Annotated in this window: 39 protein-coding genes and 1 pseudogene (1 of these 40 running past the window's edge); 19 read left to right on the forward strand and 21 right to left on the reverse strand. The window is 52.6% G+C overall.

The genetic code is table 11. The features are described 5' to 3' along the window. Window positions 1–670, forward strand: partial view of a hypothetical protein gene (locus C8N40_RS06215; protein ID WP_108210907.1) — the 3' portion only. The gene continues 140 nt to the left of window position 1, outside the view; the window shows 670 of its 810 coding nt (coding positions 141–810); the start codon falls outside the window, past its left edge; its stop codon occupies window positions 668–670. A 47-nt stretch (window positions 671–717) separates the two neighbouring features. Here the strand turns inward: C8N40_RS06215 and C8N40_RS06220 are convergent, their stop codons facing one another. Both C8N40_RS06220 and C8N40_RS06225 read right to left on the reverse strand, forming a co-directional pair. Next, the gene (locus tag C8N40_RS06220) at window positions 718–1,341 is read right to left on the reverse strand and encodes a hypothetical protein (protein ID WP_146173522.1); all 624 of its coding nucleotides are present in this window, start codon (window positions 1,339–1,341) and stop codon (window positions 718–720) included. Continuing rightward, on the reverse strand, window positions 1,325–1,846 hold the full coding sequence (locus C8N40_RS06225; RefSeq protein ID WP_108210909.1) for an RNA polymerase sigma factor: 522 nt from the start codon (window positions 1,844–1,846) through the stop codon (window positions 1,325–1,327). Before C8N40_RS06225 ends, C8N40_RS06220 begins: the two co-directional genes overlap by 17 nt. A gap of 280 nt (window positions 1,847–2,126) precedes the next feature. Here C8N40_RS06225 and C8N40_RS06230 point away from each other — a divergent pair, with 280 nt between their 5' ends. Continuing rightward, window positions 2,127–2,480 (forward strand): DUF6152 family protein, encoded by a 354-nt coding sequence (locus tag C8N40_RS06230; protein ID WP_108210910.1) that lies wholly within the window; start codon window positions 2,127–2,129, stop codon window positions 2,478–2,480. A gap of 2 nt (window positions 2,481–2,482) precedes the next feature. After that, window positions 2,483–2,968 carry a DUF6644 family protein gene (locus C8N40_RS06235; RefSeq protein WP_245905015.1) on the forward strand — a complete coding sequence of 162 codons (486 nt, stop codon included), beginning with the start codon at window positions 2,483–2,485 and terminating at the stop codon, window positions 2,966–2,968. Between the two features lie 1,198 nt (window positions 2,969–4,166). Here C8N40_RS06235 and C8N40_RS06240 read toward each other — a convergent pair. After that, window positions 4,167–4,778, reverse strand: a complete 612-nt coding sequence (locus tag C8N40_RS06240; RefSeq protein WP_108210911.1) for a c-type cytochrome — start codon at window positions 4,776–4,778, stop codon at window positions 4,167–4,169. Between the two features lie 298 nt (window positions 4,779–5,076). Continuing rightward, the gene (locus C8N40_RS06245; RefSeq protein WP_108210912.1) at window positions 5,077–5,430 is read right to left on the reverse strand and encodes an endonuclease domain-containing protein; all 354 of its coding nucleotides are present in this window, start codon (window positions 5,428–5,430) and stop codon (window positions 5,077–5,079) included. 236 nt (window positions 5,431–5,666) lie between these two features. Between C8N40_RS06245 and C8N40_RS06250 the strand changes: the two genes are divergently transcribed. The 3 genes from C8N40_RS06250 (at window position 5,667) to C8N40_RS06260 (ending at window position 7,709) form a co-directional block, all read left to right on the forward strand. Continuing rightward, the gene (locus C8N40_RS06250) at window positions 5,667–6,251 is read left to right on the forward strand and encodes a Crp/Fnr family transcriptional regulator (protein WP_108210913.1); all 585 of its coding nucleotides are present in this window, start codon (window positions 5,667–5,669) and stop codon (window positions 6,249–6,251) included. 75 nt (window positions 6,252–6,326) lie between these two features. Beyond that, complete coding sequence (locus tag C8N40_RS06255; RefSeq protein ID WP_108210914.1) at window positions 6,327–6,746, forward strand: DUF4345 domain-containing protein; 420 nt, start codon at window positions 6,327–6,329, stop codon at window positions 6,744–6,746. A gap of 357 nt (window positions 6,747–7,103) precedes the next feature. Continuing rightward, window positions 7,104–7,709 (forward strand): YceI family protein, encoded by a 606-nt coding sequence (locus C8N40_RS06260; RefSeq protein ID WP_108210915.1) that lies wholly within the window; start codon window positions 7,104–7,106, stop codon window positions 7,707–7,709. Window positions 7,710–7,908: 199 nt separating this feature from the next. Here the strand turns inward: C8N40_RS06260 and C8N40_RS06265 are convergent, their stop codons facing one another. Next, on the reverse strand, window positions 7,909–8,385 hold the full coding sequence (locus C8N40_RS06265) for an REP-associated tyrosine transposase (protein ID WP_245905021.1): 477 nt from the start codon (window positions 8,383–8,385) through the stop codon (window positions 7,909–7,911). A gap of 201 nt (window positions 8,386–8,586) precedes the next feature. On the opposite strand from C8N40_RS06265, the gene C8N40_RS23265 reads away from it, so the two are divergent. The 5 genes and pseudogenes from C8N40_RS23265 to hrpB (C8N40_RS06295) all read left to right on the forward strand — a co-directional run bounded on the left by C8N40_RS23265 (window position 8,587) and on the right by hrpB (C8N40_RS06295) (window position 14,743). Beyond that, window positions 8,587–9,909, forward strand: coding sequence for an AAA family ATPase (locus C8N40_RS23265; RefSeq protein WP_170114029.1), 1,323 nt, complete (start codon window positions 8,587–8,589; stop codon window positions 9,907–9,909). Window positions 9,910–9,929: 20 nt separating this feature from the next. Next, window positions 9,930–10,859: pseudogene (locus C8N40_RS23270) on the forward strand (AAA family ATPase); the annotation flags it as partial. Between the two features lie 71 nt (window positions 10,860–10,930). Next, window positions 10,931–11,452: a hypothetical protein gene (locus C8N40_RS06280; RefSeq protein ID WP_108210918.1), complete on the forward strand. Its 522-nt coding sequence runs from the start codon at window positions 10,931–10,933 to the stop codon at window positions 11,450–11,452. A gap of 339 nt (window positions 11,453–11,791) precedes the next feature. Continuing rightward, complete coding sequence (locus C8N40_RS06290; protein WP_108210920.1) at window positions 11,792–12,211, forward strand: protein-export chaperone SecB; 420 nt, start codon at window positions 11,792–11,794, stop codon at window positions 12,209–12,211. A gap of 81 nt (window positions 12,212–12,292) precedes the next feature. Then, window positions 12,293–14,743 carry an ATP-dependent helicase HrpB gene (gene hrpB / locus C8N40_RS06295; protein WP_108210921.1) on the forward strand — a complete coding sequence of 817 codons (2,451 nt, stop codon included), beginning with the start codon at window positions 12,293–12,295 and terminating at the stop codon, window positions 14,741–14,743. A 978-nt stretch (window positions 14,744–15,721) separates the two neighbouring features. Here hrpB (C8N40_RS06295) and C8N40_RS06305 read toward each other — a convergent pair. From C8N40_RS06305 to gltB, 6 genes are all read right to left on the reverse strand, one after another. Continuing rightward, window positions 15,722–16,186, reverse strand: coding sequence for a COG2426 family protein (locus tag C8N40_RS06305; protein ID WP_108210923.1), 465 nt, complete (start codon window positions 16,184–16,186; stop codon window positions 15,722–15,724). Between the two features lie 672 nt (window positions 16,187–16,858). Continuing rightward, window positions 16,859–18,313: an alanine/glycine:cation symporter family protein gene (locus tag C8N40_RS06310; RefSeq protein ID WP_108210924.1), complete on the reverse strand. Its 1,455-nt coding sequence runs from the start codon at window positions 18,311–18,313 to the stop codon at window positions 16,859–16,861. A 211-nt stretch (window positions 18,314–18,524) separates the two neighbouring features. Further along, complete coding sequence (locus tag C8N40_RS06315) at window positions 18,525–19,256, reverse strand: hypothetical protein (RefSeq protein ID WP_108210925.1); 732 nt, start codon at window positions 19,254–19,256, stop codon at window positions 18,525–18,527. Window positions 19,257–19,422: 166 nt separating this feature from the next. Continuing rightward, window positions 19,423–21,969 (reverse strand): ATP-dependent helicase HrpB, encoded by a 2,547-nt coding sequence (gene hrpB, locus C8N40_RS06320; RefSeq protein ID WP_108210926.1) that lies wholly within the window; start codon window positions 21,967–21,969, stop codon window positions 19,423–19,425. Between the two features lie 476 nt (window positions 21,970–22,445). Further along, window positions 22,446–23,903, reverse strand: coding sequence for a glutamate synthase subunit beta (locus C8N40_RS06325; protein WP_108210927.1), 1,458 nt, complete (start codon window positions 23,901–23,903; stop codon window positions 22,446–22,448). Beyond that, window positions 23,903–28,429, reverse strand: coding sequence for a glutamate synthase large subunit (gltB, locus tag C8N40_RS06330; RefSeq protein ID WP_245905016.1), 4,527 nt, complete (start codon window positions 28,427–28,429; stop codon window positions 23,903–23,905). Before gltB ends, C8N40_RS06325 begins: the two co-directional genes overlap by 1 nt. 436 nt (window positions 28,430–28,865) lie before the next feature. On the opposite strand from gltB, the gene C8N40_RS06335 reads away from it, so the two are divergent. Then, a complete protein-coding gene (locus C8N40_RS06335; protein ID WP_108210929.1) occupies window positions 28,866–29,729 on the forward strand; it encodes an ROK family protein in 864 nt (287 codons plus the stop codon). Between the two features lie 667 nt (window positions 29,730–30,396). Here C8N40_RS06335 and C8N40_RS06340 read toward each other — a convergent pair. The 4 genes from C8N40_RS06340 to C8N40_RS06355 form a co-directional block, all read right to left on the reverse strand. Then, the gene (locus C8N40_RS06340) at window positions 30,397–32,202 is read right to left on the reverse strand and encodes an AMP-dependent synthetase/ligase (protein ID WP_108210930.1); all 1,806 of its coding nucleotides are present in this window, start codon (window positions 32,200–32,202) and stop codon (window positions 30,397–30,399) included. Between the two features lie 13 nt (window positions 32,203–32,215). Further along, the gene (locus C8N40_RS06345; RefSeq protein ID WP_108210931.1) at window positions 32,216–33,199 is read right to left on the reverse strand and encodes an ABC transporter ATP-binding protein; all 984 of its coding nucleotides are present in this window, start codon (window positions 33,197–33,199) and stop codon (window positions 32,216–32,218) included. A gap of 466 nt (window positions 33,200–33,665) precedes the next feature. Then, entirely contained in the window at window positions 33,666–34,058 is a 393-nt protein-coding gene (locus tag C8N40_RS06350; RefSeq protein ID WP_108210932.1) for a hypothetical protein, read from the reverse strand. Between the two features lie 139 nt (window positions 34,059–34,197). Continuing rightward, window positions 34,198–35,259, reverse strand: a complete 1,062-nt coding sequence (locus tag C8N40_RS06355; protein WP_108210933.1) for an LLM class flavin-dependent oxidoreductase — start codon at window positions 35,257–35,259, stop codon at window positions 34,198–34,200. Window positions 35,260–35,454: 195 nt separating this feature from the next. On the opposite strand from C8N40_RS06355, the gene C8N40_RS06360 reads away from it, so the two are divergent. From C8N40_RS06360 to C8N40_RS06390, 7 genes are all read left to right on the forward strand, one after another. Beyond that, window positions 35,455–36,369, forward strand: a complete 915-nt coding sequence (locus C8N40_RS06360; RefSeq protein ID WP_108210934.1) for a pirin family protein — start codon at window positions 35,455–35,457, stop codon at window positions 36,367–36,369. 90 nt (window positions 36,370–36,459) lie between these two features. Beyond that, entirely contained in the window at window positions 36,460–37,287 is an 828-nt protein-coding gene (locus C8N40_RS06365; protein WP_108210935.1) for a helix-turn-helix domain-containing protein, read from the forward strand. A 48-nt stretch (window positions 37,288–37,335) separates the two neighbouring features. Next, window positions 37,336–37,941, forward strand: coding sequence for a reactive chlorine resistance membrane protein RclC (rclC, locus tag C8N40_RS06370; protein ID WP_108210936.1), 606 nt, complete (start codon window positions 37,336–37,338; stop codon window positions 37,939–37,941). A gap of 470 nt (window positions 37,942–38,411) precedes the next feature. Continuing rightward, window positions 38,412–38,993 carry a Crp/Fnr family transcriptional regulator gene (locus tag C8N40_RS06375; protein WP_108210937.1) on the forward strand — a complete coding sequence of 194 codons (582 nt, stop codon included), beginning with the start codon at window positions 38,412–38,414 and terminating at the stop codon, window positions 38,991–38,993. 109 nt (window positions 38,994–39,102) lie between these two features. Next, complete coding sequence (locus tag C8N40_RS06380; RefSeq protein ID WP_146173523.1) at window positions 39,103–39,663, forward strand: NADPH-dependent F420 reductase; 561 nt, start codon at window positions 39,103–39,105, stop codon at window positions 39,661–39,663. 82 nt (window positions 39,664–39,745) lie between these two features. Continuing rightward, window positions 39,746–40,318 (forward strand): YceI family protein, encoded by a 573-nt coding sequence (locus C8N40_RS06385; RefSeq protein WP_108210939.1) that lies wholly within the window; start codon window positions 39,746–39,748, stop codon window positions 40,316–40,318. Between the two features lie 22 nt (window positions 40,319–40,340). Continuing rightward, window positions 40,341–40,781: a DoxX family protein gene (locus C8N40_RS06390; RefSeq protein WP_108210940.1), complete on the forward strand. Its 441-nt coding sequence runs from the start codon at window positions 40,341–40,343 to the stop codon at window positions 40,779–40,781. Between the two features lie 140 nt (window positions 40,782–40,921). Here the strand turns inward: C8N40_RS06390 and C8N40_RS06395 are convergent, their stop codons facing one another. From C8N40_RS06395 to C8N40_RS06420, 6 genes are all read right to left on the reverse strand, one after another. Then, window positions 40,922–41,794 (reverse strand): creatininase family protein, encoded by an 873-nt coding sequence (locus C8N40_RS06395; protein WP_108210941.1) that lies wholly within the window; start codon window positions 41,792–41,794, stop codon window positions 40,922–40,924. Between the two features lie 259 nt (window positions 41,795–42,053). Continuing rightward, window positions 42,054–43,286 carry a nucleoside recognition domain-containing protein gene (locus tag C8N40_RS06400; RefSeq protein ID WP_108210942.1) on the reverse strand — a complete coding sequence of 411 codons (1,233 nt, stop codon included), beginning with the start codon at window positions 43,284–43,286 and terminating at the stop codon, window positions 42,054–42,056. 126 nt (window positions 43,287–43,412) lie between these two features. Further along, entirely contained in the window at window positions 43,413–44,888 is a 1,476-nt protein-coding gene (locus C8N40_RS06405; protein ID WP_245905017.1) for a M14 family metallopeptidase, read from the reverse strand. A gap of 980 nt (window positions 44,889–45,868) precedes the next feature. Beyond that, window positions 45,869–46,663, reverse strand: a complete 795-nt coding sequence (locus tag C8N40_RS06410; RefSeq protein ID WP_108210943.1) for a DUF4249 domain-containing protein — start codon at window positions 46,661–46,663, stop codon at window positions 45,869–45,871. Between the two features lie 20 nt (window positions 46,664–46,683). Then, entirely contained in the window at window positions 46,684–49,017 is a 2,334-nt protein-coding gene (locus tag C8N40_RS06415; protein WP_245905018.1) for a TonB-dependent receptor, read from the reverse strand. A 363-nt stretch (window positions 49,018–49,380) separates the two neighbouring features. Further along, the gene (locus tag C8N40_RS06420) at window positions 49,381–50,844 is read right to left on the reverse strand and encodes an alpha/beta hydrolase family protein (RefSeq protein WP_108210944.1); all 1,464 of its coding nucleotides are present in this window, start codon (window positions 50,842–50,844) and stop codon (window positions 49,381–49,383) included. Between the last annotated feature and the right edge of the window lie 869 nt (window positions 50,845–51,713).

Genomic DNA, 51,713 nt, shown 5'->3' on the forward strand with positions numbered 1-51,713 from the left:
TCCCGATAACCCCATCCCAACGCAGACGATCACCACCCGCCTGGACTATACCGGCAAGCAGGTGCTGGCTACTGTTTTCGAGACAGAATATACTGGTGCCTATTTCGAGAGGGCTGATGTAAAGTATAATAAGCAAGGCCAGCTTACCGAAATCATACATCAGCGCTACCGCTATGTGAACGAGTATAACGGGCAGGGGAAACTGGCCAGGCAGACCAGGTACGCCAATCGGATGGGCGACCACAAAGAGGAGGAAACGGGATACTATACTTTAACTTATAACGGCCACCATGAACTCGCGGAGGCTCACTATGTCAGTATGGTTTCCGGGAAGCCGGTTGCGGAATTGATGTGGCGCTATACATACGTGGAGGGAGATCCGGTTTATGTAGAACAGCTGGAGCCGGGTGGTGAGAGCTATTATCAGGCAGCGATAACGTATGACGACAAACACCTGCCAAGCCCATCTTTTGCCCATCTATATTTTGAGCCGCTGCGCCCGCCATCGGTGCACAACCAGTTGAGCTATACCGTGCAGAACGATAACCCGAGCTACGCCAGCTATACCACAGTCTATACTTATAATGCAGCGGGTTATCCGGTTACGGCCACTACCCGTTTTACAGATGGCAGAGAACAGGTAGTGACCTATACGTATCAGTGTGAGTAAAGACGGCAAGATAGCCGCGAAAACCTTCTGTTTTCAGTACCCTCATACTATCCTGCGCTCCTGTAATCATCCAGAATGGCCTGCAGCTCCTGAAGGGGCCGGAGAAAGTACTTTTTGTTCTCGTTCCGGATAACCAGAAAGCAGCTGAGCAGCGTGAGGAGGTAAGTCACGATGGCACCGGTCGGGAAGGCCAGCACCCCACCCGGGAAGTATAAGTTGAACACCAGGATTACGCCTATCGCGGAAAGCAGTGGAATCAGCCCAAGGTCATACCGCTTCTTGAAAGTATAAAACCCCGCCAGCCGGCTCCGCTGCTCGCTCACGTAAGTATAAATGGAGGCCCCACTCGTCCCGTTAAGCTTTGCCACAGCCATTTGCTTGTAGCGCCTCAGCATGATGGCCGTGAACGGCACCGTCACCCCGAAGCCGAACAGGCTCAGGAGCAGGACATCTGTATCAGCCCCGTACCGGATAGCGACGTGGCTTAACAAGGCATACACGATGATATGCAAGGTAAACGTGGCCCAGAAGTAGCGAAAGATACTGTTGTTTTGCTTTTTCATTCTTGTTCGGATTATGTGGTTAAAGGTAGCGGCATTGTAGGGATCGGCGGACCCGAAAGCCGGTTGCTCCGCGTTCCACTTTTGCTTCAGTTCATCTAGGGTTGGCATGGGCGTAGGGGTTTTCTTGTTTCTTCAGCATCGATTCCAGTTCCTTCTTTATCCGCACCAGGCGCACGCTCACGTTGCTTTTGGTCAGGCCCGTTATCTGTGCAATTTCCTCGTAGCGCAGGTCCTCCAGGTAAAGCAGCACAATAGCCTTGTTCAGCGGCGAAAGGCTAGCGATGGCCGCATGGAGCAGCTTTATACTTTCCTCCTGATGGCTGACCGGCTCGTCGGGTATCTGGTGGTGGCCCTCCGAAAGCGGTTGGTTTTGGTGTTTGCGCTCCTTGCGCCGGTAGGTCAGGGCGGTGTTCAGGCAGACGCGATACATCCAGGTAGAGAACCTGGAGCGGCCGTCGAAGCTAGGGTACGACCGCCAGAGTTGGTAGAGCATTTCCTGGATCACATCCTGCTTCTCCTCCGCATCATCAAAGTATAAACCGCACACCTTATGCGCTATGCCCAGGTGCTGGTTTAGCTGCTGCATAAAGGTATCGTTAACGTGCTCTGCCATCGTGCTTTCGGTTTACATGCGGTTATGCTATTAGTTGCAGAAGTTAAGGGAAAACTACATCCAAGCTAAAAATTATTAGAAATATGATTTACAGGGAGAAAGGGGTGGTAATAATAAGATTGAGTTTTAGGAGTGGCGGGATTTCTAAAGTATAGCTGAGTGGGAAAAAAGCATGAGCTGCAAGCTCGCGGCAACGGAAGATGTAACCAGGTGAAAAGAGTTAATCCCTTTTCAATTTCCCTCGTTTGTAAATAGGTGTATCACTAACCTGTTAATACGTATGATCTTACCTGCCAAACTCCTCCTGATACTTTCCGTGCCGCTGGCTATGGCTTTTCCGGTTTTGCACCATGGGTGGGCTAACTACGACCAGACCACCACGCTCGACTATACCGGACTGGTGAAGGAAATCACCTACGAAAACCCGCACGGCATGCTGCAGCTAGAGCACGAGGACAAGACCTGGACGGTGGTGCTGGCGCCTCCCAGCCGCATGAACGCCCGTGGCCTGACAAAAGATATGATCCAACCCGGCGACTCGGTGCGTGTAGTGGGCTATCCACATAAAGAAGTGAAGGACGAGATGCGGGCGGAGCGGATTTACGTGGGCGATAAGAAAGTAGAGCTCCGCTAGCGGTGTCCGCTACCCTGGCAGAAATGCTGCAGGCGCTGGAGGATTCTGCCCTGGCCAGCGGCATTCGGCAATCAACCTGGCTATACCCGTTCCTGGAGATTGTGCACATCCTGGGCATCGTGCTGCTGGTGGGTGCCGCCTTCCTCTTCGATCTGCGTTTGCTCGGCTTCTCCAGAAAACTGCCTGTCCCGGACCTGGCGCGCCACCTGTTGCCCTGGTCCAGGAGGGGCTTGTACCTGATCGTGCCTTCCGGTTTGCTCTTGTTCAGCACCAATGCGGTTGCCCTGGCAGCCGATACCGTTTTTCACATGAAGCTGCTACTGCTGGTAGTGGGCGGCTTAAACGCAGGCCTCTTTCACCGGTTTCTCGCTCCTTCCTCCCCAGACTGGGGGCAGGGCAACACACCCCGCGCCGCCAAAGCCGTAGCCCTGTGCTCGATGGTGGTGTGGGTGGCGGTGATCACGTTCGGGCGCTTGCTGGCGTATTAAATTTGTTTAAATCGATGGTGTAAGCTAGAGGCTTTCCTATTTCAACAGAAGTAACTCGCTTCGTAGCCTCACACCCCTATAGAGCGCTGCTTGATTCTCTTTTTTGTCATCCTGTAAGGATCTTGGTGGCGAGAAGCAGAAGCTTTATCTCCGGGGTAGAGGCCCTCTTTTACAAAAGGAAAACCTCAGCAAGAGATTACACCCCTATGGTCCCACTGCTGCACCGGATTTGTATTCCGGCGCTTTTTTAACCGCGGATTTGCAATCCGAAAGAGCGTAAGAAAACCTCAGCAAGAGATTACACCACTGTTGAGCGCAGCTCGCAAGCTTCGAACTCTCGTTCTCGGTAGTCCAAGGCGGGGAGTCTGTTTTTGCTGGCGCCATATTATAAGCTTTGTAGCCACAGTTCTCGCGCGGACAGGTCGCGACCTGTCCCTACAAGTGTAAACCCACCCCTCAGAGCTGCGCTCGCTAGCTCAAAACTCCCGTTTTGGCTAGTCCAGAGGAGGGGAATTATACTTGCCCTTTCGCTGTCATCTCGAACGCAGTGAGAGATCTATCTGTAATTCTACTTAGATCTCTCCCAAAGGTCGAGATGACAGAATAGCCGCGGCTATCGACCTTCTCCCAGCCTTTGGGTTGAGCGCCTCGAGAGGTTCCGGTGCCCGGAGGGCATTGCGACGTCAGGAGCAAAGGAAGCGAAAGCAGCGCGATGCCCGAAGGCGAGCCCTCTCGGGCTTGAGAGCTCCAAAGCCAGAGGTGCAACGTTAGGTTTATGTGAACTAGAGGATGAACGGAAGCTAGTAAGGATAGCTTGTTTCAAGTTGCGGGAAGCAGTGGCTATGAAAGTATAAACCAGCAAGTATAAATCGGCAAGTATGAAAGTATAGCCAAAGTATAAAGTATGGCTTTTCAAGCCAGTCGAGTCACAGACCCGACACCATAGCAGGACATAAGTCTGAAGACTTGCGCCAGAAAGAGTAAGTATAAATGTATGGCTTACGCGGACTTGGAAGTCCGCAGCAGCGGTGGTTCCGGACAAGGATGTCCGGAACAGCGGTGTAGCAAAGTATAAAAGTGTAGCTGAAGTATAAAGTATGACTCTCTGAGCCACTCGAATTACAAATCCATAGGAAGGCACGAGCTGCAATCTCGCACCAGAGCGTCCCCTCTTAAAGTATCAATTCAAAGTGTAATCTTACTTACCGGCAGCGGCGGTTACCGGAGGCTCGGGGGCCGGAACGACATTGTTGATCGGCTTGGTGGATTTGAGGTAGGCGAAAATGGCGCTCAACTCCTCGTCCGTCATGTTCTTGTACATGTCCCAGGGCATGGGGGGCAGCAAGGTGCGGCTGGTTTCGATGCCTTTATACTTGCCCTGGCGTATGGCCGTGAAGAACTGTTTTTCGGTCCAGTTGCCGATACCGGTCGCATCGGAGGTGATGTTGGCCGCATACGAAATACCCCAGGGACCCACCCAGGCTGTCAGGGTTTGGGTGACTACCAGCCCTTTCTGCTCCATCATTTTCCGGTCCACGTCAGGTGGCGGCATATCGGCCGGGTGTCCGGACAAAGCTCTGGAGAAATCAAATTCCTGTCCTTTATCCGTCATTTTTTTAGGCGTATGGCAATCGTGGCAGGCAGAGGTAAGCACCAGGTGCTCCCCCAGTTTTATCTTTTCCTTGTCATCCTGGAGGGCAGCAGTAGTAGCCGGCTTGCTGTTTTTTTCAGGCTTATCTTTCAGAGGCGATGGAACAAGCAATAAGAGGGAGAAGAGCAGGAGGGAAGAGATTAATAAAAAGATTTTCATAGCGGTAAGATTTTAGGTTGAGTCAGTGTGTAAACAGTGATACCTAATTTACCTATAATCTATATCATCCGGAACAACTTCCCGGATTACCGCGTGAACAGCCCGGCGGATTGGGTTAAGGCACTGAAAACGGGAATAAACTGTTTTGTTGTGGGCTGAGTTGGTTTAGAATGGGGAGTTGCGGGGCTTGATTAGCTGGCAAGCATGAGCGGTTGTTCCAACCACCCCCAACCCCTCCTTGTCTAAGGCGGGGAGCTTTTCTTGCCTACCAACTTAAATTGACTTGCTCTTATTTACCTTACTTGCTGAAGCTGCTGCGGATTTCTTGAAGGACGGCATCCAGGTGAACAAATATTTCTTTGTTCTCAAAGCGGAGTACCTTGATGCCTAATTCCTGGAGAACTTGGTCACGCACTGTATCGGATTGTTCTGCTGCAGCATGAAAATGTACATGCCCGTCAAGCTCGATGGCTAGCTTTTCTGAAGGGCTGTAAAAATCTAGAATGTAGTTGCCGATGCTATGCTGGCGCCTGAATTTTCGACCTTCCAATTGGGAGGACCTTAGATGTTTCCAAAGCTCTGCTTCTGCGGGAGTTGAGTTGCTCCTAAGTTCCTTCCTGTTTTCTTTCAGGTATTTCCTGTTGTGCAGCATTATACCAACTATACTTATAGAAGGATGAAAGCCAACTACACGCTTAAAAGTTCAAGAAGTAAGTAAGAAAAGCTCCCCGCCTTAGACAAGGAGGGGCTGGGGGTGGTTGGACCCCAGCAACTATAAAACCTTACCCGCAGCCAAAACCAAACCCAACTCACCCCCGAAGTATACCTACCCACTTCCCAAATCTCCCAACTTCCACTAACTTGCAGCAACAGACACTTGCCTAAAGTATGACCCAAGAACTGCAGCAGCTAAAGCAACTGGTAACCGGCATCCGGGCTTTGCCTGAAGAAGACTGGCAGGCGTTTGCGGCTGTGTGGACGCGCCATGTGGCTAAGCGGAAGGAGCCCCTGACCATGGCGGGGGAGGTGGAGCATTATTTATACTTTGTGGCCGATGGGGTGCAGCGGGTGTATTACTTCGACGACCAGGACCGGGAAGCGACGCTGGTGTTTACCTATTGCCCGTCCTTTGGCGGCGTGCTCGATTCCTTTATGCTGCAGCAGCCTTCGCGCTACTACTATGAAACCCTGACCCCCTCCGTTTTCCTGCGAGCGCCTTTCCCGGAGCTGCAACGGCTCATGCAGACCAGGCCGGCCATCGAATCCATGATACGGGAGGGGCTGAGCCATAGCCTGTCGGGTTTGCTGGCGCGGTTGGTGGAGCTGCAGTGTTATACGTCGGAGGAGCGGTTCCGGAAACTGCTGCAGCGCAGCCCCCACATTCTGCAACTCGTGCCGCATAAATACCTGGCCAATTACCTGGGCATCGACCCGACCAACTTCAGCAAACTGCTCAATAAAGTACGCATCTGAAATCTTGGTATTTACCAAGAATAGTCTTTGCGGGGCAGGCCATCTTTGTAACATCAACTTAAAACAAAACATGTTATGAAGACGCAAAGAACCGTAACCCTGGCCTCCAAAGGCTTTATCCTCCTCTCGGCGCTCAGCCTCCTGTCCGTTAGCCTGATGGCGTTTGCCAACCCGCAGTCGGTGATGGATCTGGTGCAGGTGCAGCTCAACAATACCGATGCTTTCAGCTCCATACGCGGGGTGTATGGCGGCGTGGGGATGACACTCTTCCTGAGCCTGATTTACCTCATGCTGCGCGACACCCAAAGCGGCCTGCTCTTTCTGTGCCTGCTCTGGGGCTTCTACGCCTTGTCGCGCACCATCACCATCTTCTCGGAAGGGGCCCTGGGCGATTTCGGAAACCAATGGCTGCTGATAGAGTCGGTGTTTTTTATACTTGCCCTCTCCCTGGCGCTGGCCAACCGGAAAGCTGCACCTACCCATGAGGCGGTTTAGGGGGAGGCTGTCAGTAAGTGGCTTGGTTCTCTCAAAACTGTCCCCTTGAGGACAAGTGAGACGAGAGTCGAAACTTGCGACCGCAGGTCAGGAGGGGTGATTACATCTGTGATGATTTCCCCAACCGGCATTTAACAAAACTATCCCCTTGAGGGGATTATAGGGGTGTTTTACACCTGCAGGTTCACCAGTATTCTGTGCCCACAAGCATACCGCTCCGTAGCCTTACACCCCTGTGGTCCCCTCAAGGGGACAGTTGCTCAAACCCGATTCCAAAATAAATCAACAAACCCGCTCCAGCGGGATAAACCAAAAACTACATCCAAAATCATTTCAAAACTCAAACAAAATAAAACCATGAAAAAAGTAATGTTAGCTGCGTGTGTTCTTTTTAGTGCCCTTTGCCTGACCAGCTGCGAAGACGAGGAGCTGAGCAAAAGTACCTATGCCCTGCAGGAGAGCGCCTCTGTGGTGACGTGGAAAGGCTACAGCCCGGCATTGTACCACGACGGCTCCTTCCAGGTGCAAAGCCAGGACATCCAGGTGGTGGATGGCAAGGTAACGTCCGGTACGTTCACCATTCCGATTGCGACGATCGAGAACTTCGATTTGCCTGACGAGGTGAAGCCCATGCTGCTCGAGCACCTTAAGAGCCCCGACTTCTTTAACCTGGCACTGCACCCTACGGCCTCCTTCCGCATCACGAAGATGCAGCCGCTAGCCAGCGCCTCGGAGGGGGCCAACAACACCGTAACCGGCGACTTTACCATGCTCGGGCAGACGCACCCAATCTCGTTCCCGGCCAACATCCGCCTGCAGGGAAGCAACCTGAAGCTGGAGGCAAGCTTTAAGCTGGACAGAACCAAATGGGGCATGACCTACGCCGCCGATCCTGCGCTGGGCGATCACCACATCCTGCCGGAGGTGGATATACAACTCGACCTGACGGCGAGTAGGAAGTAAGGGTTCTTGCCCGGGGCTAAGTATAAAGGATTGTTTTGCTGAAGGGGCTGCCTGCTTTTGGTAGCCCCTTTAGGCTTATAACATAAATAGAAATCTTGAGCTGGCGCGAGCTTGCAGCTCGTGCCTCCACCATTCAGGCAATATCAATCTCCAGCACCCCTTTGCTACCACTAAAATCTACCGCGCTGCTATACTAATGCTACGGCTCTGATACAAAACCAGCTTCCACAGGGTTGTTGTGGATGTAATCGATCTTCTGGTCTATAACCGCAGCGCTCCATAATTCGATAGGCTTGTTGTGCTGCTGCCAGAACTGCCGGTGTTTTACATTGCTGGTCTTCAGACCGGCCCGTTCCATGAGCCAGAGCATCCATTCTTTCCGGCTCTCCTGGTTGTGCTCGGCTATGGCTTTTTGCAGTTGTTTGGAAGTATAGGTTTTCAGCTCCTTCAGCAGCTCGCTCGGGTTGTTGTCTCTGGCCCGGATAATTAAATGCACGTGGCTGGGCATGATGCACCAGGCATAGATCTCCATGCCTTTGTTTTTCCGGCAGTAGTCCAGGCTATCGGTAAGCAGGGCAAAGTACTCCTCCCGCGTGAACACGTCTATCCAGTACACCACCGCAAAGCTTACAAAGTATAGCCCCTCCTTGTTATGAAATTTATACTTTCTGTTCATCAAGAAGATGATATTATAAACGGCAGCATTCAGGTCTTAGAAAGTTGTTTGGCTGCTCGTAACAGTGGATTTTGAGCTGATTTGAAATTGTATGATATGTATTTACTAGCAAATAAGAGGTATGAATTCAGTAGCTTATTTTTAATATTAAAAAATTTCTATATTCTTGTAAAAGTTTCTCCAACTTGTTACCTAAGAGCTATGATAAATTCTATAGATAGAATCAAATGTTTAGGGATCTTCAAAGATTATGTAGTAGATTCTTCAACTGAAGATTTTTCAAAATATAATTTGATATATGGATGGAATGGTAGTGGAAAAACTACGTTATCTAAGCTTTTTGCATTTCTAGAAAAGAAAAAAGACATAAGCCCTTCTTATAGTGATTGTGAGTTCAAAATATCCACAAGTTTGGGAGTTGTTGATCAAACAAACTACAAAGACTCCTCTTTATCTGTAAAAGTATTCAATGAAGACTTTATCAAAGATAACATAGATTGGAATAATGTTGTCAAAAGCCTACTCCTTGTTTCAGAAGAAAAAATAAAAGATAGGGATGAATTGAATAAGAAGAAGCAAGAGAAAGTCAAATATGATGTGCTAATTGATAGTCTTAAAAAAGACCATCAAATATTATCAAATAATATAGAAGCATTTCTTTCATCTACAGCGAAGAGTATCAAGGAAAAGTTTAGAATTATTGACACAAGTGATAAGTATTACTTTAACTATGATAAAGCTAAACTAAGAAGTTTTATCAATTCAAATTTGAAAGTACAAGAGATTCAATCTCTTTTAATGAGTGAAGAGGATTTGAACGCTGTTTCTACATCAATAAAGCCTGATGTATTGGATTATATCAAAGAAGTTAATCTAGAAATTGATTTTTTATTAATAGAGGAAGCAAATAAAAAAATAAACAGTCTGCTCAAAACTAATATTGTAAGTAAAACAATTGAACACCTTTTACTGCACTCCGAAATTAGTGAATGGGTTGAAAAAGGCCTACAAATACATACTGAGTATAACAAAAGTATTTGTGAATTTTGTGGTTGTGAAGTGAAACCTGAAAGAATTGAGAATTTAAACAACCATTTTAATAAAGACTACAAAGAAATTAAAATCAAAATTGAGGCTGCTATCAAATGGTTAAATGAAAGTAAAATCTCTAGTGAGAGCTTCTTTGATGAACACATATTATATCCTGAACTTAGAAAAGAGTATCTAGAAATTAGAAGTAATACTTTTGATCTAATTGAAAAAATTAATAATGTCTTAAATCAGTGGATTCACAGTTTAGAAACTAAGAGAGAAAATCCTTTTGATGAAGTCGCAGAGGTCGATCTTCTAAGTAAAGACCTAATAGAGAGCTACGGTAACTGCGCAAAAACAATAAACCAGCTTATAAAGAAGCATAATTGTAAAACTGAAAACTTCGAAGAAGAGCTTAAGGTTCTGAAACAGAAACTCGAAACACATTATGCAGCGGTTGCTGTTCAAGATTTTAACTTTTTTATAACTTAGACTTATTAGAAGATTTCGAAAACAAAACTAAAACGCAATCTTCAAAATCTACTGCAATTCAATTAGATATTAAAAAACTAGAAGCCTCCTTATCTAATGAAGTTCTAGGTGCAGTAGAGTTCAATAAACGACTACATAAATTTATAGGGCATGATGAAATAAGTTTACTTTTTGACTCAGCAAAGAAGGCTTACAAAATCCAGAGAAATGGAAAAGTTGCTCACAATTTAAGTGAAGGTGAAAAAACAGCGATAGCCTTTATTTACTTCATTACCAAGCTAAAAGAGCATGGTATGCCTCTGAATGAATTGATAATCGTTGTAGATGATCCTATTTCAAGTTTTGACTCAAATCATCTTTTTAATTCTTATTCTTTTCTAAAAGCCGAATGTGAAAGCGCAAAACAACTTATTATACTTACACACAATTTTGGCTATTTCCGGTTAGTAAGAGATTGGATACTTAATAAGAACAAAAGAGATAAGCCTATCAAATCTCGCATATATTCTATTGAAACCACAATAGATAACGGTAGACAATCTAGAATTAAGAATGCAAATCAAACCTTAATGAGTTTTAATTCAGAATATCATTATATATTCTTTAAATTAAACGCATTCAAAGAAACAACAGAGCTCTCATTAGGCGAAGCTTTCCTTGTTGCAAATTTATCCCGTAAGCTTTTGGAAAGCTTTTTAAACTTTAAGTTTCCAAAAGGAAGGAATGATTTTTCCCAACTTTTAGCAGAGGCGATAAAAGAAGATACACATAAAAGGGAGAAGATTTATAGGTTCATTAATAAGTACTCACATAATGCTATTATTGATGTAAATGATAATTCAGTTGATAATCTACTTGGAGAAAGTTCTAATATAGTTACCGAAGTTTTGGGAGTAGTTAACAATTTAGATCCTATTCATTTCAAAGAAATGGAATCTTTACTTGGTTAACAGACCAGACAGAATTTAAATACCTTTGATATATATTTAGTAATTTTACAGAGACCAAACTCTCACTATTGATGATTCCTAATATTGTTGGCTTTCACACTAATTCAAAAAGTAAGTGCAGTAGTTTTTTAAGAGGTGGTTTTCTCTTTAGTCATGATACCTTCTGGTTAGGCTATGGAATGTATTTTTGGGATAACTTTTCGAATTCTAAATGGTGGAAGAAGGAAAGATTAAGAAAGGATAAAATTAATTGTTCAATTGTAGCTGCTAACTTAGAACTAAGTAATTTGCTTGATTTAACAGATGAGGATGTTGCTACAGAATTTCAAAATCTTTGGACTGAATATTGCAGATTAAACAATGATTCTATTAATCAACCTCTAGGAAAAAAGATAGATTTACTTTTTGATTATTTTTCTTTAGAAGATCAATTCAAAGTCGTAAGAGGTATTGGTAATTATCCTAATAGAAGAACTTATACCTTTCTTCATTGGGAAGGAAGGAGATCCCCTAGTATTGATAACAAAGCAAGAATGATATACGTTGTAAGGCAAAGAGAAGCCTTATCGAATGAGAAACTTCTTGCTGTATGAATTATATAAATTAATTTTGAACATGACTATGGACGCAGTTGCAATTTTAAGGAAGTGTAGAGAAGAACTCCGAACTATGAGTCCTACTGAGCGAGAAACAAGGTTCAAAAAAGCTTATTCTACAGTTTCAAAGAGAGATTATTCTAATGACCTCTTTGACTTTAATATGCCTAATATTGGAGAACCACTAGATTTCTCTAATTATCTTTATCATTTTGTTAAATGTGAAAGAACTAGTAATCAAATAGAGATTAATACTAGAAATATCTTTGTTGAAATGAATGACTCAAGAGACCAACCTGAAATAACTAGGTTGGCTCTTAGTTATAATGTTTAAATATGGAGAACCCTGCAAAGTCAGCTTTTTCCTTTAAGTACTTCGCGATACAAGAAAGCCATTTTGTAAGAAAGCCTGGTGACTTAGGGGAAATAACTTATAAAATAACGCCGTCTGGTATTTTCAATAAAGCAGAAGGTTTATTTCAATTGAATATTGAATTCCTTTTGAGTGATGAGAATGATAATTGTTTAATTCAATTGATTGCAATCGCTATATTTGAATTCAAAGAAAAAATCAAAGAAGAAGAGATTGATAATTTCTTCTTTATCAACTCTCCTTCAATAGCCTTTCCTTATTTGAGAAGCTTTATATCAACCCTTACTTCTGCTAGTGGATTTGAGGCTATAAGTTTACCACTATTCAATCTTTCAAAGCTTGGTGAAGAACTAAAGCAAAATATAACTGTGGAGGCAGAATAGGTTTATTCAACAGAGTTCTATTTGTTGTACATTAACTATATGTCTACGGTTTATTAATTTTCTCAAGCTTTTAATTCCCCCTTGCCCTTCAACCCATTTACCATAGACTTACCCGTTCGGGAAATTATACCTGCCGTTAGGGAGCACCTGGCGGCGCAGCACACGCTGATTGTAAACGCCCCTCCCGGAGCCGGTAAAAGCACCTTGCTGCCGCTGGCTTTGCTGGACGAGGCCTGGCTCGAGGGCCAGAAGATTGTGATGTTGGAGCCCCGGCGCCTTGCGGCCAAAACCATTGCCGAGCGCCTGGCGCAGCTGCTGGGCGAGGAGGTAGGCCAGACCGTCGGCTACCGCATCCGTTTCGAGAACCGCACCTCCGCCGCCACCCGCATCGAGGTCGTAACAGAAGGCATCCTCACCCGCATGATCCACAGCGACCGCTCGCTGACGGGCATCGGCATCGTAATCTTCGACGAGTTTCATGAGCGCAGCATCCATGCCGATGTGGCCATGGCCCTGAGCCGGGAGGCGCAGCAGGCGCTTCGCCCGGACCTGCGCATCATGGTGATGTCGGCCACCCTGGACATGCCCCAGCTCACGAGCCTGCTCAAGGCCCCGGTGGCGCAAAGCATGGGGCGGCAATACCCCATCAACACCATTTATACCGGCGACGCCGACGACCGCATGCTGCCCGAAATGACAGCCAAAGTGGTGCAGCAGGCAGCGCAGGAGCAGGAAGGCGATATCCTCGTGTTCCTGCCCGGCGAAAACGACATCCGGAAAGTAGAAATTATACTTCGCAAGCAGCTGCGCGGCGTGCAGATACACCCGCTGTTCGGTATGCTGCCCTTCGGCAAACAGTACGCCGCCATTATGCCCGACCGCCAGGGCAGGCGCAAAGTGGTGCTCGCTACAAGTATAGCCGAGACCAGCTTAACCATAGAAGGCATTTCGGTGGTGGTGGATACGGGCTTCGGCAAAACTTCCCGCTTCGATCCGAAGTCCGGTTTGTCGCGCCTCGAAACGGTGCGCATCTCCAAAGACGCCGCCGACCAGCGTGCCGGTCGCGCCGGACGCCTGGGCCCCGGCACCGCCTACCGCATGTGGAGCAAAACCACGCAGGAGCGCATGGCCCCGCACCGCACCCCCGAAATCATGGAAGCCGACCTGTCCCCGCTGGTGCTGGACATGGCGCAGTGGGGCATAACAGATATACGCGGCCTTACCTGGCTGAACCCGCCGCCGCGCGCTGCCCTGGCCTATGCCACCGACATGCTGCACCAGCTGCAGGCGCTGGAGCATGGCCGTATCACCGAGCACGGGCAGAACATGCACCGGCTGCCCTGCCACCCGCGCATCGCGCACATGCTGCTCAAAGCCGAGGAAACCGGCCAGGTGCCGCTGGCCTCCGATATTGCCGCCGTTCTGGAAGAGCGCGACCCGCTGGACCGCAACGCCGGCATCGACATTAACTTAAGAGTGGAAGCCCTGCGGAGGTATAGAAAAGAGCAGGGGCAAGGCAAGCGCTTTGCTAAAATCGAGAAGATAGCCCGCTCGTACCGCCAACTGTTTGAGGTAGAGCCTGATAACGGCCCTTTTGACGAGTATGAAACCGGTGTGCTGCTGGCGCATTGCTACCCCGAGCGCATCGCCTACGCCCGTCCCGGCAACAACGCGCAGTTCCAGCTGGCCAGCGGGCAGTATGCCTCCGCCGGTCATAGAGATGATTTGGCGCACGAGCCCTGGCTGGCCATTGCGCACCTGCACGCGGGCACCGGCGACAACCCGGGCCGCATTTTCCTGGCCTCGCCGCTCAACCCCCGCGACCTGGCTCCGCTCGTAAAGCAGCAGGAAACGTATACGTGGGACGTGAACGACGGCGAGCTCACTGCCTCTTTGGACACGCGCATCGGAAGTATAGTTTTGCAAAGCAAGCCGCTGCCACCACCCGACGAGAAGCACCGCGTACCCGCCATGTCCGAGGCCATCAAAGCAGAAGGCGAGCACCTGCTGGACTTCAACCACGACGTAACGCAATGGCAAAACCGCGTGATGAGCCTCCGCAAGTGGCGCCCCTCCGAGTTCTGGCCCGACGTGAGCACCAGCACGCTACTCATCACCAACTGGGACTGGCTACAGCCATACTTGTTTGATATCGAGCACCCCGACGAGCTGATGGAACTGGAGCTGTTGCCGATACTGGAAAAGAAGTACCTGAACGAGGAGCAGCGGGCGAGGCTGGAGGTACTGGCTCCTCAAAGTATAGAATTGCCGGATGGATCAAGTATAGAACTGACGTATAAACCCGATGGCGCACAGCCGACGCTGGAGATTCGCCTGCAGGACGTGCTGGCCTGGGAGGAAAGCCCGAAGGTAGACGAAGGCGAGATGACGGTAGAACTGGCCCTGCTCACCCCTGAGCTCAAGCCCATCACCACCGTGTCGGACCTGGCCAGTTTCTGGAAAGGAAACTACCGGGTGATCAAACGACAGCTGGAGGTGGTCTTTCCGGAGATAAAGTGGGAGAGAGATTAGGAAGTTAGAGAGTTTAGGAGTTTAAGAGTTGGGGAGTTGTAGAGGCGCAATACCTTGCGTCTTAAGAGTTAGAAAGTTGGGAAGTTAAAAAGTTCGAAAGTTGCTTTAGACCTCGCGGTGTCCGGAGGTCCCGGGAGGGTCTGGTGTTGGCTATAATTTTATACTTTCTGCCGCAAGTTTAGCGGCAGCGTAAATGTGGCTAGCTATGGCAGCAGTTTTCAACTGCTTTGCTTTGAAAAAGCAAGGGCTGCAAAAGCTTTGGCTATACTTTATACTTTGTCTTCGCGGGATAACCCCACCCCGGCCCTCCCCTAAAAACAGGGGAGGGGGCAGTTTTGCAGTCCCGGGTCCAACCACCCCTAACCCCTCCTTAGCCAAGGAGGGGAATTTTTGTAGTTACCGCTTCTAAAGTATAAGCTTCGAAGCTGTGGGTATCTCGCGGACAGGTCGCGACCTGTCCCTACAAAGCATGACCCCACCCCTAAGAGCTGCGCTCGCTAGCTCAATACTCCCGTTTTGGCTAATCCAGATGAGGTGAATTATTTGCAATCGATTACACCCCTATGGTCCCCTCAAGGGGACAGTCTTAATTTTACAGTTTTACAGGCATTTGTAATATAGTCTAGGGTAGCACTTAAAAGAAAGAATAGAAGAAGTGGTAATCAGAACTGTCCCCTTGAGGGGACCATAGGGGTGTTTATGCTCATGCTGATAAGCACAGAAGCCATGAAACTTATACTTTAGCCAAAGCAGTAGCAGGCTCCCCGCCTTAGACAAGGAGGGGCTAGGGGTGGTTGGACCAGGGACTGCAGAATCCTGCTCATCCGTCAATCCTGCAAATCCTGATTCAGACAAAGGCACGAGTTGCAAACTCGCGCCAGCAAGTGGTTAGGGGTGGTTGGACCCGGTGCTGTTAAACAAAAAGCCCTCACAGCGTCTGAAAATGCTGTGAGGGCTTATACTTAAAATCTTATCGAATTACAGCTTCTCCCAACCTGCCAGGCCCAGGTACGTGCTGGCGCCTACAATGATGGAAGACATCACCACGCCGATTGTAATAGCGGCAAATGCTCTTCTGCGCTCGATTTTAAAAATCTCGGCAGCAATAGCGCCCATATAAGCCCCGGTTCCAGGCAGTGGAATCATCACGAACACCATCAGGCCCCAGAAACCATACTTGTTGACGTTGTCGCCAGCGAGTTTCTTAGCCCGCTTGCAGAAGAAAATTACCCCTCTTTTATAAGCCCGGAATGGCCAGAACTTCTTGCTGAAGGTATCAATGGACCACACGAAAAGAGGATATATCAGAACATTACCCACTACGCCCACCAACAGGGCCCATCCCAGGGCAACGTCGTTGAGAATAGCGTAAGGTATTCCGGCTCGCGCTTCTCCAAACGGAGAAATGCTGAGTAAAAATGTAAGAACGAGTATCTGTAACATAAACTATTTCAAAAATACATCCTGCTCATGCCTGTTCTGTCTAACGTCCCTGCAGGATTAGCCCGTATACCGCCTCCGGCAATTTCTGCGTCCGGCTCTCGGGCCATGCAGAGGGGTAACAGGTCATAAACGATAAAAATTCAATCATCGTACCTTGCCCAGCCCTTCCGCAACACCAAACTTATTGCGATATAAATCTAAGTTTTTAACTAAACCAAGTTGCAGCATGTCTGCCACAGCTGCTGGAAAGCTAAGTGCTTCACTACCAATAGCTCCTGATAGTATTGGTCTGACTAGCAGAACGCAGGTTACTGTAGCTCCGCTCGCTGGCAGGTATAAGGTATAACCTACTGTAGCATACGTGGCTACCGATAAATGTAATTGGATTTTAGCTGGATTTTACGATAGCGAAGCTAGCGTTCTGCGCTATAACATCCATTCCGGCAGCAAAGATATCAGGTGGGGCGAAAATCCAAACAGAAATTCCATATGATGTGCAAAATTTAATGCTGGGGTAGCATTGCTCTGCTTTAAGCAGTTATCGTCTCCTGCTGCAAACTACGGATCTGGTATTTGCACCGCTGCACGTTGCGCAAAAAAAGTATAGCGCGAGCCGATGCGGCCCGCGCTATACTTTCAGTTTATACTTTGGCAGAGTTTATACTTTCCCGGCTACGCTTTTTGCAGTTCCTTCTCCTCCTGTGTTTGCTTATCCCAGTACTCGGCATTCGCTATGCCTAACCTGCTGGCATGAAACACGGGGTCCAGGCCGGCCTTACGCTGCTCCTGGTAGTCTTTGAGGGCGCGCATGGCAGGTTTGCGCAGCAGCAGGATGGCAATCACGTTCAACCAGGCCATGACACCCACGCCAATGTCACCCAGCATCCAGGCCGACTCAGCCGTTTTAACGGAGCCATAGAAGGTTGAAACAAGTATAACGATGCGTAGCACCCAGATGCCCCATTTGTTGCCGTTCCGGTTGAGGTAGCTCAGGTTGGTCTCGGCGATGTAATAGTAGGCCATGATGGTGGTGAAGGCGAAGAAGAAGAGCGAGATGGCGACAAAGCCTGTTCCGAATGCTGGAAAATGGGTGTTTACCGCCGCCTGCGTATACTCGGGCCCAAACGGTACGCCCGGCAAATTCTCGACAATAAAGCCTCCCTCAGGGCTGGCCACGTTATACTGACCAGTGAAGAGAATCATAAAGGCTGTGGCCGTGCAAACGAAGAGCGTGTCCACGTAAACCGAGAAAGCCTGCACCAGCCCCTGTTTGGCGGGGTGGCTTACCGCTGCAGCGGCGGCGGCGTGTGGGGCTGTGCCCTGACCGGCCTCGTTAGAGTAGATGCCGCGCTTCACACCCCAGGACACAGCCATGCCGAAGATGCCGGCGAAAGCGGGTTCCAGGTCGAAGGCGGAACGGATGATGAGCCCTAAGATGGCTGGCACTTCCGAAATGTTCATCAGGATGATCACCACAGACATCAGGATGTAGACACCTGCCATGAACGGCACCACCACCTGGGCCACCTTGCCGATACGCTTTACACCACCGATGATGATGAGTGCCAGCAGCAGGGTGACAAGTCCGCCCGTGTAGGCGGCAGGAATCTGAAAGGCATTGCTCACGCCCGAGGCGATGCTGTTGCTCTGCACGCCAGGCAGCAGGAAGGCCATACTTATGATGGTGGCGATGGCGAAGACTACAGCATACCACTTCATGCCCAGGCCTTTCTCGATATAATAGGCCGGGCCGCCTCTGTACTGCCCGTCCTTCACCTGTTTGTATATCTGGCCCAGGGTGGCCTCTATAAAGGCAGAAGCGCTGCCCAGGAAGGCAATGGCCCACATCCAGAACACAGCGCCCGGGCCGCCCATGGCAATGGCTGTGGCCACCCCGGCAATGTTACCTGTGCCCACACGCCCGGCAATGGCCACCGTAAACGCCTGAAACGAGCTGATCCCTTTGGGTGTAGAGCCGCCCTTGAAGAGCAGGTGCAGCATTTCGCGCAGGTAGCGCACCTGCAAAAACCTGGTAACAAACGAGAAATAAACCCCTGCGCCGAGGCAAAGTATGATTAAGGCGTTACTCCAGACTATGTCGTTAATAAAACTGATGACGTTTTGCATGGTGTGTTTAAGCGGGGATTAAGGAAATTAAATTTAGTCTCACAAGTATAAGTATGGCGCCTCCGGTTCTTAAACCAGGGGTTTGACCGCTTAAAATAAAGCATTTTAGCCGGAAGTTTACATGTTATGCCAGAAGAAACTAAAGGAAAGTGAGTGCTAACCTTCCCGTTTATATTAGATGGTTTCAATTTTTATGTGATACCCTTGCCCCTTACTCGGAAGAAAGCGTATCCAGAAACAGTAGCAATGCTTCCAGATCTTCCTGCCGGTCAAAATCGACATTATGCTGTGTGAAATAGTTGGTGAGCTCAGTTTTATACTTTGGGAATAACTTTAAGGTATTTCGCTTACTAGCAGCTACAAAAGTGTTATTCTTATCGCCCAGGTGGAAGGTGGATTTGGCTGAATAGGTGAGCTTTGTATTGGAGCTGAGGTCGTAAACCCCGTCTTTGTCAAAATATTCCCGGGCACTGGTGGCGGGCAGCGAGGTGGGTTCTGAGCCTAGCGCGCCCTTGCTCCGCATATTAGTTATCTCATATTTTTCGTGTACGTATAAATTCGCGTTTTTTCCTCTACGCACTACTTTCAGTAGTTTCTTCCCTGCCTGGTCGTATACAAAGTTCTCTTCCCCGATTTCTATGAGCGAGATGGTGAACAAGTTGTCCAGCGCCAGCGTGTCGCTTTGTGAGTTGATGAACTCCATCTCGCCGCTTAAGACATTGTAGTTGAGCTTGCTCTGGGTATAAGTGCCGTTGTTGAATAGCACTTTGGAGTCTATAAAGCTGGGGTAGCGGTATGCCTTCTTACGGATGGAAGCGTTGACCTTGCCGTTGGTCGGGGTAGCCTCGATTCGTTGGGGAACCTGCGCCAGCACCTCCTGTGCCTGCAGGAACGTAAGCAAAAGAGAAAGTGGTGCGCTGAGGGAAATAGCTAGCCTGCCCATATTCTGAAGTATAAAAGTATATCAAAACCAAATATAAACTAATTTTAGTTATATAAAAGTAGTGTATGCATTTTTTATACTTCAGACGATGGGCAGCAGGTGCAAGTGCCCGTGCAGGCCCCATAATCGGGCGGCATGACTTTTAAAGTATAACTAAGTATAATATCTACCCCGGCCGCTTTTTGGTGCCTCGGGTGGGTGGGGCCGAGAGCGGATCGTCGGGCCAGTGGTGCTTGGGGTAGCGGCCACGCAGGTCTTTGCGTACCTCGAAGTAGCCGTTGCTCCAGAAGCTGCGCAGGTCGCGGGTTACCTGTACGGGACGTGAGGCAGGGGAGAGCAGGTGCAGGAGCAGCGGCACCTTGCCACCTCCGATGCGCGGCGTATCCAGCATCCCGAACACTTCCTGTAGGCGCACGGCCAGCACCGGCGTGCTGGGGTCAGCGTAATCCACCGCAATGCGGGAGCCGCTGGGCACGGGCAGGTGCGAGGGTGCCAGCCGGTCCATCTCCTGCCGCTGCTCCCAGCTCAAATCAGCCAGCAGTATCTCGCCCAGGTCCAGACGGCTAACCTGCTCCAGCGAGCGGAGGCCGTAGAGGTGGGGCGCCAGCCAAAGGTCCATACTTTCTGCCAACGCAGCATCCGTTACGTCAGGCCAGTTTTCGGGGGCGAGCTGGTGCAGGAAGTTCAGGCGCTGCCGGATACTGATGGCTTCCTTACTCCAGGGCAACCTGTCTATACCTTTCTCCTGCAGGGCTTGCAGCAGCACCTGGGCTACGAGTTCCTGATCGGGTTTGGTGTTTATAATTTCCTCCAGCACCAGGGCACTCAGCTTTTTTATACTTCGGGCCACCACCTGCTGTGCGCTTTCCTGCCAGCGGACTTCCTGCAGCATCTCCATCTGGTCTGAGAAGTGCTGGAGCAGGTCGGTTTTGTCGAGAGGGGCGGCCAAGAGGATGCGGGGCTGCTTGCCCAGGTCCAGGTGCGCTATAGCGTAAAATTCTGCTTCTCCGAAAAGCTCCGTAGGCAAAGTGGCCCGCTGCCCAGTAATCAGCCTTACCCTGCCCGACGACTCGCGCTGGGCCAGCCGGTCGGGGTAGGCAAGGGCCGTCAAAATACCGGCCAGGTCCGGGTTTATACTTGGGTTAGACTCTCGCAGTCGTTGCCGCAGGTTCTGTGCCTGTTCCTTTACCCGCCGCAGGGCGTTTTCATCCAAAGTATAACCAGGAGTAGGCGGTCGCTTTCCGGCCAGCAGTTCCAGGCGCAGGTGCAGGTCGGGCAGGCCGTCGCCACGGGAGAGCTGCACGGGCTTTAGCACATCCCGCTCCGAAAGGATGGCCGCCAATGCACAGGCAGTAGCCCCGTATCCGAGCTCCTGCCCACGGATAACCAGGTGGCCCAAGCGCGGATGGATGCCCAGTGAGGCTAGTGCTTTCCCGTGCAGGGTAGGATTCCCGGAAGCATCCACCGCCTGCAGGCGCAGGAGCAGGTCTTTGGCCAGCGACAGGGCGGTGGCAGGAGGCGTGTCGAGCCAGTGGAGGGTCGTTGCATCCTTTGCGCCCCAAATCGCCAGTTCCAGCGCCAGCCCCGACAGGTCGGCATCCAGAATCTCCGGGTCTTGCCGCTCAGGCAGCTGCAACTGGTCTGCGGTAGACCAGAGGCGGTAGCAAATGCCCGGTCCCAGTCGCCCGGCACGGCCGCGCCGTTGGTCGGCCCCGGCTTTTGACACAGGCAAGGTGTCCAGGGTGGTGAGGCCGGTGCGGGGCACGAACTTCGGCACACGGGCATAGCCGCCATCCACCACAATCCGCACACCCTCAATAGTTAAGCTGGTTTCGGCGATGCTGGTAGCCAGGACTATTTTGCGCTTCTTCTTTGGGGAAGGCTGTATGGCGGCCATCTGCTTGGAGAGCGGCAGGTCGCCATGCAGCAGGTGCAGTTCTACTTCGGACGGGAGTTTCTCTTCCAGCAATTGCGCCACCTTCCGGATCTCGCCCATGCCTGGCAAAAAGACCAGCACATCGCCTTCCGACACCTCGCTGAGGGCTTTCCGGATGGCTCTGGGCGTTAGTTCTGCCAGTCGCTGGGAAGGGTAATTTCCGGCAGAGGCGACCTCGGCAGGGGAGAGGAAGTGCGTTTCCACCGGGTACATGCGGCCTTCACTTCGAACTACCGGAGCGTTCAGCCAGTTGCCGATGGCTGTTGCATCAAGCGTAGCCGACATTACCAGGATGCGCAAATCAGGGCGCAGCACTGCCTGGGCGTCCAGCGCCAGAGCCAGCCCCAGGTCCGCCTGCAGGTTGCGCTCGTGAAACTCGTCGAAAATGATAGCCGCCACTCCCTCCAGCGCCGGGTCTTCCTGAATCATGCGGGTGAGGATGCCTTCGGTGACTACCTCCACGCGTGTTTTAGGGGATACCTGGTGGTCCATGCGTACCCAATAGCCTACGGTCTGCCCCACCGGCTCGCCCAGAAGGTCGGCCATGCGTTCAGCCGCGGCACGCGTAGCCAGGCGGCGTGGTTCGAGCACAAGTATTTTGCCCTCGTTGCGCCAGCTTGCCTCCAGCAGCGCCAGCGGCACCAGCGTGGTTTTACCAGCACCCGGAGGGGCTTCCAGCACAGCACGGTTATTGGCTTCCAGAGCCTCCAGCAGCCGTGGCAGCGCCTCTTTTACAGGCAGGTCGGGGAGTAGGGGGAGTAAATCAGCAGTCGGCATCACCTCCCAAAGTTCGGGATTGTTTTTGAGAAAGTATAGAAGGGGGTGGGGGAGTACAGTTAAGAGGATTTATACTTTCTCCTGCTGTCATCTATTCATACCGCCAGTTTGAGCGGAGCGGAAACTGGTGGGGGAGCAGAGGAGCCAGTTTGTAACTGGCGAAAGTGTAGGTTTGTGCAGTGCCAGTTACAAACTGGCATCAACGTGAGCCACAAGTTGCGTTGTCGCTAAACTTGCGGCATGGAAGGTACATGTGTAGGGACAGGTCGGGACCTGTCCAATCGTGCACCTGCAATTATCTGAATCAGGATTTGCAGGATTTAGGGATAAGCAGGATTTCTGCAGTACCGGGTCCAACCACCCCTAACCCCTCCTTAGCCAAGGAGGGGAACTTGTAAATGCCTTGGCTGAAGTATAGATTTCATTGCGTCAGTGGAGGCAAGTCACAACCTGTCCCCACCGACGCAATGAACAGCCTACCCCTCCAGCACCAGCTTCGATACTTCTTTAGAAGGAAGGTCTGATTTGCCCATCAGGTAGGTGTCGATGGCGCGGGCGGCTTCGCGGCCGTCGGAGATGGCCCATACTACGAGCGACTGGCCGCGGTAAGCATCGCCGGCGGCAAAGATGCCCGGAACACTCGTTTGCCAGTTCTGCAGTTTAAAGTTACCGCGATTGTCTGTCTCGAACCCGAAGCTGGCCTTAAAGCTCTCGAGCAGCGGGCGTTCGTAGCCGATGGCAATCAGCGCCAGGTCGCAGGGCAGGATTTTCTCGCTTTCCGGCTTTTCGGTATACTCGTAACTGTTCTTCCACTCCAGCTCTACCACCTTCAGCCCTTTTACATGGCCGTTCTCGTCGGCAATAAACTCCTTCGTCAGCCAACCCCAACTGCGCTCACAGCCCTCTTCGTGCGAGCTGGAGGAAGTATACGTCATGGGCCACTCCGGCCAGGGATTTTGCGGCGCGCGCGCCGTGGACGGCATGGTGCGGTACTGCAGCTGGCTGATGGAATTGGCAAACTGCCGGTTAGCGGTACCTACGCAGTCGGAGCCTGTGTCGCCGCCGCCGATCACCAGCACATGCTTGTCGGTCGCCAGCAGGTCTTCCTCAGGCGCTATACTTTCGCCGGCCACCCGGCGGTTGTGCAGCGTGAGGTAGTCCATGGCAAAGTGAATGCCCTTCAGGTGGTTGCCCGGGATGTCGAGCACGCGCGGTTTGCTCGAGCCGATGGCCATGAGCACGGCGTCATACTTGCGGTGCAGTTTCTTGAGTGTGATATCCTTGCCAATCGCTACGCCTAAATGAAAATGTATGCCTTCTTCTTTCAGGATGTCTAAACGGCGGTCAATCACCCACTTCTCCAGTTTAAAGTCCGGAATACCGTAGCGCAGCAGGCCGCCAGCCTTATCATCCTTATCATACACGTGCACCTCGTGGCCGGCCTGGTTAAGCTGCGCTGCCGCGGCCAATCCGGCGGGGCCCGAACCCACAACGGCTACTTTTTTGCCGGTGCGGCGCAGGGGCGGCTGTGGTTTTACCAGCCCCAGCTCAAACGACTTCTCGGCTATACTTTTCTCGATGTGCTCGATGGCTACGGCCGGCTTGTTAATAGACAGCACGCAACTCGACTCGCAGGGGGCAGGGCAGATGCGACCCGTAAAATCAGGGAAGTTGTTGGTGCTGTACAGAATCTGCGCCGCGCGCTCCCACTCGCCCTCGTACACGGCGTCGTTAAAGTCCGGAATCTGGTTGCCCAACGGGCAGCCGCTATGGCAGAATGGCACGCCGCAGTCCATGCAGCGGCTGGCCTGCTGGCGGGTCTTTTCTTCCGGAAAGGAAGTATAAATCTCGTTTGAGTCGTTGATTCTTTCTTTAGGGTCGCGGGCTTGCGGCAGCTCGCGGGTATATAGCAGGAATCCGTCTGTCTTTCCCATTAGGCAATCGCTTTAACTGTTTCACTTTCACTTTTCTGCAGGGCCTTCTTCAGGTCGTGCGGCATCACTTTCTGGAAGAACTTCTGATGCACATGCCAGCCTTTGAGCATATCCTTGGCCAGCGCGCTGTCGGTATAGGCGGCGTGTTCTTGGAGCTTCTGCTCTATCCAGGCCAGGTCGGTGGCGTCGGGCTGCTCCAGCTCTATCATACTTAGGTTGCACTGGTCGGGGAAGGCGTTGGCCGGGTCGTAGACGAAGGCCGTGCCTCCGCTCATGCCGGCGGCAAAGTTGCGGCCCACCGCGCCAAGTATAAGCACCTTGCCACCGGTCATGTACTCGCAGCCGTGGTCGCCGATGCCCTCTACCACCGCCTCTACACCCGAATTACGCACGCAGAAGCGCTCGCCGGCCATCCCGTTGATGTAGACTTTGCCCGAGGTAGCCCCATACAAGGCCACGTTGCCTGTGATGATGTTCTCGTGCGCCACATAGGTGGAGTCTTTGAAAGGTTGCAGGATGAGTTTACCGCCTGAGAGGCCTTTGCCCAGGTAGTCGTTTGCTTCGCCTACCAGGCGGAAGGTAAGACCGGGCGCCAGGAAGCCTCCGAAAGTTTGGCCCGCAGAGCCGTGGAAGGTGGCGTTGAAGCTATCCTCCGGTAGGCCATCCTTGCCATACTTGGTGGAGACTTCATAGGAGAGCATCGCGCCTACCGAGCGGTCTACGTTGATGATGCGGTACTCGTAAGGCACTTGGCCGTCCTTCTTAAAGTCCCGGATGAGCTTCTTGTCCAGTACGTTTTCAATGTCGTGGTCCTGGTGAATCTGGTGGTAAATGCCCACGCTGTTCGGCGCTACCTCCTGGTGCAGAATCGGGTCGAAGCTGAGGTTCTTGAGCTTCCAGTGGTTGAGGTCGTTGCGTACTTTGAGCACTTGCGGCTGGCCCACCATCTCGTTTATACTTCTGAAGCCGAGCGAGGCCATAATTTCGCGCAGTTCCTGGGCCATGAAGCGGAACAGGTTCACTACGTGCTCCGGCTCGCCGGTAAAGAGCTGGCGCAGTTCCGGGTTTTGGGTGGCAATCCCGACCGGGCAGGTGTTCAGGTGGCATTTGCGCATCATGATGCAGCCTTCCACAATCAGGGCGGCCGTGGCCACGCCATACTCTTCGGCGCCCAGCAGGGTAGCCACCGCCAGGTCAAAACCCGTCATCAGCTTGCCGTCTGTCTGCAGCACCACGCGGCTGCGCAGGTTGTTTTTTACCAGCGTCTGGTGCGCTTCGGCCAGGCCCATCTCCCAGGGCAAGCCCGTATGGCGAATCGAGCTAAGCGGACTGGCGCCTGTGCCACCGTCGGCACCGGAAATCATAATCGCGTCGGCCTTCGCTTTGGCCACGCCGGCAGCAATCGTGCCCACGCCCGCCTCGGCCACCAGCTTCACGTTGATGCGGGCATTGGGGTTGGCATTCTTCAGGTCGTAAATCAGCTGCTTCAGGTCCTCAATGGAATAGATGTCATGGTGCGGCGGGGGAGAAATCAAACCTACGCCCGGAGTGGAGTGGCGCACGCGGGCAATCCACTTGTCTACCTTGTGGCCCGGCAGCTGACCGCCCTCGCCAGGCTTGGCGCCCTGCGCAATCTTTATCTGGATCTCATCGGCATTGGCCAGGTAGTGGCTCGTCACGCCGAAGCGGCCGGAGGCTACCTGCTTGATGGCAGAGCGTTCGGAGTCACCATTTTCTTTTAAAATATAACGCGCCTCGTCTTCGCCGCCCTCACCGCTGTTGCTTTTGCCGCCGATGCGGTTCATGGCAATGGCTAACGTGCTGTGCGCCTCATGCGACAGGGAACCGAAGGACATAGCGCCGGTAGCAAAGCGCTTGAGTATACTTTCCACCGGTTCTACTTCTTCCAGAGGCACCGATTGCCGCTTGCGGAACTCGAACAGGTGGCGAAGGGTAATGGCCGACTGCTGGTGCTCGCGCAGGAGTTTGGCGTACTCTTTATAGAGGCGGTAATCGCCCAGGCGTGTGGATTTTTGCAGCAGGTGGATTACCTCGGGGCGCAGCAAATGCTCTTCGCCGCGTCTGCGCCACTGGAAGAAGCCGCCTGTCTCCAGCAGTTTGTCCTCGCTGGCAAAGGCAGACCAGTGTTTGGTGAGCGCTTCCTGCTCCAGGTCCTCAAAGTTGAGGCCCTCCAGCCGGCTAACCGTCCCTTTGAAGCACTTCTGTATCACTTCCTGCCCAAAACCAATGCACTCGAAAATCTGCGCACTCTGGTAGGCTTGCAAGGTGCTGATGCCCATCTTGGAGAGGATCTTTAGCAAACCGTTTCCTACCGCCTGGATGTACTGCTCGGCATAATAAGAGAAAGGCTTAGCGGTGTCCAGTTTCTCCTGTTCGAGCAGGTGCTGAATGGTGTCGTACACCATATACGGGTACACGCAGCTGGCTCCGTAGCCAATGATGGTGGCAAAATGATGGGTCTCCCAGGCATCGCCTGCCTCTACCACCAAACCGGCTTTAGTGCGAATACGCTTTTCTACCAGGTGGTGGTGGATAGCGCCCACCGCCAGCAGCGACGGGATGGCGGCGCGGTTGGCTTCCACCGCCCGGTTCGAGATGATCAGAATCTTTTTGCCCTTGCCAACGGCTGCCTCTGCCGCCGCGCAAATTTCGTCCAGCGCCTTCTGCAGCGCACCTTTCTCTTTGGTGCAGAAGGTGGCGTTGATAGTATGATTGTCAAACCCCTCGGATTTGAGGTTGATGAGTTTGTTAAAGTCGCCATGGCTGAGCACCGGGTGCGAGATATGGATCTGACGCGTGTGGGCCGGGGTCTCGTCCAGCACGTTGAGTGACTCGCCCAGGCGGGTAAACAGCGACATTACCAGCCGCTCCCGGATCGGGTCGATGGGCGGGTTGCTCACCTGCGCAAAGTGCTGCTTAAAGTAGTTGGCCACATGCTGGCTCTGCCGCGAAAGCACCGCCAGGGGCGTATCAGAACCCATACTTCCCAGGGGCTCCTTGCCGGTCGTGGCCATGGGCTGGATGATGAGCTTGAGGTCCTCGGAAGTATAGCCATAGGCTTTCTGCTTCTGCCGCAGCTCCTCCGGCGATACCGTGTTGAGGCAGAAAGCGGGCTCCGGCCGCTGGTGCAGCTTGATGCGGTTCTGCTGTATCCACTCAAAGTATGGCTTGTCGTTGCAAACCAGCTGCTTGATCTCCTCGTCCTCGTAAATCCTGTTCTCCTCCAGGTCAGCAAGCAGCATCTTGCCGGGCTGCAGGCGGCCACGGCGTACCACATCCTTCGGGTTCACCGGCAGCGCACCCGCTTCAGAGGCCATGACCAATCGGCCTTGCTTGGTGATGCAGAATCGGGCGGGGCGCAGGCCATTGCGGTCGAGGGTGGCGCCTATCTGCTTTCCATCGGTGAAGAACAGTGCAGCGGGACCATCCCACGGCTCCATCAGCGCTGCGTGGTATTTATAGAATGCCTTCCGGTAAGGATCCATGAACGGGTTGTCCTGCCAGGCCTCGGGCACCAGCATCATCATCACGTGGGGGAGTGGGCGCCCCGCCAACGTGAGCAGCTCTACCATCGCGTCGAGGTTAGCCGAGTCGGAGTTGGCCGGGTTGGTGATAGGCAGGAGCCACTTGAGTTCCTCTTCGGTAAAGAGCGGCGAGGACATCAGCGCCTCCTTCGACTTCATCTTCGTCACGTTGCCCCGGATGGTGTTGATCTCGCCGTTGTGCGCGATAAAGCGGAAAGGCTGCGCCAGCTTCCAGTTCGGGAAAGTGTTGGTCGAGAAACGGGAATGGATGAGCGCCAGGGCCGATTTGAACTCCGGGTGACGCAGGTCGTGGTAATAGGCCTCTACCTGGTCGGTTTTCAGTTGCCCTTTATAGATAATGGTGCGTGAGGAGAAGCTAGGCATATAGAAGGTGCCGTTCTCTCCGCTGACCGTTTTGTTGATTTCGTGGGTGATGAGGCTGCGCAAGACAAATAGCTTGCGCTCCAGCTCTGCCTCTTTTATACTTGCATCGGTGGGCTGCACAAACACCTGCTCGATGTAGGGCTCCACCGCTTTGGCTTCGTGGCCGGGTACGCGCGGGTTTACCGGCACCAGGCGGTAGCCCAGCAAGCTAAAACCCAATTGCCGGATGCACTGGTTCATGACCTGCCTGCACTTATCCCTGACCTCGTAGACGGTGGGGAAGAAGATCATCCCGACGCCATAGCTGCCTTCCTGCGGCAGTTTTATGGCAAACTCACGCAATTGCATCTTAAAAAAGCTATGCGGGAGTTGCACCAGGATGCCGGCACCATCGCCGGTTTCGGGGTCGCTGCCTGTGGCGCCGCGGTGTTCCATGTTGGTGAGCATCGTCAGCGCATCTTTTACAACGCTGTGCGATTTCTTACCATCCAGGTTTACCACACATCCAACACCACAGGCATCGTGCTCAAACTCGGATCTGTACAATCCTTGGGGAAGGTTATTTTGCTGGGTCATTTCACGAAATCTATTAGTCATACTTGGTTTTAAGGGAGAGAGAATTCATAAATTATAATTAAAGTATTTACTATGCAAGTTTTGAGGATTATTAATTTTTCAAAGGTTATGAATTTAATTTAAGAAACATCAATAAAAACGACTGTCAGTTGATGAATTTTAATGATTTAAATCGTTTGTTTGGCTTTGTCATAGCCTGCCTCAGAAGTTGCTCCGGAGAGCATCATGGTAAGGCAGGAACTGGAGGAAGTATTTTGAAGAAAATTCAGAAAGTGAGTCGTTACTTAGGTTTATTTGAAAAGTTATAAAACGCCCTGTGTTGTGGCAGGAAAAGATATTTTGATAAATATGGTAGAGGTGGCATGGTACACCTGTGAATTATACTTCCGCCTTTTTATTTCCAGGAAAGTATTAGTTATTTCGGCGCCTCATAACTGGCATTGCGTAACATTAATTTATGAACCCTTTTGTATTAGGAGTTGACATTGGTGGCACCCATATTACGGCGGCTACTGTGGATATGAAATCGAGAGTGCTGCTGCCCCAGTCTCAGGTGCGGGAGCATATTAACGCCGCTGGCTCTGTAGAAGAAATCACGACAGCCTGGGCAGGGGCGATGCAGGCGGCTATGACTAAAAGTAATAAGCCGGTACGGCAAATCGGCATCGCCATGCCAGGGCCATTCGACTACGCCAATGGCATTGCGCTGATGCAGGGGCAGGGCAAGTATGACGAGCTGTATGGCGTGGATGTGATTGCCCTGGTAGCCGACAAACTCGGCCTCAACAAATCAGCTATCCGGACCTTGAACGACGCCGCCTGCTTTCTGCAGGGAGAGGTGTTTGGAGGAGCCGCACAAGGTTATGGCAGAGCCATCGGCATGACGCTGGGAACCGGGCTGGGCACCGCCAGGTATAAAAATGGGCTGGCCGAGGACGCCGATCTGTGGAAAACACCCTTCGGGGAAAGTATAGCCGAGGAGTACCTGAGCTCGAGGTGGTTTGTGAAGCGCTATACTGAGCTAACAGGAAAACAGCTGCCCCATGTAAAGGCGATGGTGGACAGCCTGCCGCAGGAGCCGGTGGTGGGGGCGATTTTCCGTGAGTTTGGCGAGAACCTGGCCAAGTTTCTGGTGCCCTTTATCCAAGAGGCGACGCCGGAGGTGCTGGTGCTAGGCGGCAATATCAGCAAGGCCTACGCCCTTTTTGAGCCCGCCCTGCAGCAGGGACTGGCGCAGGAAAACAGTTTGATTCCAATTAAAACGGCTATACTTGGCGAAGAGGCTGCGCTGCTGGGCGCGGCTAGTTTGTGGGTGGAGTAGAACTTACCCCACCCCGGCCCTCCCCTAAGAACAGGGGAGGGAGTTTGGCAGTGCCGGGTCCAACCACCCCTTGCCCCTCCTTAGCCAAGGAGGGGAGCCTATGATTACTGAGGCTGAAGTATAAGTTTATAGTTGAGGCTATTGCGCGGGCAGCTTGCGACGTGTTTCTATACACCCCCAGCCCCTACCAAGAGGGGAATTATCTACAGACGATTAACATCCCCCTGCCCCATTAAAGAGAGGGACTTTGGCTATTCAGTTCTGCAGAAACTGTCCCCTTGAGGGGACCATAGGGGTGTTTACTTTTAGCGAAAACTTTTACTCCTGGCCTTACACCCCTGTAGTCCCCTCAAGGGGACAATCCTGCTTTTACAGTTTTACAGGTATTTGTCAAATAGTCTAGGGTAGCACTTAAAAGAGAGAACAGAAGAAGTGGTAATCAAAACTGTCCCCTTGAGGGGACTACAGGGGTGTAATCGTTTAAAAAATTCCCCTCCTTGGCTAAGGAGGGGTTAGGGGTGGTTGGACCCGGCACTGCAGAAACGCGGACTTGGAAGTCCGCAGCAGTGGTTCCGGACATGGATGTCCGGAACAGCTATACTTTTAAATGAATAGCTAAAGTATAAAGCATAGCCGAAGTTTAAGACAAGGCTTTGCAAGCCAATCCCTACTTATACATAGCCCCAATCAAACCCTCATACTTCTGCATAATCACCTTCCGTTTCAGTTTGAGGGTTGGGGTGAGTTCGCCGTTGCTGATCGTCCAGTGGTGCGGGAGGAGCTCGAAGCGCTTCACCTGCTCCACGGGGTTGAAAAACTGGTTGTAGTGGTTGATGGCTTCCTTGATGAGCGTGCGCACCTGCTTGTCCTGGGCAGCGGCATCGTCGCCGGGGTAGGGCAGGCCTTGCTTGGCGTACCATTCCTTCAGGGCATGAAAAGCAGGCACAACCAGCGCCCCCACATACTTTTGCAAGTCACCCACCACCATGATCTGCTCAATCCAGTGGCTCTCCACCATCTTGTTCTCAATGGGCTGTGGCGCGACGTACTTGCCGCCGCTGGTTTTAAAGAGCTCCTTCTTGCGGTCTGTAATCTTCAGAAATTTGCCGTCTACCATGGTGCCGATGTCGCCGGTGTGCAGCCACTCGCCCGAGATTACTTCTGCTGTCAGGTCAGGGCGTTTGTAGTAGCCCAGCATCACGTTGGGGCCTTTGCAGAGAATCTCTCCGTCCTCGGCAATCTTTACTTCCACACCTTCCAAGAGCGGGCCTACGGTGCCAAACATGCGGTTCTTTTCCGGATAGCGGTTACCGCTGATGATAGGGGAGGCCTCGGTCAGCCCGTACCCTTCCTGAATCACAACGCCGGCTGCGGTGAACACCTTGAGCAAACGCACCTGGCAGGCGGCCGCTCCGGTGATGATGGCTTTCACCTCGCCGCCCAGCGCCTGTCGCCATTTACTGAAGATGAGCTTGTCGGCCAGGGCCAGTTGCAGACGGTAATTTATAGGTTGCGGCTGGTTTATCTCAAAGCGCTCGGCCAGGCCTAGAGCCCAGAAAAACAGCTTTTTCTTGGTGCCGGTGAGGGCGTTGCCTTTGGCCAGGATGGTTTCGTATACTTTCTCCAGTACGCGCGGCACCGTGGTGAAAAGCGTGGGTTTTACCTCCCGCAGGTTCTCGCCAATTTTCTCCATCCCCTCAGCATAGTAAATGGACACCCCGCAGTAGAAGTAGCAGTAGGTGGCCATGCGCTCGAAGGCGTGGTTGAGGGGCAGGAAGCTGAGCGCGCGTTTGCCGCGTACCCCAATCTCCTCGATAATCTTGGCGCTGCCGAACACGTTGCTCACAATATTGCGGTGCGAAAGCATTACGCCCTTCGGCACCCCGGTGGTACCGGAAGTATAAAGTATGGTCGCCAGTTCTTCCTCGCCAATGGCCTCGCGGCGCTTGTTTACCTCTTGCTCCGCCTCCGGCGTGAGGGGCGAAAGTAATTCGGTCCAGCTTTTGGCGTGGGGTACCGGCTTGAAAGTATAAATCTCCTGCAGGTCGGGCAGGGCATGGGTAATTTCCTGCAGCTTCTCATAGAGCGCCGCATCTCCTACAAAAACTACTTTAGCACCAGAGTCGCTAAGTATAAATTTGAGCTCGCTGTGGTTGATGTTCGGGTACACGGGCACCGACACGGCCCCTGTCTGCTGAATGCCCAGGTCCACTATCATCCACTCGGGGCAGTTCTGGCTGAGGATGGCTACCTTGTCCCGTCCCTCGGGGGAGCCGTCGCCGCTGGAGAGGCCCATGCCCAGCAGGGCTGCGCTGATTTGGTTGGCCATGTCGCGCACCTGCTCGGTGCTGTACGTGCGCCAGACGCCGTTTTCCTTGGCGCACAGCATGTCCGGCAGCGGGAAGTGCTCGAGTTGGTAACTAACACAGTCGAAGAGGCGTTTGGGCGTGGGCCCCGGGTTATTAGCTTGCATCTGGTGCTATACGTTAAACAAACCACACCGACTCCGGCTCCAGCGATACTTGCACGGCATCGCCGGCACGGAAGCCGTTCTCCCATACTTTGGCTTTGACCACATCATGGGGCAATTGTACCTCCACCTCATAGAAACTGCCAAAGAAATGTATACTGTTTACTTCACCTGACAGCGCCTTGTTACCTTCAGTAGTAAGCTTTAGCCTTTCAGGCCGCACCAGCAGGCTTTTGCCTTCCGGATTCAGGTTGTATAATGTCGCAAAGGCACTGGTACCCTCGTCGCTTAAAAGGTTGTAGCCCCCGAAAAGCGCAGCCGTGTACTCGTTTGCCGGCTGTCGGTACACCTGCTCGGGTGTGCCCTGTTGCTGCAGCTCCCCATCTTTCAACACCACCAGCTCGTCGGCCCAGGAGAGGGTGTCGTGCGGGTCGTGGGAGATGAGGGTGCAGGTGATATCAAGCGCTTCGCTGATGTCGCGGAGCACCTCCTTAAGTATACTTTTATGGGCGGTGTCGAGGTTGGAGAAAGGCTCATCGAGCAGTAGCAGGCGCGGGGCGGTGCTGAGCAGGCGGGCCAGGGCGATGCGCTGGCGCTCCCCGCCCGAGAGCTGGTTCGTCCGGCGGGACAGCAGGTGGTCTACACGGCAAATCTCGTACAAAAAGTCTGCCCCCTCGCCCGAAAGGGCATTCGCATACTTGAGCACCTGCTCCACGCGCAGCGAGTGCGGCAGCTCAAAGTGCTGTGAGAGGTAGGCAATTCCAGGATGACCGGGCACGAGTTTATCCGCCGGGCCAATCACACGTTTGCCCTCAAAAAAAATGGTGCCGGCAGAAGGTTCCACCAGTCCGGCAATCACTTTGAGCAGGGTGCTTTTGCCAGCGCCCGTTTCCCCGGCAATGGCTACCTTGCGGAATTCCTCCTGGGTGAAGCTGATGTTCTTAAGGATGGTTTTACCTACCTCCTCTACAGAGATACCGGTAACGTCTAAAAAGCTCATGTATAACGAGGGGCAATAAATCTGAAATGCATGCATTAACTAAAGACAAAGGTACTGCAAAGGCATAAGCTTTCCCATCTCCAGATAGGATTTGGCAGGGGAGGTTACGGGCTTAAACCCTTATTATGCCCCAAAGCTTTTCTGGAAAAAGCCGAGATTCTGTAGAATTGTCCCCTTGAGGACAACCTAAAGTGAGAGCTTTAGAGTTGCGAGCATCGCTCAACAGGGGTGTAAAGCTACGGAGCAGGCCCCTTGGGTGCGCAAAACGGGGGTGCAAGCAGGTGTAACTACCCCTATTGAGCGCTGCTCGCAAGTTTCGAACTCCCGTTCTCACTTGTCCTCAAGGGGATAGTTCCTTATTGCACTTGGCTCCGGGCCGCTCAAAAGGCTGAATCTGAAAAAGATATGGGATAGGATAAGGTTTATACTTTGCGGATAATGCTGCAAAAGTATACTTTAAGCAGGCTCAGGCGTTCAACCAGGCAAGCGCTTCTTCCATGGTATAAAAGCTGCGTACGGAAAAAGCATCTTTTACCTCATCGGCTGCCTTTTCGGCTGCTTTCTCGCGGTAACCCTGGCCGGTCGTAAGCCTGGCAAGCTTCTGAAGGCGCGTCGAACTCAGGTCTTTGGCAAACTGGTCTACAATGACGCTGTATTCCTGCTCAGGCAGCGTAACGGTAGACTTTCTGGAGTCTGCCAAAAGCTTCTTAATGTCGTAGTTCCTGACGGTGTTAATCAACTCTGCTAAGATAAAGCGCAGCTCATAAAGCGTGTAGTCATGTATATTGGGCCACTCTACAAAGAGGGTGTCGGTAGTGGGATTGAATTCGAGCCTGATGAACTGGTTAGGTATTAGCATCGGTTTTTCTGAAATAGGAAAGGGGCAAAGATAAGCCGCAGCTTAAATTTATCACAGGAAAAATACTGTTTTCTCCTTCAGAAGTTCAGGGTATTTGCGTCAGCCCCTTCAGGAATAGAAACCGCTTCCCGCTTAAAATCTACTGCTGTTTCCCATCTGAGCTCTGTTGCTTTGCCACCGCCTTTTTTACGGCCGGCGCTACCACCGTGCCCAGCAGCTCGATGGCGTGCAGCATTTTCTTGTGCGGCAGCGTGCCCACGCTGAATTGCAGCAGGAAACGGGTGTTGCCGAAAAGCTCGTACTCATACAGAATCTTATCGATGACCTGCTGCGGACTGCCCACCAGCAGCGAGCCCTGCGGCTGGCGCATCATTTCATAATGCTCCCGGCTCATCGGCGACCAGCCCCGCTCGCGCCCCAGCTTGCTCATTACCTGGGCATAAGGCCCGTAAAATTCATCTGCCGCCTTCTGGGAATCTTCCGAAATATAGCCGTGCGAGTTGATGGCCAGCTGAAACTTGGCCGGGTCGTGGCCTGCCTTTTTATAGGTTTCCTTGTAGAGGTCGGTGAAAGGCACAAAGCGGTCGGGCATGCCGCCGATGATGGCCAGCGCCATGGGCAAACCTAGGCTTGCCGCTCGCACCACGGAGGCCGGCGTGCCGCCCACGGCAATCCAGATGGGCAGCTCTGGCCCGTAAGGTCTGGGGTAAACGCCCCGGTTTTTGATGGACAGGCGGTGTTTGCCTTCCCAGGTCACGTGTTCGTGCTTGTTGAGCTCCAGCAGCAGCTCCAGCTTCTCGGTGAAAAGGGTGTCGTAATCCTTCAGGTCGTAGCCAAACAGCGGAAAAGACTCGATAAAGGAACCGCGGCCAGCCATAATCTCGGCGCGACCTTTGGAAAGCAGGTCTACGTGGGCAAAATCCTGGAACACCCGCACCGGGTCGTCGGAGCTAAGTACCGTAACCGCACTGGAAAGTTTGATGTTCTTGGTGCGGACAGCGGCGGCAGCCAACACCACGGCCGGCGAGGAAACCAGGTAATCGGAGCGGTGGTGCTCGCCGATGCCAAATACGTCCAGGCCCAGCTGGTCGGCCAGCTCAATTTCCTCTAACAGGTTACTGAGTCTTTCCTGTGGACTTAACAGGTTGCCGTTTGTGGGGTCCGGGGTATTTTCAACGAAGGTGGTGATGCCGATTTCCATACGATATCTATACTTGGGTTTTACAAGGGAACTGGTGCAAACTATAAAATCTGAGCAGAAGTATAAAACAATAGCTACCTGTGCGCTGTCTTTTAACTTTACTTTCTGCCAGACCTTTTCATTCTTTAAAAGCAAACAGGAGGTGAAATTGTTTTGTAGCTTTAATCCACCACCCCTAAAACGTATCAGACCACTATGCTCGACATCGTTATAGAAGCCCGAAAAGCCGCCATCGCTCCCGGCATGAGCGTGCGCCGCATCTTGCCGTTCCGCCTGCGCCGCATGGTGGGGCCCTTCATCTTCATGGACCACGCCGGGCCGGTGGATGTGCAGCCGGAGCTGATGCACAACATGGACGTGCTGCCGCATCCGCACATCGGCCTCTCCACGGTCAGCTACCTTTTTGGCGGCCAGGTAACGCACCGCGACAGCCTGGGCGTGGAGCAGGTGATTCGGCCGGGCGAGGTGAACTGGATGACGGCCGGCAGCGGCATTGCCCACTCCGAGCGCTTTGAGGACCCCGCCACGCTGGCCGGCGGTGAGCTGGAGATGATTCAGACCTGGGTGGCCCTGCCGGAAAAGGACGAGGAATCGGCGCCTGCCTTTACCAACTATAAACCAGAGCAGCTTCCGGTGTTTACCGATACGGGCGTGTGGATGCGCCTGATTGCCGGGCATGCCTACGGGCTGCAGAGTCATGTGAAAACCCATTCGCCCATGTTTTACCTGCACGTGGTGCTGGAGCCCGGCGCCAAATTCGGACTGCCCAGGGAGCATGCGGAGCGCGGTATCTACGTGGCCAAGGGAAGTATAGAAATAGCCGGCCGAACCTATACCGTGGGGCAGATGCTGGTCTTTAACAAGGAGGCAAGTCCGGTGATACGGGCCAAAGAACACACGACGCTGATGCTGCTGGGAGGTGAGCCGCTGGGCGAGCGCTACATCTGGTGGAATTTCGTCTCGTCTAGAAAAGACCGCATCGAGCAGGCAAAAGCCGATTGGAAGGAGGGTCGCATCCTGTTGCCGCCTTCCGATAACCTGGAGTACGTGCCCTTGCCGGAGGATAAATCAAAGCCGGCGGAAGGTCCCGCGCCGCAGGCGCTTTCGTAAGAAGGGTTTCGGGTTGCAAACCAGACGGCGATTTGCTTTGTTAGCGGTTTATACTTCTGCCAAACCTTCATCTATCACCGAATCACCCGCATGATAGCACCTCCTGATTTGTTCCGGCTGCAGCAGCTCCGTTGCAGCGCTTTTTGCCAGCCCGCCACCTCCGAGTTTTACAACATCCTGCTGCTGGAGGGCAGTGGCCAGCTTAGCCTGGATTTTACGGAGTATACGTTTGAGGGGAAGATAGCCCTGTTTACCTCACCTTATCAGCACCTGAGCATCAGCAGCACATCAGATGTAGAGGTGGAGCAGCTCACCTTTCACGGCGATTTTTACTGCATCGAGTACCATAAAAACGAAGTGGCCTGCAACGGACTGCTGTTCAATAACCTCTACAGCCGGCCCTTCATTAACTTAAAAGACAACGAGCTGCACCAGGTATTAGACAAGCTGCGGGGGGAGATTGAAAAGAACGAGGCCTACTCCGAGCCGGTGCTGCGAACTTATCTGCAACTCATCCTGGCCATCGCCAGCCGGGTGAAGCGGCAGCAACAGCTCGATGCCGCCGTCGCCCCAAACCCGATGGAGAAGTTCAGGGAGCTGCTGGAGCAGCACTTTCTCACCGAGCGAACCATCACCTTCTACGCCCAGGAAATGGCGCTTTCGCCGGGCGCTTTCTCCCGTAAGTGCCGGTTATACTTTGGCAAGTCGCCCTCGCAACTGTTGCAGGACAGGGTGGTGCTGGAGGCCAAAAAGCAGCTGCACCTTACGCACAAAAGTATAAAGGAGGTGGCCGTGGTCCTGAACTTCGACGACGAGCATTATTTCAGCCGCTTCTTTAAAAAGCATACAGGCGTGTCGCCCACGCTGTTCCGGGAGAAGGTGGGTATCTCGGTGGTGGCAGATTTGTCCATGAGATAGAAAAATATGTCCATGTTGCCGGGACAAAGTATAAAGTAGGTTTGCAACATGAAAGAACTCACACAAAACCTGCTTGTTCAATTAGCTGACGCACAGCGCTACTTTATTCATTTCATTCGCATCTCCATTTTTATTGTCATGGCCTGGATTGGGGGGCTGAAGGCCTTTCAGTACGAGGCGGATGGCATCGTACCCTTTGTGGCCAACAGCCCGTTCATGAGCTTTTTCTACAGCAAGGAGGCGCCGGAGTATACCAAGTATAAAAACAGGGAAGGGGAGGTGGTACCCGAAAACATCGCCTGGCACCAGGAAAATAACACCTACGCCTTCTCTTACGCCCTGGGCGCTGTCATCATCGCCATCGGCACCGTTACGCTGCTGGGTATTTTCAACGCCAAACTGGGCCTGTTAGGCGGCCTTCTGACCTTCGGCATGTCCATCGTAACGCTTTCCTTCCTCATCACCACCCCCGAAGTATACGTGCCGGACCTGGGCGGCCCGGACCACGGATTCCCTTACCTGTCGGGTGCAGGTCGGCTGGTGCTTAAAGATATAATCATGATGGCCGGCGGATTGGTGGTTGCCTCGGATGCCGCCAAGCGGCTGTTGGCGGAAAACCGGGTGAAAGCTGATAATGCAGCTGTTAGGGTGTGAATCCGTCAAGCTATACTTTGCTTTAGGAGGATGTTAAGTTTTACCCGAAACTGTCCCCTTGAGGGGACTATAGGGGTGTTTACATCTGCAGACATACACCACAAGCTGTTTAATGGCGCGAGCGCCCACGCTCGTGACCAAGTATAGTTTGGGCCTCCGGTCCAGTCGGATTACAAATCCGAGAAGATAAGAGGACACGGGTTGCAAACCCGCGCCAGCAATTAGGAGTGGGAGAAAAGTCCCCCTTTGAAGGGGGTAGGGGATGATAATCGGCTACAGACAATTCCCCTCCTCGGGAGGGGTAGGGGTGGGTTTACACCTTCACCAAAGTATAAATCGTAACCTGAGTCCTGTAAAGCATAAAGAGCGCGCCAACGCGAAAACATTTGCGAGAGTAAACGGTATTAACCCCGGAAGAGTAATATCAGGAAGAAGGGAAGAACTTCAACGCAAAGAAACAGGCGCGCTCCATGTACGAATTATTTTTTGAGGAATTTAACAAGAAGGTTCCGCTGACAGCGGAAGAGCAGGAGCAGATAAAGCACTACCTCACTCCCAAGAAGCTCCGCCGAAAGCAATACCTGCTGCAGGAGGGAGACGTGTGCAAGTTCATCGCATTTGTGGAAAAAGGCGCGCTACGGGCTTATTCCGTAGACGAAAACTTTACTGAGAACATCATCCAGTTTGCTCTGGAGGGATGGACCATCTCCGACCTCTACAGTTTCCTGACGGGGGAGCCCGCCGTGTACAACATCGATGCCCTGGAGGACTCCGAGCTGGTGCTCATCAGCAAGTCGGCGCACGAAGAGATGCTGCAGACAATTCCCAAGTATGAAACCTACACCCGCCTGAACATAACAGGCGCTTACCTGGCCATGCAGCGCCGGATAACCACCATCATCAGCTCCACGGCCGAGGAAAGGTACCAGGATTTTATCAACCTCTACCCGCATATCGCGCAGCGTGTACCCCAGCACATGATTGCCTCCTACATCGGCCTTACCCCTGAAACCCTGAGCCGCATTCGCAAAAAGCTCTCCTCGGGCAGGTAGTTTTCCTATCCTCCAAATCTCTTGATTTAAATCAACGGGTTTTCTTGACAATACGCAATGCGACAGGGCCCCTTGCCGCCGTACCTTTGTATTGTTCAAAGTACAGCGCATGATAACAAAGCAAACCATCACCATTGTAGGAGCCTCCGGAAGTACGGGCACAGCTATTTCCAGTAGCCTGTTACGGGGCAATTACCGGTTGTTGCTTTGCGGAAGTGACCTTGCCGAAGTACAGAAAGTGGTAGATGCGGTAAAGCGCCACATCGCCGCAGCGGAGGTGGAGGCCCTGGACTGTACGCTGGACGCCTGCTGGGAAGCGGACATCATCGTTCTGGCAGTGCCTTTTGCAGAAGTGCAGGAGGTGGCTGACCGGATACGGGAGGTGGTGAACCAGAAAGTGGTCATCAGCCTGGCCAGCCCGCAGGATAACGCGCACGATGCTCCGGCAACGGGTGTGGTGGCGGAGCTGCAAAAACTGCTGCCTTACGCTAAGGCGGTCAGGGTGTCTGCCAATCCCTTCACAGGCAGCAAACCGGCAGAGGCTTTCATCGCCGGAGACGACGCGGAAGCCCTGCAAACGGTTTCGGAGCTGGTGAGTACGGCCGGTTATCGCCCGGTGGTGGCAGGTGCCGGAACAACCGATGCTTCTGCAACAGAAGGGAAAGTATAAAGGGCCAGTCGGATAATCCTGAAACAGTAATTCAACTAAATTTCAACACCATAATTTAATTAAACACAAATTTTAACTTCTTATGAAAAGAGCATTTTTAATCATTTTCGCTTTCATTTCGCTTTCTGCTTTTACTGCCATCAACAGCGTGTGGACTAACGACGACGCTCACTCGCAGCTTGGTTTCACTGTAACGCACCTTGGTATTTCTGATATCTCCGGAACGTTTGATGATTTCGACGTGAACATTACCGCCACAAAGCCTGACTTCAGCGACGCGCAGGTTGAACTGACAGCCAAAACCGCTTCTATCAACACCCGAGTGGCAGACAGAGACAACCACCTGAAGAGCGCAGATTTCTTTAACGTGGAGAAATACCCGACGCTTACTTTCAAGAGCACCGGCGTGAAGAAAGCTGGCAAAAACGCTTACAAGCTTTCCGGTAACCTGACCATGAACGGCGTAACCAAGCCTGTAGCCATGGATATGGTGTACAAAGGATCTGTAGAGAACCCAATGAACAAGAAGCAAACGGCTGGTTTCCAGGTAACAGGCACTATCAAGCGCTCTGACTTTAACTTAGGTAGCGGCTTCCCGGCTCCAATGATTAGCGACGAAGTACGCATCAAGGCTGACGGCGAGTTTATCCAGTAATCCATACTTAAAGGAACTTACTATGAAGAGGCTTCTGAACGTATATCCGAGCGCCACTGGCATTGATGTGGCGCTACTGATAACCAGGGTAGCGGTTGCCTTCCTGATGCTGGTGCACGGGCTGCCCAAAATGGAACAACTTTTCGGAGACGGACCTATCCAGTTTCCGGCGGTGCTCGGCCTGAGTGCCGGCATCTCGCTTGCCCTGGCCGTTTTTGCCGAAGTAGTCTGTTCTATACTTATCCTGGGAGGGCTGGGCACCAGACTGGCTGCTATCCCTCTGCTCATCACCATGCTGGTAGCGGCGTTTTATGTGCATAGCGCAGACCCCTTTGCTCAAAAAGAGCTGGCCATCCTGTACCTGATTCCGTACGTGGTGCTGCTGCTGATGGGCAGCGGAAGATACTCCCTCGATTACCTGCTACTGCAGCCTTCCTATAAGCGAAAACTTTCGATGGAATAGTGTCCTTAGGGACTATTTCCTGAAAGTATGAATGTGAGAGCGCAGCACCTGCCTCTCCGAGATTAAAAGCATCGGGTCCGGCCTAACAAGGCCGGACCCGATGCTTTTTTAGTATAGGCACTTTTTTGAAGGGCATACTTTTATGGGCGGGCATCTACCTTCTCAACTCTGTCAAAGTACTCGCGCTGCAGTTCCAGCGTTTTGGTGTCTGCTTTCACGGCTTTCAGCGCCTTTACCAGCGTTTCCACCTTGTTCTCGGTGATGAGCTTACCCATTTCCTTCGAGGCTTTGGCGCCCTCTCCGGCGTAGTGGTTGGGGTAGCTGGCGTACCACCAGATACCGGTGTAGAGGTTCGGCAGGGAAGCCATGCGCTTCTGGTCTTCCCCGGACTCCGTTGTGGCAAGGTTCTGCTTCACCAAATCGGGGCGCAGGTAGAGCAGGGTAGAGGTTTCGTTTTCACCGGCATGCATGTCGCCGGCCGGGTCAGATTTGCGCAGCTTCTTTGCCTTTTCCGCGAAAGCCGGGTCCTGGCCGGGGTCGAAGAAGTACACGGCGTAGTCGCGGCGCTTCTCCAGCTGGGCCTGCACAAAGTACCGCAGCAGCTGCGGGTTGCCACCATGGCCGTTCACGATAACAATCTTATCGAAGCCGTTCCGGGCGATTTCCTCCACAGTGGCCTCCAGCAGATCCCATACCACCCGGCTGGGCAGCGCGAAGGTGCCCGGTTGCTGCTTTGCTTCGTACACCTGCCCGTAAAAGTAGTCCGGGAAAACAACGGCATACTCCTGCTTGGCGGCCCTGGCAGACCATTCCCGCACGTGAATCAAATCAGAACCAAGCGGCGCATGCGGGCCATGCTTCTCCAGAATACCGATGGGCAGGATACAAGTGCGGTTTGACTTCTCGAGGGCTTTGGGCCAGTCGTTGGCGGTGAGTTCGTCCCAGCGGTACGGGATGTTTTGCGCCACGGCAGTAGACGCCGCGAAGAGAAATAAAAGTAAAAGAAGTCGCATAGGTTAGAATAGGTTAAGGTGAGATTATACTTTGTGAATATAGTATTCCTGTGATTCAGTTGCAACGTTTCTTTGTCTGTTTAAACCTGAATATGTGCTGCTTGTCTTGGTCGCTTTCTGTTCCTCTCATTGGACCATTGGAAGGGCTGTAGACGAAGGCCGCCGGGATTTGTAGCTTGCTGAACAGCATAAAAAAGCATCGGGCCTGACTTCGCGAAGCCGGGCCCGATGTTGAAAAGTATAAATGCTTGCCTGAAGCTTAATGGAAGAACAGGTAGGCGATGAAGATGGCGGCAATCACGCCTGCCAGGTCGGCCAGCAGGCCGCACGTGAGCGCATACCTGGACTTACGGATTCCTACCGAGCCAAAGTATACAGCCAGGATGTAGAAGGTGGTTTCGGTAGAACCCTGGAAAACGGAAGCCATCCGCCCCACAAAAGAATCGGCCCCGTAATTGGTCATCGCCTCCACCATCAACCCGCGGGCGCCGCTGCCGCTCAGCGGTTTCATAAAGGCCACCGGCAGGGCAGGCACGAAGTCGGTGTTCATACCGGTCAGGCCGATAAGGTAGGCAATACCATCCACCAGCATATCCAGCGCGCCGGAGGTCCGGAACACCCCGATAGCCACCAGTATCGCCACCAGGTACGGAATAATAGTAATCGCGACCGTGAATCCTTCTTTAGCACCTTCGATAAAAGCCTCGTACACATTCACTTTCCTGAAAAGTGCCAGCCCAATAAAGGAAATGATGATGGAGAAAAGAATGACGTTGCTGGCAACGGTGGAGATAACGCTTACCTGCTCCTGCGGGATAGTAGAGAAATAATAAATCAGGCCGCCGATCAGCACGAGCAAAGTACCCAGGTAAGCCAGGATAACCTTGTCGAACAGGTTGATGCGCTGGTAAATGGCCACGGTAATAAGGCCAACCAGTGTAGCGAAGAAAGTGGCCAGAAGTATCGGGATAAATACATCAGAAGGGTCGGCGGCCCCCAGCTGTGCCCGGAACACCATGATGCTGATCGGGATGATGGTGAGGCCGGAGGTGTTGAGCACCAGAAACATGATTTGCGCGTTGGAGGCCCTTTCCTTTTCGGGGTTGAGCTCCTGCATCTCTTTCATGGCCTTCAGACCGAGGGGAGTGGCGGCATTATCGAGCCCCAGCATGTTGGCCGAAAAGTTCATCAGGATAGAGCCGTAAACCGGGTGGTTGTTGGGGATTTCCGGGAAGAGGCGGTGGAAAAAAGGCCCCACCAGCCGGGCCAGGATGGCCACCACGCCCCCTTTTTCGCCCACTTTCATCAGTCCCAGCCAAAGCGTCATCACGCCCGTCAGGCCCAAAGAAATCTCAAAGCCCAGCTTGGCATTGTCGAAGGTGCTGGCCACGAGCTTCTGAAAAATCTCGGTATCGTTAAAAAAGATGAGTTGAAACAGCGCAATTGCAAAGGCCACCAGGAAAAAGGTAGCCCAGAGGTAATTTAAAACCATTGGCTAAAAGGTTGGATAGGTTCGGATTTAGCCTGTAAGATACAAAGCCGGTATAAGAAAAACCATTGGCCTTTTGGCTGAACCAATGGTTTTCCGGGAATATTTTGCCGTTAGAGCAGCAGTATACTACAGCACGAGACCATGGAACAGCTCCGGCTTTTCAGCGCTCAAGTCATACACAAAACCATTTACCACAGCATAGCGCAGCTTCCCTTTCTCATCGGAAAGTATAAAGTTGGCGTCGCCGTTCAGGTTTAAGTCGTGGTCAACTTTACTAGAGGTGCTTACCACATTAAGCGGCAATTCCAGCGGGTTTATACTTTCCGGCAGCTGCTGCACCTGCACGGTGGTATAGCCTTTGGCCAACAGGCTCCTGGCGCGGCGCGGTTTGAGGTCGGCTATACTTTTAAAGGGCTTGTCGTATATTTTGCCAGGCTCCAGGCGCAACCCCGATGCGTCGATTTCCTCGTACCCGTGGAAGATGCTCATGTCACCCACCTGCGCCACCGAACTGCGGTGGTAGAAGCCCTTGCCAACCGGAGCATCTTCTTCATCCCGGAAAACACCTACATCCAGCAGCACGTCGTGCCCGCCGCGGTGGAAACGTACATTGCGCAGCACCAGGTCGTAGAGGTTACGCTCGTTCTGCGGGATTTTATAGTAATCGTCCAGTGCGTAAGCGGTGTAGCCGTTCTCCGAAATAAGGTGCAGCGCCGAGAGGATAGAGGCGAAATTGAGCCGGCGTATGTGCTGCTTCTCCGGGTCGTTGGGGTAACCTCCTGACTCAATAAGAATCACGCTCGTTCCCCATTTCTGGATATTGTCGCCGAAAGCCCGAGGCTCGAACTCGTCGGAGTACTTGGCCACATGACCCGGCACCAGCTGCTGCAGCGCCTCGTTCATGCCCACAATCGTGCGCATAGCCCGCTCCCGCACGTGGTTTACGGTCTGGGCGTGGTCGAAGGCAGGGGCAAGGAAGGAGATGGTGGCGGGCTTGGGGCTGCTGCCAGCTGTGTAGTAGCGACTCTGGTCGTGCAGGTTAAAGCCGAACTCCGGGTTGAGGCTGTCGCGCAGGCTCTTGAGCAGGCGGGCCTCCGGGCTCTGCAGGCGCAGCGCGTCGCGGTTCAGGTCTATCTCCAGGGCGTTGTGGCGCCGGTACCGCTCGGCCCCGTCGGGGTTGAGCATCGGCACAAAGTATAAAGTGACGTTTTCGAGCAGCTGTTGGCGCAATGGGTTCAGCGCGTCGGACTGCTGCAGAAAGTTGAACAGGTCGAACAGGGCCATGGTGGCCGTGGGCTCATCGCCGTGCATCTGTGACCAGAGCATTACCTTGGTTTTGCCGCTGCCGGCCTTCACCAGGTAAATATCGCGCTGCTCCACCGACTGGCCTACTACCTGCACCTCGAACAGCGGGTTCTGGCGGAGTTGCTCCAGCAGCGGCACGATGTCCTGGTGCTTAAAGCGGCGGTGCTGCAGGCTCGGCTCTTTGTAAGTGGCGTGTTGGTCGAAGGCCTGCTGCGCCACCTGCGTTGCGGATTGCGACTGGGCCAGAACGTGTAAAAAGCTCATGAATAACAGGATGAGGGTAAAAGGTTTACGCATCGGTGCACGGGTTTAGAGGTGGCACTGCTTCAGCCGGGTAAGTTATAAAGTATAGCGCTGGAATGAAATGCCTGTTTATACTTTTTGTGTATCACCCCACCCCAACCCTAAGAACAGGGGAGGGAGTTTGCAGTACCGGTTCCAACCACCCCTAACCCCTCCTTGTCTAAGGAGGGGAGTCTGTAGTTACTTTGGCTGAAGTGTAAGCTTCGTAGTGGCTGTTCTCGTGCGGACAGGTCGCGACCTGTCCCTACAAGAATAAATCTAGCCTCTCCTGGGAAGAGGACTATTAAGTTTACAGAAAACTGTCCCCTTGAGGGGACCACAGGGGTGTAAAGCCAATTGCAAAAGATTTCACTACAAGTAAACACCCCTATTGAGCTCTGCTCGCAAGTTTCGAACTCTCGTTCTCACTTGTCCTCAAGGGGACAGTCTATACTTGTTCCATCGCATAGGCAGCGGCTATCGAATGCTTCCCAGCCTTTGGGTGGAGCCCCTCGAGAGGTTCCGGTGACGAGCGACAGGGAGGCATTGCGACTTTAGGAGCAAAGGAAGCGAAAGCAGCTCGATGCCCTTATCGAGGGCCCCTACCCCCAAGGCGAGCCCTCTCGGGCTTGAGAGCTCCAAAGTATGATGTGCAACAATAGGTAAGTTAGTCTGGAGGAGGAACGGTGGCTAGAAAGTATAGCCTGTTTCAAGTGGAAGGAAGCAGGGGCTCAGGGAAGTATGAACCGGAAGTGTAACTAAAGTATAAAAGTGTAGCCGAAGTATAAGTATGGTTTTTCGAGCCAGCTGGGTTACAAACCCAACACTACCAACACCATAGTTAGGCACGAGTTAAAAACTCGCGCCAGCGGGGGCAGCGAGATGGTTAAAGTATAAGTCAAGTATAAAGCCATACATCAAAAAGTATGAAGTATAAAAGGAGCCTCCCGGCATAAACCAGGAGGCTCCCTTTATACTTTGCAGTTGTTCTAAAACTACTCCGCCACGGCCTCTATCACTGAAACCGAAGAAGCTCCGAAGAACCCGATGGCGCCGCCCGAGATGTTGGTTGGCGAATTGGCCGGGGTGCTTTCGAAGGGGCTGCCGGAGGAGTTCTGCTGTGCCTGCAGGGCGTACCAGAACTTGTAAGCCGGTTTATCCATGCCGTACAACTCTACTCTCAAGAGGTCGCCTTGCTGGACAGGGAAGAACATATCCGCATGGCCGTAGTTGCCGTCGTAGATGTCGTCGCTGAGCACGGCCAGCTCGTCGGGCTCCAGCTCCCCGTTGATGAAGACGTTCCAGCGGTAGTAATTGCCTTTGCCGGCCGGGTCCTGGAAGTGGAGGATCGGGTAGTAGCCTTCGTCCTGCATCTGCGTTTTCTTCTTGAACTCAAAGGTCAGCGAGTCGATGGGCGAAACGGTGGGCATGTAGCTTTGGGCACTATACTCCTTGCCGGCCACTACGGCTCTAAAGTAATAAGTATAACCCGGCGTGCCCTGCAGCTTGGTGGTCTGGTAAAGGCCATCCCCAGCCGTAACCAAAGTATCAGCGTTGCCGTGGTTGTCGGTGATGATGACTAGCGCACCGTTCACACCGGGAGTGCGGCCCTCGTCCAGGTAGCCTTTGGTGGTAGACAGGCGCACGGTGTAGGGGCCGGGCTGGTCGGTTACCAATCCCTCTACTACCAGTTTGGTGTCAGAAGTACGGAGTTCATAATCGATGACCTCTTCGCAGCTGGTAAAGCCCAGCGTGAGCATGGCAGCCACGTATAAAAATATCTTTTTCATAGTATGTCAGGCGTTGAGGATTAGAAGTTGAAGTTATAGGTAAGCGATGGCAAAAACCCGAACAGGTACGTTTTCACAGCCTCGGTTTTGGTCCGATCGTCCTCGCTCTCGCGGAAGTAGATGGAGAAGGCGTTTTTGCGGGCATAGGCGTTGTAGATGCTCAGCGTCCAGGAGCTGCTATACTTCTTGAACTCGTTGCTGGGTTTCTCATAGGTGGCCGATAGGTCAAGGCGGTGGTAGTCGGGCAGGCGGTAACCGTTGCGCTCGGAGTATAGCGGATAGGTTTTGCCGTTGTACTCGTAGCGGCCCACGGGCATCGTGATGGCGCCGCCGGTGCTGTAGGTCCAGTTGGCTCCGAAGTTTATACTTGGTGTAAACTGGTAGGCCAGCACCAGGTTGCCGGAGTGGCGGCGGTCGTGGCGGGGCGCGTAAGGCTTGCCGTCGTTAATGCCCGGCACGGTGCGATCGGTCTTCGACAAAGTATAGCTTACCCAGCCGGTCAGCAGGCCTTTCTGCTTGCGCAGGAAAAACTCTGCCCCGTAGGCCTCGCCGGTGCCGCGCAGCAGCTCTGTCTCCAGGCGCTCGTTGAGGAAAACCTCCGCGTAGTCTTTGTAGTCGATTTGGTTATCCATCCACTTGTAGTATACTTCCACGGAACCCTCAAACATGTTGTCGGCAAAGTTGCGGAAGTAGCCGGCGGCCACCTGGTCGGCCATCTGCGGTTTTACATAGGTGCTGCTCGGTATCCACACATCAAATGGCATGGCCGAGGTGGAGTTCGACACCTGGTGCACGTACTGCAGGGTGCGGTTGTAAGAGGCCTTAATCGAGCTCACCTCGTTCAGGTCATACTTGGCGGCGATGCGCGGCTCCAGCCCGCCATAGGTTTTTATTTTCTCGAAGCGGCTGTACTTCACGGTATCCACCGGATTCTCAAAATTCTCGTCGTACAGGTACACATCACCCGGCCCCACGTTGGTGAAGCGGGAGTAGCGCAGACCGTAGTCCACGGTGAGGCGGTCGGTAATCTGGTGCTCGTTGCTCAGGTACACGGCCGACTCCAGGGCGCTGGTGGAGTTAAGTTTCAGCTCGTTTATGTAAGATTTCTCTCCCGGCTTTACTTCGGCCGGCATAAAGTTGTGGTAAGTTACCTGCAGGCCAAAGCGCAGCTGGTTTTTGGGGTTCAGGAAGTACGTATAGTCGTTCTTGATGCCGTAGTCCTTGATGTTCGACTTCCAGGTAAACTCCGACTCCTCTTCTTTGGAGCCCAGGGCATAGTCAAAGTCGGAGAAGATGAAGGTGGTGTTGGAAAACAGTCGGTCGTTGAAGAGGTGGTTCCAGCGCACGGTGGCCGTGGCGTTGCCCCAGTTCATCATCATATCCTTAGTAGCGGCCACGTCTCGTCCAAAGTAACCCGATACAAACAGGCGGTTTTTCTCATTCAAGGTATAGTTTACCTTGGCGTTCAGGTCGTAGAAGTATAAATCGTTGCCTTTGATGTCCTCGTCGCTGCTCAGTCCAAAGAACATGTCGGCGTAGGTGCGGCGGCCCGAAAGTATAAAGGAGCTTTTGTCTTTAACAAGCGGCGCTTCCACCGTCAGGCGGCTGGAGATGGTGCCGATGCCGCCGGACACCTCCATTTTCTGGTTGTTGCCTTCCTTCATGCGGATGTCGAGCAGTGAGGAGAGCCTGCCGCCGTGCTGGGCCGGAATCCCGCCTTTGTACAGTTGCACGTCCTTGATAGCATCAGCGTTGAACACGGAGAAGAAACCCATCAGGTGGGAGGCGTTGTACACCGGCGCCTCGTCGAGCAGGATAAGGTTCTGGTCGGCCCCGCCGCCCCGCACGTAAAAGCCGCTGGTTCCCTCGCCGGCGTTCTGCACCCCCGGCATCATCTGTATGGCCTTTATCAGGTCCACCTCGCCCATCAGCGCCGGCATACTTTTAATCTGGGCCACCTGCATTTTCAGGGTGCTCATCTCCATCGAGCGCACGTTGTTATCCTCTTTGCGCGTGGTGATTTCCACTTCTTTCAGCGTGGTTGCGTTCTGGCGCAGCGCTACGTCCAGTTTCTGGTTAGCGCCCAGTTTCAGGGGCCTGCTTTCGGTGATGTAGCCCAGGTACGTCACGAGCAGGGTGTAATCGCCCTGGGGCAGGGTAAGCGAGTAGAAGCCGTACTCGTTGGTGGCGATGCCCACGCCGGGCAGTTCCTGCACGCTTACCGAGGCCCCGATCAGGCCCTCGCCGGAGGCGCCGTCTTTCACGTAGCCGCTCAGGGTCACCCTGCTCTGGGCCTGCACTGCGGTTACCAGCAGGCAGAGCAAGAGGAATGTAAAAGTTAATCTTTTCATCATAGTTTTATTCTGTAGTAATGGCTGTATAGGAAATTTTGTGTGTCTGGATTTGATGGCGCAAAATTAGGCTGGCCATATCAACTGAATTTTACATAATTTTAGGTATGTGTTATAAAATTGTAAAGATGCTGGGATGGCCCGGAAAGGATAGGGGCGAGAGGCTGTTTGGCAGAGTTGTAATTTTTTTCATGGTCTTATTTTGTTGATAGTCAGGTGCGCTTCGCTCGCGGGTGAGAGCCTCCCCCGAAAGCGGGCGCAAAATTATGACTTCTTTTCAGCATGAAAAAGCCAGGCCTAAAACTTAACCTGGCTTTTATATGAATGGCGCGAAAGTATAGATGAAGTGCGTGTAACAGGGGACGCTTACCGGCTGCTTTGGAGCGGGCTAAGGCTGTTGATCCAGTTCACCATGTAAGCCACCACATCCGGGGCAATCGTTTCCTCCAATTGGCCATACTCTGCAATAAGGCCGGTGCTGGTGGTCTGGAACAGGTGGTTCTTGTTCTCAAACTCCTTGATGGTGTAGTGTGGGTTGCCGCCTTTCTGCAGCGCCTTCTCGATGCGTTGCAGGTTAACAGGCAGGATTTGCAGGTCTTTGGAGCCGTTGATGGCCAGCACCGGGCACTTGAGTTTCTGTAGCTCTGCCGCCGTGTTGCGGAACAGGTCCACGCGGTGTGCCGGCGACAGGAACTGCGTATACTCCTTCGGGTTAAGCGGGATGGTCATGTCCAATAGCTCGCGGTCCTGCTGGCTCAGCTTGGCCACTTCCTTCTCCATTTTTTGGAGCATCGCGTTGATTTTAGCTTTTGCCGCTTCGTTATCCGGCTCAGTGCGCACAATCTCAAACGCTTTTTTCAGGATTTTCTCATTCAGGTCTACGCCTGCCTTGCTCACGCCTACGGAAGTATAGTGGGCACGGCACTGTTCGTAGAAGAGCATCGGGGACGAAGGAGCCGCCGGGGCAGACATCAGCACCACATAGGCCACATCGTTGGAGCTATTGGCAGCAATCGGGGCAATCTCGGCACCCAGGCTATGGCCCATCAGCCCGATGCGTGCTTTGTCTATTTCGGGTCTGTTCTTCAGGTAATTCACGGCCGCCACAGCGTCGCCGGCGAGGTCTATCACACTGGCTGAGGCAAAGTCTCCGGTGGATTTGTTCACGCCTCTGTCGTCAGCGCGCAGCACGGCATAGCCGGCGCGGGTGAGCATGTCGGCCAGCACCAGGAACACCCGGTGCCCGAAGATGGTCTGGTCGCGGTCGTTAGGGCCGGAGCCGGGGATGAGCAGGATGGCAGGGTGCGGACCAGCCGTGGCAGGCATGGTGAGCGTGCCGGAGAGGGTCACGTTGGCCGCTTCGTTGCGGTAGCTCACTTCTTCCTCCAGGTATGGGTAGGGTTTTACAGGCTCCTGCGGACGTTTGGCGCGGGCCACGGGCAGCTTGTCCACCTTCTTCATGTTCATTGGGAAGGAATCTTTGCTGTTCTGGGCCAGGCCACCCTGAAGGGTAGTGGCATCGAGCAAAACGCCTTTGTAGGTGGCGTTCAGGGCCAGCACTTTTAGCGTCAGGGCGCTGCCGTCAAATACCACTTCGTCTACCGGAATGTCATACACTTTTTGGTCGAGGCTATGCAGCACCGCCTTCAGTTGCTGGTCTTGGGTGGTTTCAATCTCAAAGGCAATGTTCATCTGCACATCTTTTTTGATTTCGAGTTGACCGAGCCAGATGCCGTGTATGGTTTGGTTTTGCTGCGCCTGTGCAGCAACGCAGAAGATGCTCAGCAGTAGGATAGTGAAGGAAAGAAAAGAGAAGCGTAGCGGTTTCATGGTTTTATCTTGCTTAAGGTTTGATAGTCAGGCGCCTTGCCTGATTTGATGATTCAAACCTAGCATGCTTTCTCCTTCACAAAAAATCAAATCCGGCAACACCCATACTTGCTCCACCAACACCGGATTTTATACTTCAAGGAGTGTTTGTCCATCCTTTTTCAAGTTCACATAAAAAATTGCCTAGTTCATCCAGCACAGTAGGGAAGGTGTGGCGGGTTTTATACTTTTAGGGGGAGGTGAGACCCCACCCCGGCCCTATCCTAAGAGCAGGGGAGGGAGTTTTGTAGGACCGGGTCCAACCACCCCTGCCCCTCCTTAGCCAAGGAGGGGAACTTGTCATTACTGTTGCCAAAGCATGAGTTTTATAGTCAAAGTATTAACACCCCTGTAGTCCCCTCAAGGGGACACTTATACTTGTTACATAGCAAAGGCAGAAGCTATCGATTCTGTTTCCAGCCTTTGGGTTGAGCGCCTTCTAGATTTCCGGTGCCGCTGTGGCGGCATTGCGACCGAAGGGCAGCAAAGGAAATGTAGACAGCGCGATGCCCGAAGGCGAGGCCTCCCGGCCTAGGAGGGGAGAAAGTATGAGTTGAAACGATAGCTTATGTAAGACTGGAGGATGAACGGCAGCTAGTAAGGATAGCATGCTTCAGGTTGCGGGAAGCAGTGGCTAAGGAAGTATAAAGTATACACAAAGTATAGGTATGGCTTTTCAAGCCAGTCAAGTTGCAAACTTGACACCATTGTAGGACACAAGTCTGAAGACTTGCGGAGGCTGTAAAATAAACTGTGTCAAAGGATTAGGAGTATTACCTTTAACACAGTCACCATGGAAGAGAAAAACGAGCTGGATCTGGAAAAGATCA

This window comes from Pontibacter mucosus (genome assembly GCF_003054055.1).
Lineage (GTDB): Bacteria > Bacteroidota > Bacteroidia > Cytophagales > Hymenobacteraceae > Pontibacter > Pontibacter mucosus.

Excerpts from the sequence above, each read along its gene's own strand:
- C8N40_RS06220 (WP_146173522.1), bottom strand. The coding sequence starts at position 1,341 with ATGCCAACCCTAGATGAACTGAAGCAAAAGTGGAACGCGGAGCAACCG.
- C8N40_RS06225 (WP_108210909.1), bottom strand. The coding sequence starts at position 1,846 with ATGGCAGAGCACGTTAACGATACCTTTATGCAGCAGCTAAACCAGCAC.
- C8N40_RS06230 (WP_108210910.1), top strand. The coding sequence starts at position 2,127 with ATGATCTTACCTGCCAAACTCCTCCTGATACTTTCCGTGCCGCTGGCT.
- C8N40_RS06240 (WP_108210911.1), bottom strand. The coding sequence starts at position 4,778 with ATGAAAATCTTTTTATTAATCTCTTCCCTCCTGCTCTTCTCCCTCTTA.
- C8N40_RS06245 (WP_108210912.1), bottom strand. The coding sequence starts at position 5,430 with ATGCTGCACAACAGGAAATACCTGAAAGAAAACAGGAAGGAACTTAGG.
- C8N40_RS06250 (WP_108210913.1), top strand. The coding sequence starts at position 5,667 with ATGACCCAAGAACTGCAGCAGCTAAAGCAACTGGTAACCGGCATCCGG.
- C8N40_RS06255 (WP_108210914.1), top strand. The coding sequence starts at position 6,327 with ATGAAGACGCAAAGAACCGTAACCCTGGCCTCCAAAGGCTTTATCCTC.
- C8N40_RS06260 (WP_108210915.1), top strand. The coding sequence starts at position 7,104 with ATGAAAAAAGTAATGTTAGCTGCGTGTGTTCTTTTTAGTGCCCTTTGC.
- C8N40_RS06265 (WP_245905021.1), bottom strand. The coding sequence starts at position 8,385 with ATGAACAGAAAGTATAAATTTCATAACAAGGAGGGGCTATACTTTGTA.
- C8N40_RS23265 (WP_170114029.1), top strand. The coding sequence starts at position 8,587 with ATGATAAATTCTATAGATAGAATCAAATGTTTAGGGATCTTCAAAGAT.
- C8N40_RS06280 (WP_108210918.1), top strand. The coding sequence starts at position 10,931 with ATGATTCCTAATATTGTTGGCTTTCACACTAATTCAAAAAGTAAGTGC.
- C8N40_RS06290 (WP_108210920.1), top strand. The coding sequence starts at position 11,792 with ATGGAGAACCCTGCAAAGTCAGCTTTTTCCTTTAAGTACTTCGCGATA.
- C8N40_RS06305 (WP_108210923.1), bottom strand. The coding sequence starts at position 16,186 with ATGTTACAGATACTCGTTCTTACATTTTTACTCAGCATTTCTCCGTTT.
- C8N40_RS06310 (WP_108210924.1), bottom strand. The coding sequence starts at position 18,313 with ATGCAAAACGTCATCAGTTTTATTAACGACATAGTCTGGAGTAACGCC.
- C8N40_RS06315 (WP_108210925.1), bottom strand. The coding sequence starts at position 19,256 with ATGGGCAGGCTAGCTATTTCCCTCAGCGCACCACTTTCTCTTTTGCTT.
- hrpB (WP_108210926.1), bottom strand. The coding sequence starts at position 21,969 with ATGCCGACTGCTGATTTACTCCCCCTACTCCCCGACCTGCCTGTAAAA.
- C8N40_RS06325 (WP_108210927.1), bottom strand. The coding sequence starts at position 23,903 with ATGGGAAAGACAGACGGATTCCTGCTATATACCCGCGAGCTGCCGCAA.
- gltB (WP_245905016.1), bottom strand. The coding sequence starts at position 28,429 with ATGACTAATAGATTTCGTGAAATGACCCAGCAAAATAACCTTCCCCAA.
- C8N40_RS06335 (WP_108210929.1), top strand. The coding sequence starts at position 28,866 with ATGAACCCTTTTGTATTAGGAGTTGACATTGGTGGCACCCATATTACG.
- C8N40_RS06340 (WP_108210930.1), bottom strand. The coding sequence starts at position 32,202 with ATGCAAGCTAATAACCCGGGGCCCACGCCCAAACGCCTCTTCGACTGT.
- C8N40_RS06345 (WP_108210931.1), bottom strand. The coding sequence starts at position 33,199 with ATGAGCTTTTTAGACGTTACCGGTATCTCTGTAGAGGAGGTAGGTAAA.
- C8N40_RS06350 (WP_108210932.1), bottom strand. The coding sequence starts at position 34,058 with ATGCTAATACCTAACCAGTTCATCAGGCTCGAATTCAATCCCACTACC.
- C8N40_RS06355 (WP_108210933.1), bottom strand. The coding sequence starts at position 35,259 with ATGGAAATCGGCATCACCACCTTCGTTGAAAATACCCCGGACCCCACA.
- C8N40_RS06360 (WP_108210934.1), top strand. The coding sequence starts at position 35,455 with ATGCTCGACATCGTTATAGAAGCCCGAAAAGCCGCCATCGCTCCCGGC.
- C8N40_RS06365 (WP_108210935.1), top strand. The coding sequence starts at position 36,460 with ATGATAGCACCTCCTGATTTGTTCCGGCTGCAGCAGCTCCGTTGCAGC.
- rclC (WP_108210936.1), top strand. The coding sequence starts at position 37,336 with ATGAAAGAACTCACACAAAACCTGCTTGTTCAATTAGCTGACGCACAG.
- C8N40_RS06375 (WP_108210937.1), top strand. The coding sequence starts at position 38,412 with ATGTACGAATTATTTTTTGAGGAATTTAACAAGAAGGTTCCGCTGACA.
- C8N40_RS06380 (WP_146173523.1), top strand. The coding sequence starts at position 39,103 with ATGATAACAAAGCAAACCATCACCATTGTAGGAGCCTCCGGAAGTACG.
- C8N40_RS06385 (WP_108210939.1), top strand. The coding sequence starts at position 39,746 with ATGAAAAGAGCATTTTTAATCATTTTCGCTTTCATTTCGCTTTCTGCT.
- C8N40_RS06390 (WP_108210940.1), top strand. The coding sequence starts at position 40,341 with ATGAAGAGGCTTCTGAACGTATATCCGAGCGCCACTGGCATTGATGTG.
- C8N40_RS06395 (WP_108210941.1), bottom strand. The coding sequence starts at position 41,794 with ATGCGACTTCTTTTACTTTTATTTCTCTTCGCGGCGTCTACTGCCGTG.
- C8N40_RS06400 (WP_108210942.1), bottom strand. The coding sequence starts at position 43,286 with ATGGTTTTAAATTACCTCTGGGCTACCTTTTTCCTGGTGGCCTTTGCA.
- C8N40_RS06405 (WP_245905017.1), bottom strand. The coding sequence starts at position 44,888 with ATGCGTAAACCTTTTACCCTCATCCTGTTATTCATGAGCTTTTTACAC.
- C8N40_RS06410 (WP_108210943.1), bottom strand. The coding sequence starts at position 46,663 with ATGAAAAAGATATTTTTATACGTGGCTGCCATGCTCACGCTGGGCTTT.
- C8N40_RS06415 (WP_245905018.1), bottom strand. The coding sequence starts at position 49,017 with ATGATGAAAAGATTAACTTTTACATTCCTCTTGCTCTGCCTGCTGGTA.
- C8N40_RS06420 (WP_108210944.1), bottom strand. The coding sequence starts at position 50,844 with ATGAAACCGCTACGCTTCTCTTTTCTTTCCTTCACTATCCTACTGCTG.